The following is a 57,671-nucleotide window of genomic DNA, read 5'->3' as shown; positions in this document are numbered from 1 at the left end:
GATAGAGGATGAACGCCACCAGCGTGCCCGGCGACAACGCTCCGGTGCTGATCTGATGGGCGCCCACCGCGATCGCGACGGCGGTGGCCACATCCGACATGAGCGTGATGAACGGGAAGTACACCGAGATCGCGCGCTGTGAGGTCATCCGGGCGGCCACCCACTCGTGGGTGAGGCCGGTGAACCGTGCGGTCGCGACATCGCCGTTGCGATAGGTCTGCGTCGTCTTGATGCCCGCGATGTTCTCCTGGAAGTCGGCGTTGACGGCGCTGACGAGTTCGCGGGAGCGGGTGTAGGCGCGGGCGGCGACGCGCCGGAACACCAGCGTGGCGATCACGAGCACCGGGAAGACCGGCAGGATCAGCAGTCCGAGTGAGAGGTCGGTGAACAGCAGCGCCACGCTGACTCCCACGAGTGTCAGCACCGCCACGATCGCCGAGGTCAGTCCCGTCTGCAGGAAGGTCGACAACGCGTCGACGTCGGTGGTCATGCGCGTCATGATCCGGCCCGACAGTTCGCGCTCGTAGTAGTCGAGGCCGAGGCGTTGCAGGTGGGCGTAGCTGCGCACCCGCAGCCCGAACAGGACCCGTTCACCCGCGCGGGTGGAGGTCAGCGTCATCGCCCACCCGACCAGCCAGCCGACGGCGACCAACGCGACGCCCACGGCCGACACCTCCCAGACACGCGCCTCGTCGTTGGTGGTGGCGGCGTTGATCACCCCGCTGGCCAGGGTCGGGAAGGCCAGACCGACGAGGGTGTCGACGGAGATCAACACCACCGCCGCGACCAACAGCCACCGCACCGGGACGAGGATGCCGCGCAACGAGAACCGGGGATTCTCCCGTCGCACGCCGGAGACGTCGATGCGAGGGTCCTCGTCGGCGGGTGGCAGGCGGTCCACCGCGCGCAAGAGTTCGGGTGTGGCCTGCATCGCGCCGAGTGCGCTGGCCACGCCACCGCCCCGGCCGCCGCGCCCGGCACTCGGCGGGGGCGTGGGCAGGCGGGGTGCGAGGTCGGTGGCGTCGGGTGCCCGCTGGGGCGCGTCGTCGGGCCACAGCCGCGACATCAGCTCCGCGGAGACCGCCGGCGGTGGTGGCGGCGGCGAGTCGTCGTCGGTGGCCAACGGGATGTCGGCGCCGAGCATCAGCTCGCGGAAACGTGCGCTGCGCGCGTCGAGTTCGGCGACGGTGCCCAAGTCGGTGATGCGGCCGTCGTCGAGCACGGCCACCCGGTCGGCGAGTATCAGCGTCGAGCGGCGGTGGGCCAGCACGAGCATCGTCGGCCGGATGTGTGCGCCGCCGCCCCCGGGACCGCCGAAGCGAAGGTCGCGCAGGATGCGCATCTCGGTGGTGGCGTCGACCGCCGACGTCGCGTCGTCGAGGACGAGGACGCGCGGCGCGGCGTAGAGCGCCCGGGCCAGGGCGACGCGTTGACGTTGGCCGCCCGACAGGGTCAGCCCACGCTCACCGACCACGGTGTCGAAGCCGTCGGGCAACGCCTCGATGAACTCCAGCGCGTCGGCGCGACGGGCCGCGTCGACGAGGCGGGGGTCGGCCGCCCCGGTGGGATCGGCCGCGGCGCGTGGTCCGAGCGCGATGTTGGTGGCGATGGTGTCGGAGTAGAGGAACGGTTCGTCGAAGACCACCGAGACGGCTTCGTGCAGCGCGTCGGGGGACAACCCGGCGATCGGATGTGCGCCGCCACGGCCCGTCAGGCTGATCTCGCCGGCATCGGGCCGCACATAGCGGCTGGCCAGCTCGGCCAGCGTCGACTTGCCCGACCCGGGCGGCCCCACCACCGCGACGCATTCACCGGGCGCGATGCGCAGGTCGACGCCGTCGAGCACGGTGCGGTCGCCGTAACCGAACCGCACGTCGCGGAAGGTCAGTCCGAGCGGACCGTCGGGTAGGGCGCCGGTGTTGTCGTCGTCGGGGTCGGTGGGTGCGTCGATGACCTCATAGACGCGGTCGACGGCGGCGCGCGCGAGTTGCGCGCTCACCAGCACGTTGGTGAGCAACCTCGCCAGCGCCGTCATCGACGCCACGTAGGTGGAGAACGCCAGGAAGGTGCCCACGGTGATCTCGCCGTGCAGGGTCAGATAACCGCCGAGCGCGATCACCGCGACCATGCCGAGCTGCGGGATCGCCGACATCGTCGGCGTGAAGCGGGCATTGATCCGGCCCGCCCGCAGCCGTTTGGCGTAGAGGTCGCGGCTGAGATCGGCCAGTTCGTCGACGGCCCGTGATTCCTGTCCGAAGCCCTTGACCACGCGCACGCCGGTCACCGTCTCCTCGACGTGCTGCGCGACGTCGGCGGCGGCCTGCTGCGCCGACCAGGTGGCCGCGAACAGTGTGCGCCGAGTGGTGAACACCACCAGACCGACCACCGGCAGCACCGCCAGTGCCACCACGGTCAGCAGCGGAGACAGGTAGGCCATGATGCCGATGGCGATCACCACCTGCACCGCCGCACCCGCCGACAGCGGCACCATCGCCAGCAGTCCCTGCACGATTTGCAGGTCGGAGATCGAGCGTGACACCACCTGACCGGTGCGGATGTCCTGCTGGGTGAGGCCGTCGAGATGCAGCAGTGTGCGCAGCAATTGCAGGCGCAGCGCGTTCTGCACGTTGATCGAGAGCCTGCCCGCGGTGAGTCGTCGACCGAACTGGCACGCGTATCGCACCACGGCGAGAATCAGCAACGCCGACACGATCACCGGAATCGTCAGCGCATCGTGCACCGCGCCGGAATCACTCGGCCCGCTCCCGGCGCCGGTCACATTCGGCCCGCTCGCTGCGCTCCCGGCGCCGGTGGCATTCGGCCCGCTCGCTGCGCTCCCGGCGCCGGTCGCCCCGTCGAGGGCCGCCTTGGCCAGCAGCGGTGCGACGAGATCCACGGCGACGGCGACGAGCGTCACCCCGAGGGTGATCAGCACCAGCGCGCGATATCTCCAGCACTCGGCGGCGAGCCGCCGAATCCATCCCTGCTGCGAACCGCGCGCACCGGACGCCGCGGGTACGCGGTCGGGGGTGGGGGAGGCGTCGCGGGCCGACGCCCACGTATCGGTTGTCGTGTCGGTCACCGATCTCCGGGATACGCATTCCCCGAGCGCAGGCCGGGTTGGGTCACCACGCTGCCGTCGATCACGGCCCCACCACCGGCGGGTCGTGTCCACACCGCCGGTGGTGGGCCGAATGCCTCACGCGCACTGTTCACCACTCGTCTGCCCAGAGCACGGTTGCCCGCACCGCCGATCACCGCACCGATGCCTGCGGGCATCATCTTGCCGACGATGAGGGGTGCCCGTTTGACGGCGTACTTCTTGGTCACCTTGCTCACCAGCCACTTGTTGAGTGCGGTCAGTCGTCCGCCGGGGATGCTGGCCGTGCCGAGCCGCCGCAGCGCACCACCGCGGGTGCCCACGAGCCGTCCGAGGGCCACCACGCCCTCCTCACCGAGCGCCACGGTGAGGACCAGCGTCTTGCGTCGCTCGGTCTCCTCCACGGGAATGCCGTGCACCTCGGCGATCGCCAGCGCGAGCAGCGCCGATGCTTCCAGGAACAGCACCGTCTCGCCGGTCATGGCGCCGAGTGCGGCAAACGTGCCGACCCCGGGGATCGCGGCGGTGGCGCCCACTGCGCTGCCCGAACCGGTCACCCCGTGCAGGAATCGCTTCTCGAGCCGGCGGATGATCTGCGCGGGCGAGTCGTCGGGATGTGCGCGGCGCAGGCTGTCGACGTACTTCGCGACGGCGGGTGCCTGCAGTTGCTGTGCACGGTCGAGCAGGCCGCCGGTCACCTCGACAGCCTTGCGGGGCGGACGCTGCCCGGCGCGTTCGGTGGTGCCAGCGCGTTTGGTGGTGTCGGTCATGATGTCGGAACCCAATCGTCGGCGGGAACGGTTTCGGCGGGAAGCGGCGGTGGGGGCGGCGTGCCATCGCCGAAGGGCCGCCCGCCCAGCTCCTCGCGATGGTGTGGGGTGAGCCAATTCCGCAGATCGGGCCCATCGGGCACGATTCCGGTGGGATTGATGTCGCGGTGGACGAGGTAGTAGTGCTGCTTGATCTGGGTGAAGTCGGTGGTGTCGCCGAACCCGGGGGTCTGGAACAGGTCGCGCGCATACGCCCACAGCACCGGCATCTCGGCGAGCTTGCTCCGGTTGCACTTGAAGTGCCCGTGATAGACGGGATCGAACCGTGCGAGCGTCGTGAACAGGCGAACGTCCGCCTCGGTGATCGTGTCGCCCACCAGATACCGCCGGTCGGTGAGGCGATCGGAGAGTTCGTCGAGCTTGGTGAACAACCGCGCGTAGGCCGTGTCGTAGGACTCCTGGCTCCCCGCGAAGCCGCAGCGGTAGACGCCGTTGTTGACCTCGGTGTAGACGCCGCGATTCACCTCGTCGATCTCGTCGCGCAGGTGTTCGGGGTAGAGGTCGGGGGCCCCGTCGCGGTGATACTGCGTCCACTCGAGTTCGAAGTCGATGGTGATCTGCGGGAAATCGTTGGTCACCACCGCACCCGACGGGATGTCGACGACGGCGGGCACCGTGATGCCCTTCGGATAGCCGGGAAACCGCTTCTCGTAAGCATCCTTGAGGCGTGGGATGCCCAGGACGGGGTCGACGCCGCCGGGATCGAGATCGAAGGTCCACGAATTCTTGTCGTGCGTCGGCCCGCACAGGCCCAGCGAGATCGCGTGCTCCAGACCGAGGAGACGTCGCACGATGAGAGTCCTGTTGGCCCACGGGCAGGCACGGGCGGCCACCAGACGATAGCGGCCCGGTTCCACCGGGTAGCCGTCGCGTCCGTCGCGGGTGATGCGGGTGTCGATGTACTTCGTGTCGCGGACGAATTCTTGCCCACCGGTGACGTAGGACCCTTGCGCGGCGGCTTCCGTGCTCATGGTGTCCACAGTAATGATTCCGCAGGGGGTTGGCGGGAGCTCCCCGGATCGGTATATTCCACTTGGAATATTTGGTTCGGATCATCGAGGAGGTCTCTCGTGGCTGAGCGACGACCACTCGCGCCGCTGGCGATCCTGGTCCTCGGTCTTCTGGTGGAACGTCCGATGCACCCGTACGAGATGTTCCAGACGACGGTCGAACGCAACGAGGATCGGCTGGTCAAATTCCGGCCCGGCACGCTGTATCACACCGTTGACCGGCTTTCGGTGGACGGGCTGATCGAGGTGCACGAGGTCCGCCGCGAGGGCAACCGGCCCGAACGCACCGTCTACACCGTCACCGACACGGGTCGGGCCGCTCTCGATCGCAGTCTGATGCAGATTCTCGAGAGCCCGGCCGAGGAGTACCCGGAACTGTATCTCGCGTTGTCCGAGGCTCATTCACTTCCGCGGGCCACCGTCGCCGATCTGCTCGAGTCCCGGCTGCAGTCGATGCGGACCGAGTGCGAGACCTTCGAGGCGGCCGCCACCTCCGCGGCCGCCCGGGGCAAGCCGGAGATGTTCTACCTCGACGTCGGCTGCCGCGTCGCCACCCTGCGAGTGCAGATCGAGTGGCTGACCGACGTGGTCACGCGGATGCGAAACCACACGATCGAGTGGACCGACGACCCCGGCTCCACCTACTCCTGCCGCCAGCCGGCCGACACATCGACCGCACCAGAACAGTCCACCGCGCACGATCCGTCCACAGCACAGAAAGCGTCCACCTCATGACAGCTCCCACCTTCAAGGCGGTGACCAACCGCCCATGGCTCTCGCTGATGGCGTTGTGCGTCGGCTTCTTCATGATCCTCGTCGACATGACGATCGTCGCCGTCGCGCAGCCCGACATCATGGTCGCGCTCGGCACCGACGTCAACGGCATCGTGTGGGTGACCAGCGCCTACCTGCTGACCTACGCGGTGCCGCTGCTGATCGCCGGCCGGCTCGGCGACAAGATCGGCCCGAAGAAGGTGTATCAGGCGGGCCTGCTGCTGTTCACCGTCGCCAGCGTGTGGTGTGGCTTCGCCGGTTCGATCGGCGAGCTGATCGCCGCACGTGCGCTTCAGGGCGTCGGTGCCGCGCTCATCACGCCGCAGACGATGGCGCTGATCACACGCATCTTCCCGCCGGAGAAGCGTGGCGCGGCCATGGGCGTGTGGGGCACGGTGGCCGGTGTGGCCACGCTGGTGGGCCCGCTGCTCGGCGGCATCCTCACCGACAACTTCGGTTGGGAATGGATCTTCTTCGTCAACCTGCCGGTCGGTGTGATCGGTCTGATCCTGGCCGCGACGCTGGTTCCCGACGTGACCACCCACGACCACACCTTCGACTGGATCGGGGTGATCCTGTCCGGAATCGGCTTGTCCGCGCTGGTATTCGGTATCCAGGACGGCGAGAAGTACGACTGGAACAGCTGGATCATCGGACTCATCGTCGTCGGCCTGGCGTTCATGGTGGCATTCGTCTACTGGGAGTCCAAGCTCAAGACCGAGCCCCTCGTACCGTTGTCGCTGTTCCGGGATCGCAACTTCAGCCTGTCCAACATCGGTATCGCGTCGATGGGCTTCGCGGTCGCCGGCATGATGATCCCGCTGATGTTCTTCCTGCAGCTCGTCGGCGGCATGAGCCCCACGCAGTCGGCGGTGATGATGGTGCCGATGGCCGTCCTGACCGGCATCCTCGCGCCCATTGTCGGGCGCATCCTCGACAATGTGCATCCCCGCATGATCGTGTGCTCGTCGCTGCTGTTGATGTCGATCGCCATCGGCTGGCTAGCCATGATCACCACGCCGACCACGCCGGTCTGGGAGCTCGTCATCCCGCTCGCCCTCATGGGCGTCGCCTCGGCCGGCATCTGGGCGCCGCTGGCGGCCACCGCCACCCGCAACCTGCCGTGGCAACAGGCCGGCGCCGGTGCCGGCGTGTACAACACCACCCGGGTCATCGGTTCGGTGATCGGTTCGGCCGCGGTGGGAGCGCTGATGCAGACCCGGCTGGCCGCCGAACTGCCCGGGATGAACACCGACCAGCGGCAGTCCACGGTGATGCAACTGCCGGAGATGATCCGCGATCCGTTCGCCACCGCGATGGGACAGTCGCTGTACCTCCCGGCCGCGGTGCTGCTGATCGGGGTGGTCGCGACGATGTTCTACGAGAAGCCCAAGCACCGCGACTACCCGCCGATGCCGACCGCGGCGGCCGTGGCCGAGGGCGAGGTCGAGGAGGCGGGCGCGGCCTGAAATCTCCCGCCGTCTGACCCCAGAAACCCCGCCCCCCGTCAGGAACGCTTCGCATGCGCAGTGTTCCTCGCGCGAGGTGGGGTTTCTGTCGGTGTGAGCGGGGCCTCCCAGGGCCGTGGGAGGCCCCCGCCGCGCCTCCCCGATTCTGTCGGTGGGCTTTCGTACGGTGTTGACCATGCGAATCCTGCACACCTCCGACTGGCACCTGGGCCGCACCTTCCACGGCGTGGACCTGCTCGCCGATCAGCGGCGGGCCCTGCGCCACCTGGCCGACGTGGTGGCCCGGGAGTCGGTCGATGTGGTGGTCGTCGCGGGCGATGTGTACGACCGTTCGGTCCCGCCGGCCGATGCGGTCCGGATCTACGACGAGGGACTCGCGCAGATCGCCGCGGCGGGAGCGCAACTCGTTGTCACCTCGGGCAATCACGACTCGCCCACACGGCTCGGCGCCGCATCCGGCTTCGCCGCCGCCGGCGGACTGCACTTGCGCACATCGATCGCCGACATCGACCGGCCGGTGGTGCTGTCCGACGAGCACGGGGAGGTCGCGTTCTATGGCATCCCTTATCTCGAACCGGACACCGCCAGAACGGAATTGGGAGTCACCGATGGCCGTGGCCACGGTGCGGTGCTCGGTGCGGCGATGGACCGGATCCGCGCCGATGTCGCCGCCCGCGGCGTGCGGTCGGTGGTGGCAGCGCACGCGTTCGTGGTGGGCGGGCAGGCGTCGTCGTCGGAACGGTCGATCAGTGTCGGGGGAGTGGAAACGGTGTCGGCCGAGACTTTTTCGGGAGTCGACTACGTCGCCCTCGGCCATCTGCACTCGCCGCAGGAGATCGCTGCCACGGTCCGCTACAGCGGTTCGTTGCTGCCCTACTCCTTCGGTGAGCGAGCACATCGCAAGGCGGTGTGGCTCGTCGACCTCGACGCCGACGGGGTCGCCGACGTCCGGCGGTGCGAGCTGCCGGTGGTCCGTGGGCTGAGCAGCCTGCGCGGCACCTTGGACGAATTGCTCACCGATCCGGCATATGCCGGTGCCGAGGAGCGCTACGTCGAGGCGACGCTGACCGATTCGGTGCGGCCGGTGGACGCGATGCGCGCTCTGCGCGAACGCTTTCCACATGCGGTGCACCTGCACTGGGAACGGCCCGACGACGGGGCGGGCGTCGATTACCGCTCCCGCGTCACCGGGCGCGGCGACGCCGAGATCGTCGATTCGTTCATCACCGATGTCCGCGACGAGCCGACCGCGGGTGAGCGTGCCCTGATCGCGTTGGCGCTGAAGCACGTGGTCGGGGAGCCGGAGTCGGAAAACGCTGCCGGACAAGAGCTTGCGCTGTTCGGGATCGACACGGTGGCCCGGATCGATACGGTAGCGGAGTCGGCATGAGACTGCATCGACTGCGGATGCGTGCGTTCGGTCCCTTCGCCGACGACGTGACCATCGATCTCGACGAGCTCGGCGCTGACGGACTGTTCCTGTTGCACGGGGCCACCGGCGCCGGCAAGACCACCGTTCTCGACGCCGTCGCCTTCGCGCTGTTCGGACGGGTGCCCGGCGCTCGCCAGGAGGGCCGGCGGCTGCATTCCGATCACGCCCCGGCCGAACAGGTTCCGGAGGTGGAACTCGAAGCCACCATCGGTGGTCGGCGACTGCGGATCGTCCGGTCGCCGGCGCACGAGCGACCCAAGAAGCGCGGCACCGGCATCACCCCGGTCAACGCGAAGGCCACCTTGGAGTGGGTCGACGGATCGGGTGTCACGCTCACGCGACTCGACGAGATCGGCGAGACCGTCACCGAACTCCTGGGCATGAGCGCCGACCAGTTCTTCCAGGTGGTGCTGCTGCCACAGGGAGATTTCGCCCGGTTCCTGCGCGCGCCCAACGACGATCGAGAAGCGTTGCTGGAGAAACTCTTCGACACTGCGCGGTTCGGCGACGTGGAGGACTGGCTGCGCGAGCGGGCCCGGCGCAGCGCCGAAGAGCTGGACAAGAAGGACGCGGCACTCGACCGGCTGGCCACACAGATCGCGGCGGTGGCCGGTATCGAGGCACCCGCCGAACCGGACGTGCCGTGGGCTCAAAGCTGTCTGGACGCTGCGCGTGACGCCCGGCTGGCGGCGGCCGGCGTACTCGATTCGGCGCGTACCGAGTTGGATCAGGCACTCAACGCCCACCAGCGGGGCGCCGCCCGGGCCGCCGACCGCCGACGGGGACTCGACGCCCGCACGCGGCTCGCGCAACTCGACAGTTCGGACGCCGAGACCGAGGCCGCACGCACGGCGCTGAGCGCTGCGCGACGCGCTGCGCCCATCGCCCCGATCGCCGACGACCACCAACGCTCCGAAGCGGCGTTGGATCGTGCGCTTCGGGCGTGCGCGGACGCCGGCACTGAGCTCGCGCGGCACGAGGAGGCGGCATCGTTGCGCGAAGCCGACGACGCCACGCTCGCGGCCGCGATCGACGGCTGGAGCGCCGACCACGGCAAGTGGGAACCGCTGGCCCGTCGCGTGGCCGAACGCCCCGGCATCGTGGCCGATCTCGCGGCGCTGGAAGCCGACATCGCCACCGCCGACGCGCGCCTCGCCGAACTCGACGCGGCGCTGGGCGACGCGCCTGCCCGACGTGAGGCTGCGGAGCGGGCACAGGCTGCGGCGACCGAGGCCCGTGCATCACTACCAGGACTGCGCGCCCGCCTCGAACGGCTCGACGCGGTGTCGACGGCGCTGACCGAACGTGACGAACTGATCGCGCAGATCGACCGGGCGCAGCGCAGGCTCGCCGATGCCCATGAGGCGCACAATGCGGCGCGGGAACGGTTGCTGGACCTGCGCGATCGTCGACTCACCGGCATGGCGGCCGAACTGGCCGGCAAGCTCGTCGACGGAAAGCCCTGTGCCGTCTGTGGATCGGCCGAGCATCCGGCCCCGGCCACCGGCAGCGGAGCGACGGTCACCGACGCCGACGAGGCCGCCGCCGCCGAGATCGACAAGCGCGCGGCCGGCGATCGGCAGTCTGCGCAGTCGACGCTCGACACCTACCGCGAACGACGCGCCCAGCGCGACACGATCGTCGGTGACGCCACCGCGGAGCAGGTGGCCGCCGAACATCGCAGTGTCGCAACGACACTCGGCGACGCCGAACGGCTGACCGAAGCCATGCCCGAGTTGGTGCAGGCCGTGGACGACATCGACGCACAGATTCGCTCCTGGCAGCAGGCACGGTCCGACATCGGCGCCGCACAGTCCGCACGCCGCGAACGTGCCACCACCGTGCGCGGCACGCTCGACGCGCTCGACGTAGAGGTGGCCGAGGCCACCGGCGGACGCGGTGGGGTGGCGCAGCGGCGCGCCGAACTCGCCGAGCTCATCCGACTCGGAAACGCGCTGCGCGACGCGCGCCGGGAGAAGGCGCTGGCCGGTGACCGGCGCGATGACGGGCTCCGTCGGCTCGAGAAGGCCTGCACCGAAGCAGGTTTCGAAAGCTCGTCCGCGGCGTTGGAGGCACTCGCCACAGCGGCGGAGATCGAAGCGTGGGAGTCGATGCTGGAGCAGGTCGCCTCGATTCGCTCCGCGGCAGAGCAGACCCTCGCCGAATCCGATGTGATCGCGGCGCTTGCCGCGGAGCCCGTGGACCTGGACGTGTTGGCAGCCACTCGCGAGGCCGCCCAGCAGAGCTGCGATACCGCTGCCGGCACGGACGCGATCGCCGTGCAGCGGGTGACGCAGCTCGAACAGCATGTCGCGGCGTTCTGGGCGGCCTTCGACGCGGTGGTGCCCGTGCGTGCCCGGCATGCCGAGGTGCAGGGGCTTGCCGAACTGGTGAGCGGTCGCGGGCACAACGCCAAGAAGATGACGTTGCGCTCCTACGTCCTGGCGGCGCGGCTGGAGGAGGTCCTCATCGCCGCATCGGCGCGGCTGCGGCAGATGTCGGCCGGTCGCTACGAGTTCGCGCACTCCGATGCGATCGGCCCGCGCGGCCGGCGCGGCGGGCTGGGTATCGAGGTGCGCGACGAGTACACCGGCGTGACCCGTGCGGCCACCACGCTCTCGGGTGGCGAAACCTTCTTCGCCTCCCTCGCACTGGCCCTCGGACTTGCCGACGTCGTGTCGGCCGAGTCCGGCGGGCGGGTGCTCGACACCATCTTCATCGACGAAGGTTTCGGCACCCTCGATCCCGAGGTGCTCGACCTGGTGATGGGCGTTCTCGACGAGTTGCGCGCCGGTGGCCGCGTGGTCGGCGTGGTGAGCCACGTGGACGAACTGCGCGCCCGCATTCCCGCCCAGTTGGAGGTGCTGCGGGGCGAATCGGGCTCGACGGTCCGCACACTGGGAGCGGTCGGCGTGTCGTGACCTGCCCGCTTTGGGTGCCGGGCCGCGCGTACGTTAGGCTTGCTCTCGCCCATTGAGCCCCCGTAGCTCAGGGGATAGAGCGTCTGCCTCCGGAGCAGAAGGCCGCAGGTTCGAATCCTGCCGGGGGCACTTCTTTATCGTGACGCAGTCGCCGCGGTCGGTTCGATTGCGTGTGGGGAGCCGACCAAGGCGCGCGGTCGAGCTCAGCCGTGGTGGACTCGATACGTCGCGTGGACCATTCCTCCGCTTGACGCGTTGGTGGCCACGAGCTCGAGTTGAGTGTCTACGTCGAGCGCCCCGAACAGCGGCAATCCCGCGCCGATGAGTACCGGTACCCAGGCGATGGTGATCTCGTCGATCAGGCCGGCGCGAAGGAAGGTCTGGATGACCTGTCCTCCGTCAACGTAAACCTGGTCAGCTGCGCTCGAGTCCAGTCGTTGGGTTGCCTCTGGCAGATCGCGGGCGACGCTGATGCGGTCATCGTCGTTGTTCAGCGTTGTCGATAGAACGATGACTTGTTTGCCGTGGTAGGGCCAGCGATCGAAGGTCAAGACCTTCTCATAGGTTCCTCGGCCCATCACCAGATGGTCCACACTGGGAAAGAACGTCTCCCACCCCTCGACTTCTACGCTGCTGGTGATGCGCGCGTGGTCGGGCCCTGGCTGCGGATCTGTGAGCCAGTCGATGTCTCCGTCGCGTCGCGCGATGTACCCATCGAGGCTGACCCCGATGAACACCCGTCCTGTCCAGATGCGTTGTGCGGTCATGTCCATGCCCCCAGGAGTTCGTCGAGTGTTCGAGATGCTGCGGTGGGATCCGGTAGGGCGGCGCTGCGCAGCATCGATCCGTGTAGTGCGTCGAACAGCAGTGCCGCCCCGCGGGTTGGATCCCGAAGACCGGGCAATTCGAGCCGCCGCAGCAGCCCGGACAGGTAACTGATCTCTTTGCCCCAGCCTTCGACGAGCAGTGGGCGCAGGGAGTCGTCGATGAGGTCATCGACAAGATTGACCAACCCGTAGGCAACCGCGTGCGATCCACCGGCGATGAAGCGTTCTGCAACCCACGCCCGCAGCTCGTCCTCGACCGGTACGACACCGTGTGGCGCGCCCGGAATGGAGTCGATCCAGCGACGACTCAGGGCTTGCAAGACGCCGCTGCGAGAGCCGAACCGTTTGATCAGGCCCGCGGGACTGAGACCGACAGCGGGCGAGATCTCAGCCAACGTCCACGGCTGCAGTTGTTGCCGCTCGCTCAGCGTCGCCGCGATGCGGTCGACGAGAACATCCTGTTCCTCACGTCGTGGTCGTGCCACCTAGTTAGTAAACCATGATTCGCTAACCTGGGTTGGTCCGACGGTGTCAGGACGGACCTGGCCGGCCGCCGAGCACTCGCATTGGCGTCATTGCGCCAGGAACCCGGTGTCCGCACCGTCGCTGATCCCCACGTACAGCCGTCGCCACGGATCGGTGCCGACGAGCCGCCACTGGTGCCCGGTGCCGACGGTGTCCTCGGCGACGAGCACCACGCCGGGTTCGAGACGGAATCCCTCGCCGTCGCGGGTGACGAAATCGAGGACCCCCGACAGCGTGATCACGTACTGGCGACGAGGTGCGGTGTGCCAGTCGAGCGAGCCCCCCGAACCGGTCTCCTGGAATGCCGCGGAGGTGGTGTCGACTGCCGCCGACCGGGTGCCCCCGTCAGCCCACTCGATGCGGCCCTGCTCGACATGCGAGCGGCCGTCGTCGTCGCTGAAGAGTCGTATCGCCGAGATCATCATCCGACCCTAACGTGACGACGTGAACAGGTTGCTAGCGTGAGGCCCATGTGCCGTTGGCTCGCCTACTGTGGCTCACCCATCCACCTCGAAGACCTCCTCACCCGGCCGTCGCATTCCCTGGTCGACCAGAGCTTCGAGGCCCGGCAGCTCTACCTGCCGGGCGCCCCGATGACGTCGATGTTCCGCAACCACGCCTGGCCCACCAACGGCGACGGCTTCGGCGTCGGGTGGTACGGCGACCGCAGTTTTCCCGGCCAGTACCGCGACATGATGCCCGCATGGAGCAACCACAACCTGCAGCGTCTCGCCGAACAGATCTCCTCGCCGATGTTCCTGGCCCACGTGCGTGCCGCGCTCGGTGGCACCATCGACCGCGTCAACTGTCACCCCTTCCAGTACGGCCGCTGGCTGTTCCAGTACAACGGCGAGATCGAAGGTTTCAGCAAGCTCAAACGCGACCTCACCTTCGACGTCGATCCCGGGCTCTACCCGTTCATCGAGGGCAACGCCGACACCGAACTGTGCTTCTACCTCGCGCTGACCTACGGCCTCGACACCGACCCGAAGGGGGCGCTGGCGAAGATGGTGGGACGCGTGGAGCAGGCCCGTACCGACCACAACATCGACGATCCGTTCACCGCCACCATCTGCGCGGCCAACGGCGACGAGATCTACGCGGTGCGCTACTCGAGTAACCGACAGTCCAACACCCTGTACCACTCGTCGGGCCGGATGCGGTTGAGCGCCGGGGACGGTACCGGCCACATCGAACTGCCCGCCGACGGACGCATCGTGGTGTCCGAACCACTCGAACTGGAGTACTCCGACACCCACTGGGTCGAAATCCCCGAGTGGTCGATCGTGACCGTTCGTCCGGGCTCCGAACCGGTCGTCGAGGACTTCGTGCCGACGGTCCGGCCGCACTGAACCGCTGCGAGGCGACGGGCGATTATCACCCCCGCAGCCGCGGCCAATAGGATGGTGACCTGTGACTCCCGCCGACCTCGCCGCATTGCTGAGCGCCGTGACCCGGGCCGTCGTCTCCGACCACGGCCTCGATGACTCCCTGGTGCCCGATTCGATCGTCGTCGAGCGACCCCGCAACGCCGACCACGGCGATTATGCGACCAACATCGCGCTGCAACTCGGCAAGCGCCTCGGGGTGGCCCCGCGCGAACTCGCCGGCTGGCTCGCCGACGCCTTCGCCGGTGCCGACGGCATCACCAAAGCCGAGGTCGCCGGTCCCGGATTCGTCAACATCTGGCTGGCCGCCGCGGCACAGAACACGGTGGTGGCCACCGTCCTGGAGCAGACCGGCGAGTTCGGGCGCGGCAGCGAACTGTCCGACAAGGTGATCAACCTCGAATTCGTGTCGGCCAACCCCACCGGCCCGATCCACCTCGGTGGCACCCGCTGGGCCGCCGTCGGCGACGCGCTCGCCCGGGTGCTGTCCGCCCGCGGCGCTGCGGTCACCCGCGAGTACTACTTCAACGATCACGGCGCCCAGATCGACCGCTTCGCCCGATCGCTGGAGGCCTCGGCGCTGGGTCGCCCCACCCCCGAGGACGGCTACGCCGGCGAGTACATCGTCGACATCGCCCGCGACGTCGTCGACCGGGTGCCCGGGGTACTCGACCAGCCCGAGGAGCAGCGCGTCGAGACGTTCCGGGCCGTCGGCGTGGAGTTGATGTTCGACCACATCAAGCAGAGCCTGCACGAATTCGGCACCGACTTCGACGTCTTCACCCACGAGAACAGCATGTTCACCTCCGGCCTGGTCGAGGAGTGCATCGCCGAGTTGCGGGCCAACGGCAACCTCTACGAATCCGACGGCGCGTGGTGGCTGCGCACCACCAAGTTCGGTGACGACAAGGACCGTGTGGTCATCAAGAGCGACGGCGAGGCCGCCTACATCGCCGGCGACATCGCCTACTACCGCGACAAACGCAACCGCGGTTTCAACCTGTGCATGTACATGCTCGGCGCCGACCATCACGGCTACATCACCCGGCTCAAGGCGGCTGCCGCCTCGCTCGGCGACGACCCCGACACCGTCGAGGTCCTCATCGGACAGATGGTGAACCTGGTCCGCGACGGCAAACCGGTGCGGATGAGCAAACGGGCGGGCACCGTCATCACCCTCGACGACCTCGTCGAGGCCGTCGGCGTGGATGCCGCCCGCTACGCCCTGATCCGGTCGTCGCTCGACGTCAACATCGACATCGACCTCGACCTGCTGACCACGCAGTCCAACGACAACCCGGTGTACTACGTGCAGTACGCGCATGCGCGGCTGGCCGCGATCGGGCGCAACGCCGCCGAACTCGGGCTCTCGCCGCACATCGAGCACCTCGACCTGCTCGATGATCCGGCCGAAGGCGACCTGATCCGCACGATCGGCGACTTCGACGAGGTGGTGGCCACCGCGGCCGACCTGCGTGAACCGCACCGCATCTGTCGCTACCTGGAGACCCTGGCCGGTACCTATCACCGCTTCTACGCGCGGTGCCGGGTGCTGCCGCAGGGCGACGAGGAACCCGCCGACATTCACCGCGCGCGGCTCGCGCTGTGCGCGGCAACCCGCCAGGTCATCGAGAACGGCCTCGACCTGGTCGGCGTGAGCGCCCCGGAGCGGATGTGAACGCACACCCGGCCGGCCCGCGGCACGCCGAGATCCTCGCCGCGCCCCACCTGGCGCAACGTCCCAACGACCCCGCCGTCCTCGCCGCCATCCCGGCGCATGTGTGGCCGCGCAACGCCGCCCGCGACGACACCGGCGAACTGACGGTGGCCGGGGTCGGCGTGGGCGAACTCGCCGAGCGCTTCGGCACCCCGCTGTTCGTGCTCGACGAGGCCGACTTCCGCTCGCGCTGCGCCGACATGATGTCCGCGTTCGGCCCGTACGGCACGGTGCACTACGCGTCGAAAGCGTTCCTGTGCACCGAAGTCGCCCGTTGGGTGGAGCAGGAGGGCTTGTCGCTGGACGTGTGTTCGGGCGGTGAACTCGCCGTCGCACTGCACGCGGGCTTTCCCGCCGAGCGAATCGCGTTGCACGGCAACAACAAGAGCGCCGACGAGCTCGCTGCGGCGGTCGACGCCGGGGTGGGTCACATCGTGCTGGACTCGATGATCGAGATCGATCGTCTCGACGAGATCGCCGGTGCCCGTGGCGTGGTGGCCGACGTACTGATCCGGGTGACGGTCGGCGTGGAGGCGCACACGCACGAGTTCATCGCCACCGCGCACGAGGACCAGAAGTTCGGATTCGCGCTCAGCGGTGGCGTGGCCATGGACGCGGTGCGCCGGGTGTTCGCCACCGACAACCTGCGTCTGGTGGGCCTCCACAGCCACATCGGCTCGCAGATCTTCGACATGGACGGGTTCGAACTGGCCGCACACCGCGTGCTGGGTCTGCTGCACGACGTGGTCGCCGAGTTCGGAGTGGCCAAGACCTCGCAGATGTCGATCGTGGATCTCGGTGGGGGACTGGGCATCTCCTACCTCCCGGAGGAGGATCCGCTGCCCGTCGACGAGGTGGCGCAGACCCTTGCGGGCATCGTGCGCCGCGAGTCGGCCGCGGTGGGCTTGCCGATGCCGACGATCTCGGTGGAACCCGGGCGTGCGATCGCCGGGCCCGGCACCATCACGCTGTACCGGGTGGGCACCATCAAGGACGTCGCACTCGGCGGCGACGCGGTGCGCCGCTACGTGTCCGTCGACGGCGGCATGAGCGACAACATCCGCACCGTGCTCTATCAGGCCGACTACGACGTGCGGCTGGTCTCGCGCATCTCGCACGCCGACGCCGTGGTCAGTCGCGTCGTCGGAAAGCATTGTGAGAGCGGCGACATCGTGATCCGGGACTGCTGGCTGCCCGCAGACCTGACACCCGGCGACCTCATCGCGGTGGCCGCCACCGGCGCCTACTGCTACTCCATGAGCAGCCGTTACAACATGATCATGCGGCCCGCCGTGGTGGCCGTCGCCGACGGCGATGCCCGCGTGATCCTGCGACGTGAGACCATCGACGACTTCCTCAGGCTGGAGATGAGCTGAATGAGCGACAACCCCGACAACACCGACGGCGCAACGCCCGCCGCTCGGAGCATCGGCATCGCGGTGCTGGGCATGGGCAACGTGGGTGCCGAGGTGGTGCGGATCATCGAGGACAACGCCGACGACCTGCGTGCCCGCGTGGGCGCCCCGGTCGAACTGCGCGGCGTCGCGGTGCGGGATCTGACCCGACCGCGCAAGATCGCCCAGGAACTACTCACCGACGATCCGGCCGAACTGGTGGCGCGCGACGACGTCGACATCGTTGTCGAACTCATCGGCGGAATCGACCCCGCGCGCGAATTGATCCGCACCGCACTGCAATCGGGTAAATCGGTGGTCACGGCGAACAAGGCGTTGCTCGCCGAGTACACCGGCGAACTCGCCACCGCCGCCGCCGGGGCCAAGGTTGACCTGTACTTCGAGGCCGCGGTGGCCGGAGCGATCCCCGTGGTGCGGCCGCTCACCCAGTCGCTGGCCGGGGACACGGTGGACCGGGTCGCCGGAATCGTCAACGGCACCACCAACTTCATCCTGTCGGCGATGGCCGAGACCGGCGCCGATTACGCCGATACCCTCGCCGAGGCCGGTCGGCTCGGCTACGCCGAGGCCGATCCCACCGCCGACGTCGAGGGCTACGACGCCGCCGCGAAGGCCGCCATCCTCGCCTCGATCGCCTTCCACACCAGGGTGACCGCCGCCGACGTGCACCGCGAGGGCATCACCTCGGTGACCGCGGCCGACCTGGTGGCCGCGAAGAAGTTCGACTGCACCATCAAGCTGCTGTCGATCTGCGAACGGGTCCGCGGCGAGGACGGATCGCAGCGGGTGTCCGCTCGCGTCTACCCGGCCCTGATCCCGCTGACCCATCCGCTGGCCACCGTCAACGGTGCCTTCAACGCCGTGGTGGTGGAGGCGGAGAACGCCGGACGGCTGATGTTCTACGGACAGGGTGCCGGCGGAGCGCCCACCGCGTCGGCCGTTCTCGGTGACATGGTGATGGCCGCACGCAACAAGGTGCACGGTGGTCGCGGTCCGCTGGAGTCGACCTACGCCTCGTTGCCGATCGCCACGATCGACGACGTGCCCACCCGCTACTACGTGTCGATGCGTGTGGCCGACAAACCGGGTGTGCTCGCCCAGGTGGCCAACGAGTTCTCCAAACGGTCGGTGAGCATCGCCGCGGTGCGCCAGGAGGGCGCGGGAGACGACGCCCGGCTGATCGTGGTGACCCACCGCGCGCCGGATCGTGCACAATCGGAATGCGTTGCAGCACTGGAAGACATGGACGCCGTGATCAAGGTGTCGAGCGTCTTGCGATTGGAAGGAACCGATGACTGACGCCACCCCCGCGCCCACCTATGCGCCGGTGCACGCCGGCTGGCCGGGCCTGATCGAGGCCTACCGCTCCCGGCTCCCGGTCGGCGACGACTGGAAGGTGGTGACCCTGCTCGAGGGCGCCACCCCGCTGGTGTCGGCGCCCCACCTCTCGGAATTGACCGGCTGCGAGGTGTATTTGAAGGTCGAGGGCCTCAACCCGACCGGGTCGTTCAAGGATCGCGGCATGACGATGGCGGTGAGCAATGCCGTGAACAACGGCAAGACCGCCGTGCTGTGTGCCTCCACCGGCAACACGTCGGCGTCGGCCGCCGCTTACGCCACCCGCGCCGGAATCACCTGTGCCGTCCTGATTCCCGAGGGCAAGATCGCGATGGGCAAACTCGCCCAGGCGGTGATGCACGGCGCCAAGATCATTCAGGTGCGCGGCAACTTCGACGACTGTCTGGAACTGGCCCGCAAGGCCACCGCCGAGTTCACCGAGATCGAACTGGTGAATTCGGTCAATCCGGCCCGGATCGAGGGACAGAAGACCGCGGCCTTCGAGATCGTCGACGTGCTGGGACGGGCTCCCGACGTGCACGCGTTGCCGGTGGGCAACGCCGGCAACATCACCGCCTACTGGAAGGGCTACCGCGAGTATCACGCCGACGGTGTGAGCTCCACCCTGCCGCGGATGCTGGGCGTGCAGGCCGCAGGCGCCGCCCCGTTGGTGAGCGGTGAGCCGGTGAGCAACCCCGAGACCATCGCCACCGCCATCCGCATCGGCAACCCGGCGAGCTGGCATCAGGCGGTGGCCGCCCGCGACGAGTCGAACGGTCAGTTCCGTGCCGCGACCGACGAGAAGCTGCTCGAGGCCTACCGGCTGGTCGCGGGCAAGGAGGGCGTGTTCGTGGAGCCCGCCTCGGCCGCCAGTGTGGCCGGACTGCTCGCCGCCCACGCAGACGGGTGGATCACTCCGGGACAGACCGTGGTGTGCACCGTCACCGGGAACGGACTCAAGGACCCCGACACCGCCTTGTCGGGAATGCCCGAGGTGGAGGCAATCGACGTCGACCCGATCGCGGTGGCCCATGCGCTCGGCGTGGCCTGAGTCATCGGCGGACGGCGTCATGGTCACCCCCGACACTGTGTATCGGCAACTGCCCGAAGGTATCTCGGCCCACGTGCGGGTGCCCGCGTCGAGTGCCAACCTGGGCCCGGGATTCGATTCGCTGGGCCTTGCTCTCGGCATCCACGACGAGGTGTCCGTCGAGACCACCGCGTCCGGCATTCTCGTCGAGGCCACCGGAGAGGGTGCCGGTCAGGTACCCACCGACGCCAACCATCTCGTCGCGCGGGCGTTGATGGCGGGGCTGGCCCACGCGGGCCTGTCGGCGCCCGGGCTGCACCTTCGCTGCATCAACGCGATCCCGCACTCGCGCGGACTGGGATCCTCCGCGTCGGCGGCGGTGTCGGGGCTTGCCGCCGCATCGGCGCTCATCGCCGCGTCGGGTCTCGCCGACCGGCTGAGCACCGACGAACTGGTGCAACTGTCCGGGGAGTTCGAGGGTCATCCCGACAACGCCGCGGCCAGCGTCCTGGGATCGGCGGTGGTCACCTGGTCGGAGGCGGGGGAGCTTCCCCGGTACGGCGCGCGTCGGCTGACGCTGCATCCCGACATCCGGGCCACCGTGTTCGTGCCCGCCACCGAGTCGTCGACGTCGGTGACCCGCGGGTTGCTGCCCGCGGAGGTGCCGCGCGCCGACGCGGTGTTCAACGTGAGCCGAGCCGCGCTGGCCGTGGTGGCGCTCACCACCGATCCGGGCTGCCTGTTCGTCGCCACCGAGGACCGGCTGCATCAGAAGTACCGGGCCGTGGCCATGCCCGAGACCATCGAACTCGTCGACGCCCTGCGTGGCCTCGGGCTTGCGGCGACGGTGTCGGGTGCGGGCCCGAGCGTGCTCGTGCTCGGTTGCGACCCGGTGGATGGCCGTGCGCGCGAGCACGCCGCGAATCTCGGATTCAGTGCCAGGGCGGTCGAAATCGCCGGTGGCGTCGAGATCGGATGATCCGGTGATGCGGCCGTGGCGTGTTGCCCGTATCATGCGAACGGGTTACGATAGTCTGGTCTAGCCGCGCAGGCTCGTTCCGCCGTGCTTCTCACCGATCACTGATCTGCCCATCCGGTCGGCCCCGGATGTCCGCTCAGTAGTCACAGATCTGAGGCATGACGCAGCATTCGAGCAGGCAGATTTCTGACGACCTTCCAGTTCAGGAGTAGTACACCGCAGCCGGACGACACGATCTTTTCTGCCGGTCCACCACGGACGGCAGATATCCCTCTGCAGGACACCGCCTGTCGAGCAGAAATTCGACGGTGCACTCGTGCAGAAGGTGACACCACACCCTCGTGCAGCACTGTGGCTGTAGAGGAACGAAAGGACATCCGTGACCGATACGGACCTGATCACCGCACCACCCGCCGAGCGTGAGACCGGCAACGACGGTTCCACGGCGGCCACCACGACGAAGGCACGCACCGGACTGTCCGGCATGGTGCTCACCGAGCTCCGGTCGCTGGCCGGAGAACTCGGCATCAAGGGCACGTCGGGTATGCGCAAGGGCGACCTGATCGCCGCCATCAAGGAACGCCAGGCCGGTAACACCCCGGCGGCCGCCGCACCCGCACGTGCCACCACGCGTCGCACCAAGAGTGACAAGGCCGAATCGCCCGCGCCCGAACAGTCGGCCCCCGAGCAGACGGCCCCCGAACAGACCGCCACCGCCACCGCGCCCGCGCAGACCACGCCGGCACCCAGCGCTTCCGAGTCCGCCGCGGATGCCTCCACGGCCGAGCGTTCGCCGCGCACCGATCGTCGCGATGGTGACGAGGGACGCGACAACCAGCAGGGCGGTCAGGGCAACCAGCGTAACCGCACCCGTGGCCGCAACCAGTCGGGCCAGAACACGAACGGCCAGCAGAACAACCACGGCGGCCAGGGTTCGAACAACAACCAGGGTTCCAACAACAACCAGGGTTCCAACAACAACCAGGGTTCCAACAACAACCAGGGTTCCAACAACAACCAGGGTTCGAACAACAACCAGAACAACCGCGACGACGACAACGACGGCGGGGGCCGCGGTCGCCGCGGACGTCGCTTCCGTGAGCGTCGTCGCGGACGTGATCGCGAGTCCACGTCGGGCGAGCCGCAGATCTCCGAGGACGACGTCGTGGCGCCGGTGGCCGGCATCCTCGACGTCCTCGACAATTACGCGTTCGTGCGTACCTCCGGCTACCTCGCCGGGCCCAACGACGTGTACGTGTCGATGAACATGGTCCGCAAGAACGGACTGCGTCGCGGCGACGCCATCACCGGTGCAGTCAAGGTGCCACGTGAGGGTGAACAGCAGAATCAGCGCCAGAAGTTCAATCCGCTGGTCCGGCTGGACACCGTGAATGGTGGCGACATCGAGACCGCCCGCAAGCGTCCCGAATTCGGCAAGCTCACCCCGCTCTACCCCAATCAGCGGTTGCGCCTGGAGACCACCCCGGATCGCCTCGACACGCGCGTGATCGACCTGATCATGCCGATCGGCAAGGGGCAGCGCGCGCTGATCGTGTCGCCGCCGAAGGCCGGTAAGACCACGATCCTGCAGGATCTCGCGAACGCGATCACCACCAACAACCCCGAATGCCACCTGATGGTGGTGCTCGTCGACGAACGACCCGAAGAGGTCACCGACATGCAGCGCTCGGTGAAGGGTGAGGTCATCGCCTCCACCTTCGACCGTCCGCCGTCAGACCACACCTCGGTGGCCGAACTGGCCATCGAGCGCGCCAAGCGCCTCGTCGAGGCCGGCAAGGACGTGGTGGTGCTGCTCGACTCCATCACCCGCCTCGGTCGCGCCTACAACAACGCGTCGCCCGCGTCGGGCCGCATCCTGTCCGGTGGCGTGGACTCCACGGCGCTCTACCCACCCAAGCGATTCCTCGGCGCGGCGCGCAACATCGAGAACGGCGGCTCCCTGACGATCATCGCCTCCGCGCTGGTCGAGACCGGTTCCACCGGCGACACGGTGATCTTCGAGGAGTTCAAGGGCACCGGCAACGCCGAGCTCAAACTCGACCGCAAGATCGCCGACCGTCGCGTGTTCCCGGCGGTCGACGTCAACCAGTCGAGCACCCGCAAGGACGAACTGCTGATGTCGCCCGAGGAGTTCGCGATCGTGCACAAGCTGCGTCGTGTGCTGTCCGGGCTGGATTCACAGCAGGCCATCGACCTGCTGATCAGTCAGCTCAAGAAGACCAAGAACAACATCGAGTTCCTGATGCAGGTGCAGACCAACGCACCCGGCGCCATGCGGGACGAGTGACCCCCATCGCCCGCCGTCCCCGTACGGCAGTCCGCTACAAGACCGAGATGATCTGGGCGAGAAGGATCTTGACCACCATCGCGGTCGGGTAGACCAACGCGTAGCCCAGCGCTATGCGCGGGTCGTCCCCGCTGCGGGCATTGGCGAAGGCCAGATGGGCGGGATTGGTCTGTGCCCCGGCCAGGGCGCCTGCCATGCGGACACGACCGATCCGCAGCACCCACCGGCAGGCGGCGTACATCCCCACCGCCATCACCAGGGAGGTGGCCGCGCCGGTCACCAGGATGTCGACGATCGCGCCACTGGTGAACGCGTCGAGGATGAGCGAACCGGCCTTGGTACCCGCGAACGCGAGGAAGAGCAGTAGGCCGATCTCGGTGACCACCTGCGCGGACGTGACCGGCATGGACGTGGGAATCGGCCCGATACGACCCACCTTTCCCATCACCAGGCCGACGATGAGGGTGCCCGCCGCCGCACCCAACGACAGCGACCCCAGCCCCGGAATCGGAATCGGGATCAAACCGAGCAGCAGTCCCACGGCCAGGCCGAAACCCAGTGCCGGCGCATTGAGTTCGGTGAGACCGCGCGACGAATCACCGAGTTCGGCGGCGATCCTGCGCATCTTGTCGGGCGGCGCCACCACCCGAATCCGGTCTCCGAGCGCGATCACCGTGTCGGGGTTGGCGATGAAGTCGGTGTCGCCGCGGCGTACCCGCGTGGCCGAGCCGCCGTGGCGATCGAGTTCCAGATCACGGATGCGCCGGCCCGCCAGGTTCGGCGCCGAGACGGTGATACGACGAAAATCCAGCGCACTGCGATCGGCGGTGAGATCGTGCGTCGAGCGATGACCGATCTCGTCGATCAGCGCGTCGATGTCGGCACGCGGGCCGATCACGGTCACCAGATCGCCGGTCCGCAGAATCTGCTCGTCGTCGACGGGTGCCACCGGTTCGTGTGCGCCGTGCGCGATCCGGGAGAAGGTCAGGCGATGGCCGTGGCGCGACCGCAGACCGGCGACGCTCACGTCCGGGCTCTCGATGCGCACCGTCACGCCGATCACCTTCGGTGGGGTGTCCGGATCGTCGTTGCCGAAGCGGAACGCGAGCGCCACCATCACCAGCATCAGCAGAACGCCGAAGACGTAGGCGCAGGCATATCCCACGGTTGCCTCGGCCGAGCCACCGGCGGCCGCGAGCGCGGGCGTGTTGGTCACCGCACCGGCAAACGTGCCGGCAATGGTCTTGTGCGACAGACCGAATGACGAACCGACGAGGAACACCGTGATCGCCGCCGCGATCAACACCACGGTGATCGTGACCACGAGCTTCCACGCCGAGCGCAGTGATGCGAAGAAGCTCGGCCCGGCCACGAGTCCCGTGGTGAACGCGAAGAGCACCAATCCCAGATTGCCGACGATCTCGGCCACCTTCATGTGGACGTCGAAGGCGGTGCCGACAGCGGTGATCACCAGCGCGGTGAACAGCACCGCGGCCGGGCCGAGCGCCACGCCACGAATCGAGACGCGACCCAAGGCGGCACCGATCCCGATCACGATCGCGAGATATAGCAGTGGTTGCTCGGCGAGCAACCGCGCAACCGCGGTCACCGGTCTACGACATCGCAGGTGTACATGCGACGAGTATCGACCCCGGTGCCCAACGACGCAGGTGGCAGAAGACCTTCTTCAGGTGTGATCTGCGTCCACCGGGTCAGGCGGTCACGTCACGCAGCAATTGGTCCCATGCCCAGAACATGGCCGGCTCGACCGACATTCGCGATCGCGCGCACACGGCGCGGTGTTCTCGCCGGCGCCCGCGCGGTGTGGATGTGCGGGTTCATCGGGGGTGGCTGGCATCGTTGCCGTCCTTTTGTGTGTAGGTGTGCGATGGGCGCGCGGCTAGTAGACGTCGCGCAGATAACGTTTGTCCTTCTTGAGCCGGGCCACGACATCGGCGGCATCGTCGGGCCCTACATCGCCGTGCCGGGCGATGATCTCGTGCAGCGCGTCGTCGACGTCGCGGGCCATCCGGGTGGCGTCGCCGCAGACATACAGGTGGGCGCCCTCGTCGAGCCAGCGATACAGTTCGGCGCCGTGCTCGCGCATCCGGTCCTGGACATAGATCTTGTGGTCCTGGTCGCGGGAGAACGCGAGGTCGAGCCGGTCGAGTACCCCGTCGGCGACGAACTGGTTGATCTCGTCGGCGTAGATGTGATCGCAGGCGGCGTGCTGATCGCCGAAGAACAGCCAGTTCTCGCCGGTCGCGCCTCGACCGGCGCGCTCGTGCAGAAACGCGCGGAACGGTGCGATGCCGGTGCCCGGACCCACCATGATGACCTTCGCGGTGTCGTCGGCGGGCAGCCGGAACGACTTGTTGGGTGTGATGTACACACCGACGGTCTGGCCGTCGGTCACACGATCGGCGAGGTAGGTGGAGCAGGTGCCGCCGCGCTCACGTTCGCCGGTGCGGTAGCGCACGGCGGCCATGGTGACGTGCACGGTTCCCGGGTGGGCGCGCGGACTCGACGAGATGGAGTACACCCGATTGGCCAGCGGCCGCAGCTCGGCCAGCAACTCGTCGGGTGTGATCGTCAGCGCCGCATCGACGTTCAGCAGGTCCAGCACGTCACGGCCCCACAGATAGGCATCAAGGGCCTCGTGGTCGCCGGTGGCGCTCAGGTGGGTGAGCTCGGGGTCACCGCTGCGGCTCGCGATGTAGTCGAGCAGATACTTCGAGGCCGTCGTGATCTCGTAGCGCGTGGTCAATGCCTCACGCAGTGTCCGCTGCTCCTTGCGGTCGACGATCATCGTGTCGCCGGGAACGCCCAGACGGTCGATGATGGCCTCCACCAGATCCGGGTCGTTCACCGCGCCGATGCTGATCCCGTCACCGGGCTCGTAGGTGATGCCGCTGTCGCCGAGCCCGATCACCAGGTGCCGAACCTCCTTGTCCGATCCGGGGCCCGACAGCACCGAATTGGCCACGACGGTCGCCGGATACGGGTTCTTGCGACCCCAGGCGGCAGTGCAGGACGCCGCCCGGGCCGTTGTGACGCCCGGCACGGCGGCGGGCTTCTCCGGTGCGGCGGGTGTGAATGCGGGCTCATGCGGCGCGGCCAGCGCGGGGATCGCCGCACCCATCCAGTCCTGCGCCCGCTGCCGGAAGTCGACGTCGCAGTCCACGCGGTCGATCACCCGGGTGGCGCCGAGTTCGGCCAGCCGCGCATCGAGGTTCTTGCCCGATTGACAGAACCCATCGTAGATCGAATCACCCAGCGCCACAAGTGCATACGACATGCCTTCCAGACGCGGCGCCTCCGGTGCGGCGATCGCCTGCCAGAACTCCTCGGCGTCGTCGGGCATGTCGCCCTCACCGTAGGTGGACACCGCGATCAGCACACGCCGCTCGGCGGCGAAAGAAGCCATGTCCATCTCGGCCATGTCGCACATCCGGGGATCGAGTCCGTGTTCAGCGGCGAAGACTTTCGCGGCGTCGGCCACGAACTCGGCGTTGCCGGTCTGGGTTCCGTACAGGATCAGCAGCCCCTCTGCGGTCTGTTGTACCGGCATGCCGGGGGGAATGTAGGGGAGTTGCACGTCATCCGGCCTTCTGCTCGGCGACCACGGTGGGCCGGGTGTCGACGTCCGCTGCGGCGGACCTGATCAGTGCGTCCACCACGGCCGGAACCGTCTGTGACGCGAAGAGTTCGTCGAAGTCGGGGAGTGCGCCCAGGACCTAGCGGTTGTGGCGATCGCGGTGCAGGATCCCACAGCCGGTGCGGTTGCTGCACTCGCATCCCCTCGTCTCGGTGCCGAATGTCGCGGAACTGCCCGCCGACGTCCGGCCGGTCGCTCGGATGACGCCGCTGCGACGGTGGAGCGGTATCGAGGGAGAATTATAACTTAGGGAAGCCTTACCAAATAGTCCTACCTGACCTGCGCTCGATCGGGAATGAACCGGCCCTGGTGCCGCGTTGGGCACGATGACGGATTCAGCACTCCATGGCGTGTGGCAGCGGCGCGATTTCCCCTGGTGCCGCAGGCGATGGCATACTGGTCGGTCGAGTCCGGTACCGGTTCACACCGCCGAATCGCGGCGGTGACCCGGCGACCACGAGAAAGGGACACCAACGATGAAGCAGGGAATCCATCCCGATTACCACGCGACCACGGTCGTGTGCGGTTGCGGCAACACCTTCGAGACCCGCAGCACCGCAGAGAACGGACGTATCAACGTCGAGGTCTGCTCGCAGTGCCACCCGTTCTACACGGGCAAGCAGAAGATCCTCGACACCGGTGGCCGCGTCGCCAAGTTCGAGAAGCGTTACGGCAAGCGCACCAAGAAGGCCGACGCCAAGTAGACCCCACGACGACGCCCGCCCGGTTCCCGCAAACCGGCCGGGCGTCGTTTGTCGTTTCCAGCCACGTTTGTCGTTTCCAGCCGCGTTTGTCGTTTCCAGCCGCGTTTGTCGTTTCCAGCCGCGTCGGCGATCAGGAGGAGCGGTGCCCACGAGCGCCCACAGCAACAGCGCCCACAGCAACGGGGGGGCCATCGACGACATCCTCGCCGAGCATGCCGGCCTCGAGCAGCAACTCTCCGATCCCTCGTTACACGACGACCCGGCCAATGCCCGGCGGGTGGGCAAACGCTTTGCCGAACTCGCGCCGGTGATGGCCACGTACACGAAGCTGCAGACAGCGCGCGACGATCTGGCCGCGGCACGTGAGCTCGCCGCCGACGATCCGGCGTTCGCCGAGGAGATCCCGGCCCTCGAAGAGTCCGTCACCGAACTCGACGCCACCCTCACCGACCTGCTGGCCCCACGAGATCCGCACGACGGTGACGACGTGGTGCTCGAGATCAAGTCAGGTGCCGGTGGTGAGGAGTCGGCCCTGTTCGCCTCCGACCTCGCCCGGATGTACCTCAAGTACTGCGAACGGCACGGGTGGAAGGCGCAAGTTCTCGGCGTCACCGAGTCCGACCTCGGCGGCTACAAGGAGGCCACGATCTCCATCAAGTCGCGGGAGGCCACGCGCGACGGCGTCTGGTCGCGACTCAAGTTCGAGGGCGGCGTGCATCGGGTGCAGCGGGTGCCGGTGACCGAATCGCAGGGGCGCATCCACACGTCGGCCGCGGGTGTTCTCATCTATCCCGAGCCCGAAGAGGTGGAGCAGGTCGAGATCGACGAATCCGATCTGCGCGTGGATGTCTACCGCTCGTCGGGCAAGGGCGGGCAGGGCGTCAACACCACCGACTCGGCGGTGCGGATCACCCACCTTCCCACCGGCATCGTGGTGACCTGCCAGAACGAGCGTTCGCAGCTCCAGAACAAAGCCCGCGCGATGCAGGTGCTGGCCGCGCGACTGCAATCGGCCGCCGAGGAAGAGGCCGAGGCGGCCGCGGCGGAGGGCCGCGCCGCGCAGATCCGCACCGTGGACCGCTCCGAGCGAATCCGCACCTACAACTTCCCGGAAAACCGGATCACCGACCACCGCATCGGTTACAAGGCCAACAACCTCGACGCGGTGCTCGACGGCGACATGGATGCCCTGCTCGACGCCCTGGTCGCGGCCGACCGGCAGGCCCGGCTCGACGCCGAATGACCGCCGCGCCGGTGTCGGCGGAGCTGCGCCGCGCCACCGCCGACCTCGCGGCGGCCGGGATCGACTCGGCGCGCGCCGACGCCGAGTGGCTGATGGCGCACGTCCTCGGCGTCGACCGCGGGCTGCTGCTGATGGCCGACGACCTCGACGACACCGCACTTCGCCGCTATCGCGACCTGATCGAGCGCCGCAGCCGCCGCGAGCCGCTGCAACACCTCACCGGTCGCGCGGCGTTCGGCCCGGTCGATCTCGCGGTCGGACCGGGTGTGTTCGTGCCGCGCCCGGAAACCGAGTTCCTCCTGGAGTGGGCCTGCCGGGCTCTCGCGCGGATCGACGCGCCCGCGGTCGCCGACCTGTGCAGTGGCAGTGGCGCGCTGGCGCTGTCCATCGCGGCCGCCGTACCGGGTGCGCGGGTGGCCGCGGTGGAGACCGACCCGCGGGCGCTGCGCTGGCTGCGTCGCAATGTCGAAGCTGGTGACCTGGGCGATCGGGTCACGGTGATCGCGGCCGACGCCACCGACGAGGCGGCCGTCACCGGTCACATCGCCGACGGGTCCCTCGACCTCGTGGTGGCCAATCCGCCGTATGTGCCAGCCGCCGCGCAGGTGTCGCCCGAGGTGGCCGCCGATCCGGCACACGCGGTGTTCGCCGGAGGCGACGGCATGGCCGTGATCACCCCGATGGCCGGGGTGATCGCCACGATATTGCGCCCCGGCGGTCGGGTGGGCATCGAACACGACGAGTCGACATCGCGGCAGGTGGTCGAGGTTCTCGACGCGACCGGTGCCTACGACGAAATCATCGCGCACCGCGACCTCGCCGACCGGCCGCGGTTCGTGACCGCGCGACGTCGCCGAACCGACGGGCCGGACCGGCCGCCGACGCGGGCGTGACAGGATGATCGGGTGAGCATCGTCTACGACTGCAACGATCCGCAGACGCGCCCCGCGGGACTTCGTGCGGCGATCGGCGCGGCCAAGGGCGGCAGTCTCGTGGTGATGCCGACCGACACGCTCTACGGCATCGGCGCCAACGCCTTCGATTCCGAGGCGGTGTCGGCGTTGCTGGCCGCCAAGCACCGCGGACGGGACATGCCCGTGCCGGTCCTGGTGGGCTCGTGGCACACCGTCGACGGGCTGGTCCTGTCGGTGTCGCAGGCCGCCCGCGACCTGGTGGAGGCGTTCTGGCCCGGGGGACTGAGCATCGTGGTGGAGCAGGCGCCGTCGCTGGCCTGGGATCTCGGCGACACCGACGGCACCGTGATGCTGCGCATGCCGCTGCATCCGGTGGCGATCGAGGTGTTGCGCGCGGTGGGGCCGATGGCCGTCTCGAGCGCCAACGTGTCCGGCCGGCCACCCGCCACCACGTGTGCCGAGGCCCGCGAGCAACTCGGCGACTCGGTGGCGGTGTACCTCGACGGCGGGCCGGCCCCCAAGGCGGAGGCCTCGACCATCGTCGATCTCACCGGGGCCGAGCCCCGGGTGCTGCGGGTCGGTGCGGTGAGCGTGGACGCGGTGGCCGAGGTTCTCGACGTCGACCCGGCGACGCTGGTGCCGACATGATCGTCGACGGCGTGGAAACCGGCGGACCCACGGCCCTGTCGGGCGCCGACCCCGAGATCGCCGAGCTGATCGCGCGGGAGGCCGTGCGCCGAACGTCGACGCTGCAGCTGGTCGCAGGGGAGACCGTGGCGTCCGACGCCGTTCGTGTCGCGTTGTCGTCGGTGCTCGGCGACGCCTACGCCGAGGGATATCCGGGGGCGCGCTTCCACGGCGGCTGCGAGGTGGTCGACGAGATCGAGCAACTCGCGATCGCCCGGGCCACCACACTGTTCGGCGCCGAGTACGCCAATGTGGCCCCGCACTCGGGCAGTTCCGCCAATCAGGCCGTCTACGCCGCCTTCGCCCAGCCCGGCGACCCGGTGCTGGCCCTGAAGCTCGGTCACGGCGGCCACCAGACGCACGGATCGCGCGCCAACTTCTCCGGACGCTGGTTCGGTTCGCTGCACTACGGAGTCCGTGAGTCCGATGAGCTCATCGACTACGACCAGGTTCGCGACATGGCGCTGCTGCATCGTCCGCGCCTGCTGATCGCGGGCTCGGCCACCTACTCCCGGCTCGTCGACTACGCGGTCCTGCGCGAGATCGCCGACGAGGCCGATTGTGTGCTCTGGGTGGATGCGGCGCATCTGGGTGGCCTGATGGCCGCGGGGGCGGCCCCGTCGCCGGTCGGGTACGCCGACGTCATCACCCTGACCACACACAAGGTGCTGCGCGGGCCACGCGGCGGCATCATCCTTGCGGTGGCCCGGCACGCGAACGCGCTGCAGAAGGCGGTGTTCCCGTTCCTTCAGGGCGGTCCGGCACTCAACGTGATCGCCGCCAAGGCGGTGACCTTCGCCGAGTCGGCGACGCCCGGATTCAGCGCCCATGTGGCGGCGGTCGTGGCCAATGCGCGAGAGCTGTCGCAACAGCTTGACCGGCGGGGGCTGCGCAGCGTGTCCGGTGGCACCGACACGCACCTGGCCGTCATCGACGTCTCCGCGTTCGGTCTCACCGGCATCGAGGCGCAGCGCCGGCTGGGCGCGGCCGGCATCGTCGTCGACAAGGCGGTGCTGCCGTTCGACAACCAGCCACCCGCCGTCGGTTCCGCCGTCCGGATCGGCACACCGATCGTGACGCTGGCCGGTGCGCGGGAGAAGGACATGGCGGTGATCGCCGACTGGATCCATGACGCGCTGCGCGTGCCGGTCTCCGGCGACGGCGCCGGTGCACACGCCCGAATCCGCGGCGAGGTCGCCGCCCTGCTCGGCGGGTAGCCTTGGGCGCGATGTCCGGCCCCGTCTCGATCCCCGACCCCGTCTCGATCCCGGACCACGGCGCGGCGCTGCTGTGGGCGGCGTCGGGAACCGGTGGCGCCGGTGTCCCGCTGCGCGAATTGCTGCTGGTGGGACTCACCGCCGCGGCCATGACCTATCTGCTCACCTCGATCGTGCGGGTGAGCGCGATCCGAACCGGAGCGGTGGCGGTGCCGCGAGTGCGCGACGTGCACACCATCCCCACCCCGCGGCTCGGTGGGATCGGCATGTTCGCCGGTGTGGTGGCCGCGATCGCGCTCGCCGCCAACCTGCCCGCACTCAACCGCGGGTTCGCCTACACCAACGACATGACGGCGGTGGTGACCGCGGGAGCGATCATCGTGATCGTGGGAGCCATCGACGACCGGTGGGGCCTCGACGCCCTCACCAAATTCGTCGGACAGCTCACCGCGGCCGGGGTGATGGTGGTGATGGGTGTCAGCTGGCTGCAGGTGCCCGTTCCGTTCGGCAACATCGGCACGGTGGTGCTCGATCCGTTTCAGTCCGGGTTACTGACCGTGATGATCACGGTGGCCACCATCAACGCGGTCAACTTCATCGACGGACTCGACGGTCTGGCGGCCGGACTGGGACTCATCGCGGCATCGGCGATCTGCATGTTCTCGCTCGGTCTGCTCCGCGACCAGGGCGGCGACGTCAGCTATTACCCGCCCGCACTGATCTCGGTGGCTCTCGCCGGGGCCTGCCTGGGCTTCCTGCCACACAACTTCTCGCCCGCACGGATCTTCATGGGCGACTCCGGTGCCATGCTCATCGGTCTCATGCTCGCCGCCGCCTCGACCAGTGCGTCCGGACGTATCGCCATCAACGCCTACGGGCCGGCCGACGTGTTCACCCTGCTCTCGCCGCTGATCCTGGTGGCGGCGGTGGTGTTCGTGCCCATGCTCGACATGCTCATGGCGGTGATCCGCCGCACCCGTGCGGGCGTCGGCTTCTACACCCCGGACAAGATGCACCTGCATCACCGACTGCTCGAACTGGGACATTCGCAACGACGTGTCGCCCTGATCATCTACCTGTGGGTGGGGGTGTTGGCGTTCTCGGTGGCGGCGAGCACGCTGTTCCCGATGTCGGTGGTGCTCCCGGCATTCGCCGCCGGTCTGGTGCTGGCGATGCTGGTGACCATCGCGCCGCGGGTGCAACGACGAGTCGCCCAGGTCCGCACCGAACGCGCACTGCGCTGATCGGACACGGCCGATGTCCCGTGTGCCGGGGACGGGGGCGCCCCCGGTAACCTGGCGGTCGGTTAGGTAACCCAACGGTAAAGTGGTGTACTATCCCGTGTAGTAGTCGCGTGGCTCAGATCACCCGCAGGATCGTCACGATCCGTCGGCGATTTCGCCCGTGACCGACCTGATCACCGCCGGACCCCCTGATGGATACCTGAGACGGTGTTGATAAGGTCACTGCAAACGCAGAGCGTACGCCCGGCGGCCCCGCCGCAGATCGCACGTTCGCTGCCTGATGCCTGGCGCATCGAGGTGCCTGATGTGAGGAGACCAATGGCGACGTCCGCCCCCGACTCGGCCTCCGTGTATTACCCGCCCGCGCCGACCAGTCTGGTGCGCCCCGGAATCATCGCGGCTGTGCTCAGCGTGATCATCGGTGCCGTCGCGGTGTATCTCGGACACTGGCTTTTCGCGCTCTTCTTCGTGATCGGGGTGGTGGCCATCTTCGTGAACGCGAAAATGGTCATGTTCACGGTCGATCGCGTCGCCAACGCGGAGAACCCACGTAAGAAATCGTTGGCCACCAACTCTGCCGCGCGACTGGGTGTGATCACCGTGCTCGCCCTGGCATGTGCCTACCTCGTCCGGCCCGACGGGCTGGGCGTGATGTTCGGACTCGCCCTCGGCCAGGTGGTCCTGGTCCTCAACGCGGTGATTCCGGTGATGAAAGGACTTCGGAAGCAGCTATGACCGGATCGACATACGGCGACGCGCTCTATCTGGCCGAAGCGAAGATCGAGGTCGGCCACCACCAAGAGGTGCAGTGGCTGGGCATGACGTGGAACATCGACACGATCATCGCCGCGGCGGCAGCCGGCCTCATCGTGATCCTGCTGGCGTTCTTCGTCCGGTCCAGGATCACCTCCGGAAAGCCCAACGCGGTCCAGTTGTACTTCGAGGTCATCACCGTCCAGATGCGCAGCCAGATCGAGAACGCGATCGGCATGAAGGTCGCGGGATTCGTTCTGCCGCTGGCGGTTACGCTCTTCACCTACATCCTGATCGCGAACTGGTTCTCGGTGCTGCCGGTTCAGTACGGCACCGCGGAGGGCAGCACGCACGAAGTGGTGAAGCCCGCGGCCAGCGACGTGAACTTCTGCTACGCGCTCGCGATCTTCGTGTTCTGCTGGTACATGGCGGCCGGTATCCGTCGGCGTGGCTTCTTCGGTCACTTCAAGAAGCTGGTCAAGGGTCACGTGGTGGCACTCGCGCCGATCAACATCATCGAGGAGATCGCCAAGCCGGTTTCGCTCTCCCTCCGTCTTTTCGGCAACATGTTCGCCGGCGGCATCATGGTGGCCCTGATCGCGCTGTTCCCGGCGTACATCATGTGGGCACCCAACGCCATCTGGAAGTCCTTCGACCTGTTCGTCGGTCTGATCCAGGCGTTCATCTTCGCCCTGCTGACCATCCTCTACTTCAGTCAGAGCATGGAACTCGACGACCACTGATCCGATGTCCGGCCGAACCGTCGGTCGGACCACAGACCTGGCAATCCGATTGCCAGTATCACCCGAAAGGAAATCACTCCAATGGCAGATCCGAATCTGATTGGTCTGGGCGCGCTGATCGGCGGCGGCATCATCATGGGTGGCGGTGCCATCGGCGCCGGCATCGGTGACGGTATCGCCGGTAACGCACTGATCGCCGGCATCGCCCGGCAGCCGGAAGCCCAGGGCCGTCTGTTCACGCCGTTCTTCATCACCGTCGGTCTGGTCGAGGCCGCGTACTTCATCAACCTCGCGTTCATGGCGCTCTTCGTGTTCGCGACCCCGATCAGCGCCGTTTCCTGACCGGGGCGGTATCGACGGGCCCTGATATCTCCACAAGGGAAGCGCAACAATGAATCTCGCTGCAGAGAACTTTCTGATTCCGAACGGCACGCTGATCGCGTGTCTGCTGATCTTCGTGATCGTGCTGATCGTGATCCGTACGATCGTCGTGCCGCCGATCCTCAAGGTGCTCGACGAGCGTGACGCACGCGTCGTGAAGACGGCGGAAGACAACAACGCTGCTGCGGCGAGTTACGAAGACGCCGACAAGGAATATCGGGCCCGGATGAAAGACGCCCGCGCCGACGCGACGGGAATCCGGGACGACGCGCGTGCGAAGGGGAACGAGGAGCTGTCCGATGCGAAGCGGCGCGCGACCGACGAGGCCGACGCCGCTCTCGCAAAGATCTCGTCGGAGCTGAAGGTGGAGGCCGACAACGCCGTCACCGAGGCCAAACGGGATGTGGACAGGTTGTCGACCACGCTGGCCGGCCGAGTCCTCGGCATCGACGGTGCCAAGGCGGATGCCGCCGCGGCGAAGCAGACTGAGACGGTGAAGTAGCAGTGGACATATTCATCGGGCAGCTGATCGGCTTCCTGGTCATCGTGGCCTTGTTCTGGCGGTACGTACTCCCGCCGCTGCGCAGGGCGGTCAAGAATCAGCAGGATCAGATCGGCCAGCAGATGGTCGACAGCGACGCGGCGAAGAACCGGGTGATCGATGCCCAGGCGGCACACGATCGGTCGATCCAGCAGGCCAAGACGGAGGCCGAGGAACTGCACAACGGGGCCCTCGACGACGCCAAGGGCATTTCCGAGGACCTCAAGAAGCAGGCCGACGCCGAGGTCAAACGCATCAGCGAGCACGGCACCGCGCAGAGTGAGCTGCTGCGCACCAGCATGGTGCGCCAGTTGCGCTCCGAACTGGGACTCAACGCCGTCGACGGCGCAGGCAAGGTGGTCCGCGATCACCTGTCCAAGCCGGGCAACCAGTCCGACACCATCGATCGCGTCATCGACGAACTCGAGGCCATGTCCACCGGCTCGCAGCCGTCCACCGGGGTGCCGCACTCCAGTGCGCTGATCGGCCTGCGCTCGCTGCACGCCGCCAGCCGCGAGGCGGCACGGGCGGTGGCCACCGAGTTCGACTCGGCCGCCGAGTCGCTCGACAGCGAGTCGCTGGTCACCGCGAGCCACGAGATGACCAAGGTCATCGCGTTCCTCAACGGTCAGCATCTTCTCCGCAAGAAGCTCACCGAGGACGAGGAGAACGCCGAGGGCAAGCGGCAGCTCGTGCACACGCTCTTCGACGGCAAGGTGTCGCCGATCGTCGTCGACGTGGTGGCATCGGCGGTCAGCCAGCGCTGGTCGCAGTCCACCGACCTGATCGTCGCGCTGCGCAGGCAGAATGCCCTGATCGTGCTGACCGCCGCCGAGCGTGACGGCACCATCGAACAGACCGAGGACGAACTGTTCCGGGTGAGTCGACTGCTGGACTCCAATCCGCAGCTCGCGTCGTTGCTGTCGGACTTCACCCGGTCCGCCGACGACCGCAACGAACTGCTCAAGGGCCTGATCGGCGACCAGGTGGGAGGGCACACCTGGTATCTGATCTCCCACGCGATCGAGCTGCTGCACGGACAGCCGGTGGAGGTGATGGCCGACCTGCTCGCGCAGCTGGCCGCGGCACGCCGCGGCGAAACAGTGGCCCATGTGGTGTCGGCGGCCGAACTGAGCGATGCTCAAAAGGAGCGACTGGCCACCGTGCTCGGCGGGATCTATCACCATGCCATCTCGGTGCAGACCGAGGTCGACCCCTCGATCCTCGGCGGCCTGCGGATCGGCGTCGGCGACGAGGTCATCGAGGCCGACGTTGCGACGCGACTGGCCAAGGCGGCGCAGTCACTACCGAACTGACCCCCCGCGCGGCCGTCGCCCACACCTCGACGGCCTGCCGGATCACCCACCGATACGACTTACCCAACCGGATCAGAACCAGGAAAGACGAGAACCCATGGCGGAGTTGACGATCTCAGCGGACGAGATTAAGGGAGCGATCGAGCAGTACGTCTCGTCGTTCGAAGCCGAGGCCACCCGCGACGAGGTGGGCATCATCACCGACACGGCCGACGGCATCGCCCACGTCAGCGGGCTGCCCGGCGCGATGGCCAATGAGCTGCTGCAGTTCCCCGACGGTGTGCTCGGCGTGGCACTCAACCTCGACGAGGACGAGATCGGCGCGGTCATCCTCGGTGACTACGAGTCGCTGGAAGAGGGCCAGCCGGTCAGCCGTACCGGCGACGTGCTGTCGGTGCCCGTGGGCGACAAGTTCCTCGGCCGTGTGGTCGACCCGCTCGGCGCGCCCATCGACGGCCTCGGCGACATCGAGGCCGAAGGTCAGCGTGTGCTCGAGCTGCAGGCCGCGACCGTGCTCGAGCGCCAGCCGGTCGAGGAATCACTGGCCACCGGCATCAAGGCCATCGACGCGATGACCGCCATCGGTCGCGGACAGCGTCAGCTGGTGATCGGTGACCGCAAGACCGGCAAGACCGCGGTCTGCGTCGACGCCATCCTCAACCAGAAGGCCAACTGGGAATCGGGCGACGAGAGCAAGCAGGTTCGCTGCATCTACGTCGCGATCGGCCAGAAGGGCTCAACCATCGCCGGGGTCAAGACGGCGCTCGAAGAGGCCGGCGCGATGGAGTACACCACCATCGTCGCGGCCCCCGCGTCCGACTCCGCCGGCTTCAAGTGGCTGGCCCCCTACACCGGTTCGGCCATCGGGCAGCACTGGATGTACGAGGGCAAGCACGTCCTGATCGTGTTCGACGACCTGACCAAACAGGCCGAGGCGTATCGCGCGATCTCGCTGCTGCTGCGTCGCCCGCCGGGTCGCGAGGCCTACCCCGGAGACGTGTTCTACCTGCACTCGCGTCTGCTGGAGCGTTGCGCCAAGCTCTCCGACGACATGGGCGGCGGGTCGATGACCGGACTGCCGATCATCGAGACCAAGGCCAACGACGTCTCGGCGTTCATCCCCACCAACGTCATCTCGATCACCGACGGACAGGTCTTCCTGGAGTCCGACCTGTTCAACAAGGGTGTGCGCCCGGCCATCAACGTCGGTACCTCGGTGTCGCGCGTGGGTGGTGCCGCGCAGACCAAGGGCCTCAAGAAGGTGTCGGGTTCGCTGCGTCTGGAGCTCGCCCAGTTCCGTGAGCTCGAGGCATTCGCGGCATTCGCCTCCGACCTCGACGACGCGTCGAAGGCGCAGCTCGAGCGTGGCGCCCGCTGGGTGGAGATGCTCAAGCAGAACCAGTTCAGCCCGTACTCGGTGGAAGACGAGATCGTGTCGATCTACCTGTGCGGACAGGGGCACTACGACTCGGTGCCGGTCGACGACATCCGCAACTTCGAGACGCAGCTGCTCAGCCACCTGCACCACAACGCGACCGGTGTCTACGACTCGATCGCCGGCGGACAGGTGCTCACCGACGATCAGGCCGAGGCCCTCGTCGACGAGACCAACAAGTTCAAGAACAGCTACCTGACCCATGACGGGCAGCGCGTGGTCAACGAGGCCGAGGCCAACGCCATGGACGCCGACGAGGTCGAGCAAGAAGAGATCAAGATCCGGAAGTGACAGCGAAACCGACACCGTCGAGGAAGGGGTGAGGGCTCATGGCCAGCATTCGTGAGCTGCGCTCACGCATCCGGTCGGTTCAGTCGACCAAGAAGATCACCAAGGCGCAGGAGCTGATCGCGACGTCGCGCATCACCCGCGCGCAGGCACGGGTGGCGGCCGCCAAGCCGTACTCGCAGGAGATGACCAAGGTGCTCTCCGAGCTGGCGAGCGCCGCGGGATCGCTGGATCACCCGCTGCTCAAGGAACGCGACGAGCCCAAGCGTGCGGCGATCCTCATCATCACCAGCGACCGCGGTATGTGCGGCGGCTACAACGCCAATGTTCTCCGCTCGGCCCGTGAGTTGATCGCGCTGATCCGCTCCGAGGGCAAGGACCCGGTGCTGTTCGTGATGGGGCAGAAGGGCGTGGGATTCTTCAGCTTCCGCGGTACCCAGCTCGACGATTCGTGGACCGGCTTCTCGCAGGCACCCGAGTATTCCGACGCGTCGACGGCCACCGATTTCCTGGTGCAGCTGTTCCTCGCCGGTTCGGGCGAGCAGGTGGATCGGCCCGACGGTGAGGGTTCGCTCGAAGGGGTCGACGAGATCCATCTCGTGTACACCCGGTTCGTGTCGATGCTGACGCAGACCCCCGAGGTTCGCCGGGTGGCGCCGTTGGTGGTGACCGCGCACGAGGAGGGTAGCCCCGAGGTCTCCGAGGAGTCGCGCAACTACACCTTCGAACCCGGCGCCGAGTCGCTGCTGGAGGCTCTGTTGCCGCGGTACGTGGCAACGCGTGTGTACGCCGCTCTGCTGGATTCGGCCGCCTCGGAGTCGGCGGCGCGTCGTACCGCGATGAAGGCGGCCACCGACAACGCCGAGGAGCTCTCGAAGTCGCTCTCGCGCGAGGCCAACCAGCTCCGCCAGGCGCAGATCACCCAGGAGATCAGCGAGATCGTCGGCGGCTCGAGCGCGCTGGCCACGTGACGACAGCCGACATCCGCACCGGAACAAACTTCGATCAACAGGAAGTGACCCAAGCATCATGACCGCAGTAGCAGAATCCCCCAGCACGGAGTCGACGGGATCCTCCGACGGCCGTGTCGTCCGCATCATCGGCCCCGTCGTCGACATCGAGTTCCCGCGGGGCTCGATCCCAGACCTGTTCAACGCCCTGCACGCAGAGGTCACCCTCTCGTCGGTGGCCAAGACCCTGACCCTCGAGGTCGCCCAGCACCTCGGTGACAACCTGGTGCGCGCCATCTCGATGCAGCCCACCGACGGCCTCGTGCGCGGCGCGCCGGTCTCCGACACCGGCTATCCGATCCGGGTGCCCGTGGGCGACCAGGTCAAGGGGCACGTCTTCAACGCCCTCGGTGACTGCCTCGACAGCCCCGGCCTGGGTCGCGACGGCGAACTGTGGGGTATCCACCGCAAGCCCCCGGCCTTCGACGAGCTCGAGGGCAAGACCGAGATCCTCGAGACCGGCATCAAGGTCATCGACCTGCTCACCCCGTACGTCAAGGGCGGCAAGATCGGCCTGTTCGGCGGTGCCGGCGTGGGCAAGACCGTGCTCATCCAGGAGATGATCACCCGTATCGCGCGCGAGTTCTCCGGCACGTCGGTGTTCGCCGGTGTCGGCGAGCGCACCCGTGAGGGCACCGACCTGATCCTGGAAATGGAAGAGATGGGCGTGCTGCAGGACACCGCCCTGGTGTTCGGCCAGATGGACGAGCCGCCGGGCACGCGTATGCGCGTGGCCCTGTCGGCGCTGACGATGGCGGAGTACTTCCGCGACGTCAAGCACCAGGACGTGCTGCTGTTCATCGACAACATCTTCCGGTTCACCCAGGCGGGTTCGGAGGTCTCCACCCTGCTCGGTCGTATGCCGTCGGCCGTGGGCTACCAGCCCACCCTGGCCGATGAGATGGGCGAACTGCAGGAGCGGATCACCTCCACCAAGGGCCGTTCGATCACCTCGCTGCAGGCCATCTACGTGCCCGCCGACGACTACACCGACCCGGCCCCGGCGACCACCTTCGCCCACCTCGACGCGACCACCGAGCTCTCCCGTCCGATCTCCCAGCTGGGTATCTACCCGGCCGTGGACCCGCTGACGTCGACCTCGCGCATCCTGGAGGCCTCGATCGTCGGTGACGAGCACTTCCGTGTGGCCAACGAGGTCAAGCGCATCCTGCAGAAGTACAAGGAGTTGCAGGACATCATCGCCATCCTCGGTATGGACGAGCTCTCCGAAGAGGACAAGGTGACCGTGCAGCGGGCCCGCCGCATCCAGAAGTTCCTCGGACAGAACTTCCTCGTCGCCGAGAAGTTCACCGGTGAAAAGGGTTCGGTGGTGCCCCTGACCGAGACCGTCGAGGCCTTCGACCGCGTGTGCAAGGGCGAATTCGATCACCTGCCCGAGCAGGCGTTCAACAGCTGCGGTGGACTCGACGACGTGGAGGCCGCTGCGGCCAAGATCGCCGGAAAGTAGCGACACACCATGGCTGACAAAACCTTCCACGTCGAGGTGGTCTCCACCGACGCCGAGCTCTACGACGGCGAGGCGACGTTCGTGATCGCCCAGACCACGGTCGGCGAGCTGGGCGTGCTGGCCAATCACGAACCGTTGCTCGGCCAGCTCGTGCCGGGTGGTTTCGTGGTGATCGTCGAGGAGAGCGGGACGCGAAAGGCGGCCGCCATCGAGGGCGGTTTCCTGTCGGTGACCGGTGAGTCGGTGACGATCCTCGCAGAGGCGGCGGAGTGGGCCGACGGGATCGACATCGCCGCCGAGCGTGCCGCGCTCGAGGCATGCGAACCGGGCACCCCCGAGTACGACCACGCACACGCACGCCTGCGGGCCGCGGAGCAGCTCGTCAAGTGATTCCCGGCGCGCACGCCCGCGGCCGCGCAACTCGGCACAACTGAACACGATCACACGGCCGGCCACCCGAACCTCGGGTGGCTGGCCGTGTCTCATCGCGGGGTGGCATGCTGGAGGCAGTCACATCGCACGGCCACAGCCTGTCGACAGCCCGTCCGACGGCCGGCGATGTCTATCCGCACGAGTGTGAGGAGGTGCGGCCCGGGTGTCGGTGGTGATCGTGCTGCTGGGCGTGCTCCTGGTGGTGACCGTTGTGCTGTGCGGCCTGCTGGCCTATCGGCTGCAGCAGCTCCGTAGCGCCGGCAGCGCCGCGCTGCTGCGCACGTTGCCGGCAGCCGTGGACGAGGGATGGCGGCACGGCACGGTGCACTACACCGACGAGTCGCTGCGCTACTTCCGGCTCACGTCGTTGCGGCCGGGACCCTCACGCACCCTGTGCCGCGGATCGATCGACATCGTGGGACGCCGCGAACCCGCCGGCAGCGAGACCGAGATCCTGTCGGGCATGACGATCCTGCACCTGCGCGAAACGCGGCAGGACGGAGCACGCGGAGGACCGGGCGCCACCACCGACCTGGAGCTGGCCATGAGCCGCGACGGCGTGACCGCGTTCCAGGCGTGGCTCGAGGCCGGGGCGCCGACCCGCGCGCAGCGTCGCCGGGGCTGAGTCAGTCGCCGCCCGGCGCGGTATCGCCTCCCGGCCGGGAACGTTGCCCACCGGGCACCCAGGTCCTATCACCGTCCCCGTACGGTGGCCGGTTGGCCACCCGCGACAGGATGAACAACAGATCCGAGAGCCGGTTGAGGTAGCGCGCGGGAAGCACCGACGTCGTGTCAGGGTCGGCGTCGATGGCGGCCCACGCCGACCGTTCGGCCCGTCGGGTCACGGTGCGGGCCTGATGCAGCAGTGCGGCCAGGGGCGTGCCACCGGGCAGCACGAACGAGGTCAGCGAGGGAAGGTCCGCGCCGAACGCGTCGCACCATGCCTCCAGCGCGTCGATGTAGTCCTGCGTGATCCGCAGCGGCGGGTACTTCGGATCGGCCACCACCGGGGTGGAGAGATCGGCCCCGGCGTCGAACAGGTCGTTCTGCACGGTGGTGAGGACGTCGACGATCTCGGTCGGCACGTCACCGCCGAGCACCAGCGCCACACCGATCGCGGCGTTCGCCTCGTCGCAGTCGGCGTAGGCGATCACCCGGGCATCGGTCTTGGGCACCCGCGAGAAATCACTCAGGCCGGTGGTCCCGTCGTCACCGGTGCGGGTGTAGATGCGCGTCAGATGCACTGCCATTCTCTGACGGTAGCCGCTATCGAGAATTGGCGTAATCGACTACTCGATGCGTCTGTTGAATGCCACCCGACACTGGATCCTGCAGCAGTACCCAAGTCTTCCACGCTCTTAGGAGTCGTCATGGCCCAACAAGTTTTGGACGCTCGTCTATCCATCCAGGCGCCAAGCAATCGCAGAGAACGTCGTCGTCGCGCTCGTCAGGTGGTGGCCGCCTCCACGCTGGCCGCCGGCATTTGGGCGGTGTCCACGGTGCCCGCCACCCCTGCCAACGCGGTGGGCGTGTGTATGTCATCGGCGTTGGGCGACTGGCATGTCGGCTCCGCGGTGTGCACGTCGACCGGTATCGGTGCCTTCGCGTTTGCTTACGGTGACGGCGCGACTGCGGCGTCAACCGGATTCGCCACCCGAGCAATCGCCGTGGGTAATGGCAGTTCCGCGTCGACGAGCGGTATATTCGCCAGTTCTCAGGCGTGGGGCCCAGGCGCTACCTCGGTCGAGACTGCGTCGACGTCGTCGCTGACACTCAGTTCCTCTGTGGCCCTCGGTGCGCGGGCGCTGGCGACTGTGACCAATTCGCCGTTCAGTGTCGCGTTCGCCGGGTTCGATGTATCGCATGCCAAGGTTGACGGTTCGCCGCGCAGCACCGCGGTTGCGCTGGGGTCCAAGGCGTTTGCGGACTCCGAACCCGGGTTGGCGCTCTATCCGAACTCGGACAACCACGCGGTGGCGGCAGGGTCGTCATCTACGGCATTGGCCGAGGACGGCAGAGGCAACACCGCGACTGCCCTGGGTACGTCGGCCATAGTCCAGGCGGGCGGAGGCAATCGAAATATCGCGACTGGGATGGGGTCATACGCCTATAGCCTGGCGGTCGCGGGCAACTCGAATACCGCACTGGCGGTGGGTGCAGCCCCCGACGTTCCGACCGGGTCCGAGGCCGTTGCCGGATATGGCAACTCGAACACCGCGATCAACCTCGGAACAGGTGCCAACAGCGCCTCCTTGGCCGGTGGTGATTCTTCGACGGGGACTCAGGGCAATTCCAATACGGCGGTGACTGTCGGGAACAGGAGTCTCACGGCCGCGGGGCCGGTATCGGGAAATCACGCGCCGGCGAACGGCAACACGGCGGTTTCGCTGGGCGACGGCAAGACCACCAAGAAGCCCTGAGCAGCACCATCAGTAGGGCGTCGACGTTTCCGGGCGTGCCGGCAGGTCCCTCTCTCAGCGAGGTAATCGGTTCATCGGCCACCCACCGCACTCTGGCAGGGCTGGGTCGCGGATAAGCTGACGGGCGTGAGCGATCGGTTTCTGGTGAGCGGGGGAGCGCGCCTGTCGGGTGAGGTGTCGGTCGGTGGGGCGAAGAACAGCGTGCTGAAGCTGATGGCTGCGGCGCTGCTGGCCGAGGGCACCACCACTCTCACCAACAGCCCGGAGATCGCCGACGTCCCGTTGATGGCCGACGTGCTCCGCGGTCTGGGGGCCGTGGTCACCATCGACGGGGACACCGTGACGATCGAGGCGCCCGCCGAACCGAAGTATCACGCCGACTTCGACGCGGTGAAGCAATTCCGTGCGTCGGTCTGCGTGCTCGGACCCCTGATGGCCCGATGTCGGCGCGCCGTGGTGGCGCTACCGGGCGGCGACGCCATCGGTTCCCGGCCCCTCGACATGCATCAGGCCGGATTGCGTGCGCTGGGCGCACACAGTTCGATCGAGCACGGCTGCGTGGTGGCCGAGGCCGATGCGCTCGTCGGCGCTCCGGTGGCGCTGGAGTTCCCCTCGGTAGGCGCCACCGAGAACATCCTGATGGCCGCGGTGCTCGCCGAGGGTCAGACGATCATCGACAACGCCGCACGTGAGCCGGAGATCGTCGATCTGTGCGTCATGCTGCAACAGATGGGCGCGCGTATCGACGGCGCCGGCACGTCCACGCTCACGGTGGTGGGAGTCGATCGGCTGCATCCGGCCACCCACCGCGTGGTGGGTGACCGCATCGTCGCAGCCACCTGGGGTATCGCCGCGGCGATGACCCGCGGTGATGTCACCGTGCGCGGCGCCGACCCGAAACACCTGCAGGTGGTGCTCAACAAACTCGTCGACACCGGCGCGATGGTGGAGACCATGCCGCTGGGATTCCGGGTCCGCCACGACCACCGGCCGACGGCGGTCAATGTGTCCACCCTCCCGTACCCCGGTTTCCCGACCGATCTGCAGCCGATGGCCATCGGACTGGCCGCGATCGCCGATGGCATGTCGGTGATCACCGAGAACGTCTTCGAAGCACGGTTCCGTTTCGTCGAGGAGATGGTGCGCCTGGGCGCCGACGCCCGCACCGACGGCCACCACGCGGTGATCCGCGGCATCGAACAGCTCTCGAGTGCGCCGGTGTGGTGTTCGGACATCCGCGCCGGCGCCGGACTCGTGCTCGCCGGACTGGTGGCCGACGGCACCACCGAGGTACACGACGTCGAACACATCGACCGTGGCTACCCGCACTTCGTGGAGAATCTGCGCAGCCTGGGCGGCGCGATCGACAGAGTGACGGGATAGCCATGGGCGACGTCGACCGCACCCACCCGCACACACACCCGGCCGACCACGAGCGGTCCGGTGTCGACATCGCGGAGTGGTCGTCGCGTTTCGACCTGCTCTCCGACCCGCACCGCCTGGAGATCCTGCTCGTGCTGCACCGCGATCCGGGAATCTTCGTGGGCGACATCGCGATCGCGGTGGGCCGCACCGAAACGGCCGTCTCGCAGGCGTTGCGTGTCCTGCGGCATCAGGGGTGGGTGTCCTCGACCCGGGTGGGGCGTTCGGTGAGTTACCGGCTCGAGGACGAGACGGTGCATCAGTTGCTGCACTGGATCGGGGCGGCACACAATCCGCCGTCCTGACCGGATCGTCGGTTCACACCTGACCCAACGGATAGTCTGACGATCACAACATCTGAATATGTGGACAGATGTCGTGGCCGGTCCTACCGTTGCCCTATCGCGCGCCGTTGTCGGCAGGCGCGGCGCTCGGCGACTCGAAGGGGCACTGCTCATGTCCACCACGTCCACCACCGTCACCGCCATGCATATGAGCGACGGCATCATCAACGCGCAGACGTCCGCGCTGTTCGGTGTCATCGCCGTGGCTGCCCTGGCCTTCTGTGCCTGGCGCGCCCGCGCCGACCTCGACGAGAAGACGGTGCCGATGGCCGGACTGGTCGCGGCATTCATCTTCGCGGTGCAGATGATCAACTTCCCGATCCTGCCCGGCGTCAGCGGCCACCTGCTCGGCGGTGCGCTCGCCGCGATCCTGGTGGGCCCGTACACCGGTGCACTCTGCGTCGCGATCGTGCTGGTGGTGCAGAGCCTGCTCTTCGCCGACGGCGGTGTGACCGCGCTGGGCGCCAACATCACCAACATGGCACTGATCTCCACCTTCGTCGGGTACGGCGTCGCGGTGGGACTGTACGGACTCGTCCGGACGCGCACCGACCGCCCGGCCGGCCTCGGCGCGATTGCCTTCCTCGCCGCGCTGTGCGGAACAGTGAGTGCGGCAACAGGATTCGTCATCGAGTACGCGATCGGCGGTGCCGCCACGGCGTCGCTCGGGACGGTGGCCACCTACATGTGGGCAACGCACCTGCTCATCGGTATCGGGGAGGGCCTGATCACCGCGGTGACCGTCGTGGCCGTCGCGCGAGCCCGGCCCGACCTCGTCTACCTCCTCCGCCGCAGCCGTGTCCGTTCCACCAGCGCGATCGGAGCCTCCGCATGAACGCCCGCACGAACGCCACCGCCCCCGGGCCCGCCCGCACCCGGGTGCGCCGGCGCACCTTCCTCATCGCCTTCGCGGCGGCAGCCCTGCTGATCGCGGGATTGGTCTCCTACTTCGCGAGTTCCTCACCCGACGGCCTCGACTCGGCCACCCTGCGCGGATGCGAGACGGTCACCGTCGACGGTGTCGAGCACCTCCGCGGCGACTGCATCGCGCAGCAGGCCACCGACCACGCGATGGCATCGTCGCCGCTCGCCGACTATGCGGTGAGGGGTGTCGCCCACACCAACGGCATCGCCGGTGTCATCGGCGTGCTGGTCACCCTGGCCGTGGCCGGCGGCGCGTTCTGGCTCATCGCACGCACCCGCACCACCGGCGGCGGGTCGGCGACCGTCGAGGGCAACTGAGTTCATGGGTGCAGGGCACGCACATCCCCTCTATCGCGTGGGTGGCTCGCGCGTGCACCGCGCACCCACCGAGGTCAAACTCGTCTGCCTGGTGGTGTTCGTGTTCGCGGTGGTGGCCACCCCTCGCGAGATGTTCTGGCCCTACCTGGTTTTCGCGATCATCCTGCTGTCCGTGTGGCGCCTGGCGGCGGTGCCGGTCGGATGGATCGCGCCGCGGATGCTGATCGAGGCCCCGTTCGTGGTGCTGGCCGTGCTGCTGCCCTTCGCCGAAGGGGGCGATCGCGTGCCGGTGGCAGGTCTGTCGCTGTCGGTGTCCGGGCTCTACGCGGCGTGGGGCATCGTGATCAAGGGAACTCTCGGCGTTGCTGCGTCGCTGACCTTCGCGGCCACCACGCAGGCGCGGGACCTGCCGCTCGCGCTGAGTCGCCTCGGCGTGCCGTCGACCATCACGCCGATCATCGTGATGATGCTGCGCTACCTGGACCTGCTCTCCGCCGAGGTCCGCCGGATGCAGGTGGCGCGCATCGCGCGCGGGGATTCGCCGCGGATGGTGCACCAGGCCGGTGCCATCGCCACGTCGGTGGGGGCGGTCTTCCTGCGGTCCTACGAACGCGGTGAACGTGTGCACCTGGCGATGGCCTCGCGCGGCTTCTCGGGGACCGTTCCGGAGATGCCCGGGATCACGGGATCGGCACGCGCCGGCGCCTCCCAGTGGCTGACGGTCATGCTCCCGGCGATCGCGGCCACGGTGGTCGCCGTGACGGCGTGGGTCGTGTACCGAACGGGGGCATGATGAGCGGGGGAGCCCTGTGACCGACGCGCCGGCGGTGGACATCCGCGATCTCCACTTCGCCTATCCCGACGGTCACACCGCGCTCGACGGCATCGACCTGCGCATCGCGGTGGGCGAACGCGTCGCGCTGCTCGGGCCCAACGGTGCGGGCAAGACCACGCTGATGCTGCACCTCAACGGCGTGCTGTTGCCCACGTCGGGGTCGGTCTCGATCCTCGGCTCGCAGGTGGGGCGCGCAACCCTCAAACAGGTTCGGCGCCAGGTGGGGCTGGTCTTCCAGGACCCCGACGACCAGCTCTTCATGCCGACACTCGCCGAGGACGTGGCGTTCGGGCCGGCCAATTTCGGCGTCACCGGTGACGAGCTCGTCCGCCGGGTCGACGAGGCACTCGCGGTGGTGTCGATGACCGATCAGGCCGATCGGAGCCCGCATCACCTCTCCGGCGGTCAGCGCCGCCGTGGCGCACTGGCCACCGTGCTGGCCTGCCGCCCCGACGTCCTGGTGCTCGACGAACCCTCGGCGAATCTGGACCCGGTGGCCCGCCGCGAACTCGCCGACACCCTGCTCGCACTCGACACCACGATGCTCGTGGTGACCCACGACCTGCCCTACGCAGCGCAACTGTGTGATCGCGCGGTGGTCGTGGACGGCGGACGGGTGGTCGCCGACGCCGGCGTCGACGAGATCCTTGCCGATGCGACGTTGCTCAGCAGGCATCGGCTCGAGATGCCCTGGGGATTCGACATCGAGGGTCTGCGGCGCGCCCGCTGTGCCCGCACCACGAACCCGGGCGTCCTCGGTGTCCCCGACTGACGGCGTCCGCGACTGACGGCGTCCCCGACTGGCGGTCGCAACGCACCTGCCCGAGCGGACAGGTGCCCACCCCACCTCTCCGTCAGTGCGCGGGACAGTTACGGACGGTTCTGGCGCACAACACTTCTGGACTTCGATGTGACGCGCGTAACGTCGCGTTCGCTCACCCACTCCCGACGACGCGTGTGTCGGCAGCAGAAGAAGGTCAGGTCACAGACATGCAGGTAGACGAACTACTCAAGCCGTTTCCGATCAAGGAGTTCCATCCGTTCCCGCGCGCCATGATGGGTCCGGGCGCGCACGAGATGATCGGCCCCGAGGCGCTCAAACTCGGGTTCACCAAGACCCTCATCATGACCACCGGTCTGCGGGGCAGCGACACCGTCCACAAGATCGTCGAGTCGTGCAAGTACCACGGCCTCGAGGTGGTGCTCTACGACCAGGTGGAGTCCAACCCCAAGGACTACAACGTGATGGACGCGGTGTCGCTGTACAACTCCGAGCAGTGCGACTCGTTCATCTCGATCGGCGGCGGTTCCGCGCACGACGCCTGCAAGGGTGCGCGCATCTCGGTGGCGCACGACGGCCGCAGCGTCAACGAGTTCGAGGGCTTCAACAAGAGCGAGAACCCCAAGAACCCGCCGCACATCGCCGTGTCCACCACTGCCGGAACGGGTTCGGAGACGTCGTGGGCCTACGTGATCACCGACACCACCACCGACCCCGACAAGCCGCACAAGTACGTCGCCTTCGACGACGCCGCGGTCACCACGCTGGCCATCGACGACCCGGTGCTCTACTACGACTGCCCGGTGGCCTACACCGCGCAATGCGGCTTCGACGTGCTCGCCCACGCTTCCGAGCCCTACGTGTCGCGACTGAACTTCCCGCCGTCGATGGGCAATGCGCTGCACGCGGTGCGGATGACCGCACGCCACCTGCGCGAGGCCACCTGGAACCCCACCGAACTCGCCGGCCGCGAGGGAATGATGTACGCCCAGTACATCGCGGCGCAGGCGTTCAACTCCGGTGGCCTGGGCATCATCCACTCGATCAGCCACGCGGTGTCGGCGTTCTTCGACACCCACCACGGACTCAACAACGCGATCGCCTTGCCGCGCGTGTGGGCCTTCAACATGCCCGTGATGTACGAGCGTTTCGCCGACATGGCCGAGGCGATGGGCGTCGACACCCACGGGATGACCAAGGTGCAGGCCGCCGACGCGGCGCTCGAGGCCGCGATCCGGTTGCTGCGCGACGTGGGCATCGTGGAGCGCTTCGCCGATGTCAAGCAGGACAGCTACCCGAAGAACCGGCTCGGCCAGGGCCCCACCAAGTTCTACGAGGAGCGCAAGGACATCACCACCGACGCGGCGACGATCGACGCGCTCACCAACCACGTGCTCGGTGATGCCTGCACCCCGGGCAACCCCAAGGAATGCACCTTCGAGACCGTGCGACCCGTGGTCGAGCACTGCGTGAACGGTGACCTCGACGAACTGCTGCCCTAGCAGTCACGACCCCGGATGGCGGATTCCGTTGCCCCAAGACGGAATCCGCCATCCGGTACCACCCCCACACGACATTCCCGAGCACAGGAGACGCCGATGTCCGTGCAGTTCGCCGCCGACGCCACATCATCCGGGAGTAGTACCTCCGTCCCAGACATGGAATCCACGGACACGGAGTTCGCCGATGTCGACGACGTGATCGAGCGGTTCGCCGACGCCGGATATCTCGCCGACCAACGGCTGGCCACCACGGTGTTCCTGCAGAGCCGCCTGGGCAAGCCCATCCTGCTCGAGGGGCCGGCCGGGGTCGGCAAGACCCAGCTCGCCAAGACCCTCGCGGATGTGACCGGACGAGAGTTGTTGCGGCTGCAGTGTTATGAGGGTCAGGACGAGACCACCGCGCTCTACGAATGGGACTACGGCAAGCAACTGCTCTACACGCAGGTCCTGCGGGAGAAGATCAGTCAGGTGGTGGCCGACGCCACCACCCTCGCCGATGCGGTCGACCGCATCGGTGCCGAGGAGAGCGTCTTCTTCTCCGAACGCTTCCTGGCGCCGCGACCACTGCTCGAGGCGGTGCGCTCGGAGCGGCCCGTGGTACTGCTGATCGACGAGGTCGACCGCGCCGACGAGGCACTCGAAGCGGTGCTGCTCGAACTGCTCGCCGAATACCAGGTGTCGGTACCCGAGATCGGCACCTTCGTCGCCACCCATCAGCCGATGATCGTGTTGACCTCCAACAACACCCGCGATCTGTCGGCGGCACTGAAGCGGCGCTGTCTGCATCTGTCGCTCGACTATCCCGACGCCGCGCGCGAACTCGAGATCATCAAGTCCAAGAACACCGGGTTGTCGGAGACGTTGGCCACCAAACTCGTCGAGATCGTACGTGGACTGCGGGATCTGGATCTGCGCAAGGCGCCGAGCATCTCCGAGGCCATCGACTGGGCGCGCACGCTCGCGGTGCTCGGCGCCCACGAGCTCAGCGCGGACGTGTTGTCGCAGACCGCGAACGTGGTGGTCAAATACGACCGCGACCTGACCCGCGCGCTCGACGCGCTACCGCGGCTGGTGGATCCCAACGCCGAGGTGCCCACCCACCTGCACGGCCACGATCACTCCCACGGGCACACGCACTCCCACGGGCACGATCACTCCCACGGGGACGATCACGGCCACCGGGACGATCACAGCCAACACCCGGAGCATTCGGGCAAGGCGGCTCGGGCGGCCAAGGACGAACCGGGCCGCCACGGCACGGAGTATTACGGCGCACCGGGCGCCCAGAGCGACGCCGGAACCCACAAGGTCAGCGCGGGGCAGGGAAGCCGGTCGTTTCGCGCGGGCAACGCGCGCAAGCGCCCGGTCTAGGGCGGGGCGCGACGATGGAGGGAGCCGTCCACCGGTTCGTCCGGCTGCTGCGCCTGCACGGCGTCCGGATCGGGGTGTCGGAGGCGATGGACGCCATGGCGGCCGTCGGCACCGCCGAGATCCTCGCCGACCGCGCGCTGTTGCGTTCGGCGCTGGAGGCCTGCCTGATCAAGGACCGCCGCGACGAGGACACCTTCCACGAGGTGTTCGACAGGTTCTTCTCGCTGCGGCCGGTCCTCGACACCGACGACGGTCACGGTCACTCGCATTCCCACGACGACCTGTCCGACACCGGTGAGCTGCAGGAATACACCTTGTCCGACGAGGTCAGCGATACCCCGCAGCAAGGCCACAGCCACGGCCCGCCGTCGAACATCCGCCAGTACTTCGCCCCCGAGGACCTCGCCGAGCAGTACAACCTGCACCAGGAGGCCAATCGGCTCGACATGGCGTCGCTCACCGACGAGATCGTGCTCTCCGCCGACGAGGTACCCAACGCGGAGGCGGCGGCGCGTGTCCAGCTGACGGTGTCGCGGCTGCACAACCCCGGCCGCCCGGGGGAACTGGTCACCAGCAACGCACCGCAACTCGACGCGGAACTGTCGGTGGCCCAGGAGATGGCCCTCATGGACTGGCTCGACGACACCGATCCCTCGGGGCCGCAACCGGATTCGGCCGAACTCGCGGCGCTGCGCAGCGCCCTGGCCGGCTTGCTCGACGGTCTGCCGGAAAAGCTGCGGGACCACCTCGAACAGCTGATGGCCACCGACCACGAGATCGAGGAACGCGAGATCAAGGCGACGGTGCGCGAGGCGATCCACGAGCACGAACGCGCCAGCCTCGAAGAATCGATCCGCCGGCTGATCCGCAGCCTGCACGGCGCACCGCGCGCCCGCCGCAAGCTCGCCGCGCGCGGCACCGTGGACGCCGCCCGCACGATGCGCGCCAACCTGCGCTTCGACGGGGTCCCGTTCCGGCCGATCACGGTTGCGAAGGTGGCCGACCGGCCCAGCCTGCTCATCCTGGCCGACGTCTCGCTGTCGGTGCGTTCGGCAGCCCGCTTCACCCTGCAGTTGGTGCACGGTCTGCAGAGCATGGTGGCCCACGTGCGGTCGTTCGCCTTCGTCTCCGACCTGGTCGAGATCACCGACCTCTTCGCCGAACATCCTCCCGAGGAGGCGTTGTCGCTGGTGGTGTCCGGGCTGCCCGCCGGTGGCGTCCTCGACACCGACGCCGACTCCGACTACGGGTCGGCGCTGAACACCTTCCTCGAGGAGTACGGCGGCGCGATCACCCGGCGCACGACGGTGATCGTGCTCGGCGACGGCCGCAACAACGGCCGCGACCCGAACCTGGAGGCCTTCGAGGAGATCTCCCGGCGCGCGCGGGAGACCATCTGGATCACCCCCGAACCCGCCTACTCGTGGGGACTCGGTGCCTGTGACCTACCGGCCTACGCCACGATGTGCGACAGGGTGCACGTGGTGCACGACCTGACCGCGCTCGAGCAGGTCTCGGTCGACTCGTACGGCACGTGACCCGCATCACGCCGCGTAGGATTTCGGCGAGGGGCGTCGCAATCCGTGCGCGCCCCACCCATGGCCGCGACGGGACAGGTGAGATGCGTGCGGATCCAGGTCGACGACGGTGACACCGTGACGTCCGCCGCCGCATTCGGAACCGCCGCCGGGCGCCGCGCGGCCGGCGGGGTCCGCATCGCCAAGTTCCACACGCCGGAGGTGATCGTCGGACCGGGGTCGCTCGACGAGATCCCGCGCGCGGCCGCCGGGCTCGGCATGCGTCGGCTGCTCGTGGTCTCCGACCGTCGACTCGTCGCCACACCCTGGTATCCCGAACTCACGCAACGACTTCGGGCCGAAGGCCTGAACGTGTCGTCGTTCACCGGTGTTTCCCCCAACCCCCGCGCGCCGGAGATCACCTCCGGATTCGACCAGTACGAGCAGAGCCGCGCCGAGGGGATCGTGGCTCTCGGCGGCGGCTCGGTGATCGACGCCGCCAAGGGCATTGCGATCCTCGCGGCCAACGGCGGGCACATCCTGGAGTACGAGGGCATCGACCGCGCTCGGCGCCCGCTGCCACCGCTGGTGGCCGCTCCCACCACCGCCGGCAGCGGGTCGGACGTCTCGCAGTTCTGCATCATCAACGACGTCGACCGGATGACCAAGGTGACGATCATCGGACGCGGACTGGTGCCCGATGTCTCGGTGATCGATCCGCGCACACTCGCGACACTGCCCCCGGAGGTGGCCGCCCAGTCGGGCATGGATGCCATCACCCACTGCATGGAGGCCTACGCGTCACTGGCGCACACCCGCCTCACCGACAAGGCGGCGCTGAGCGCCATCGCCACCGCATGGCGCAGCATCGAACGATTCGTGGACAACCCGGCCGACGCCGATGCCGGAACCGACATGGCCTATGCGGCGCTGGAGGCGGGAATGGCCTTCACCAACGCGATCCTGGGAGCGACGCACGCGATGAGTCATCCCGTCGGCGGGCTGTGCGACGCGCCGCACGGCGCCATCAACGGTGTGTTGGCCCCCCATGTGATCCGCTTCAACGCCGAAGCCGACCCCACACCGTATGTCGACCTGGCCCGGGCCGTGGGCCTGCCCGAATCCGGTGCTGCGGCCACGGCCGACCGTCTGGCCGACGCGATCACCGCGTTGAGCCGCAGGATCGGCATGCCCACCGGCCTCGGTGAGGTCGGGGTGCGGGCCGAACACATCGACACCCTCACCACCAACGCGATGCTCGACGCGTGCATGACCACCAATCCCCGCCGACCCGATGCCGCCGACGTCGCCCGCATCTACCGGGAGGCGTTGTGAGTCCGCGGCGCATCGACACCATCTCCGATGTTGCGACCTCCGACGGTGCGACCGGGGCGGCCGAACTCGACTCGCTGGTGGGCCTGCACTCGGTGAAGGGTTCGCACTATGCGCAGTTCCGGGGGGTGGAACAGCGGCTCACGCGTGTGGTGGGCGCGCTCGACCGCATCTCGCGTGCCCTGGTGCAGACCGCGGAGGGACCCGAGACGCTGGTGCTGTCGGTGGTGCGCGCGGTGCGCGAACACCTCGACGCCGACTGGGTGGTGTTCGCCCTGTGCGACGGCGAACTCGACCGCACCGGACCGCGGCACCTGATGATGAACGGCGAGGGCACCATCTACGCCTTCGAAGGGGTGCAGGCCGCACGCACCCCCAGTCACCTGCCCGACGAGGTGCTCAACCGGCTCAACGACATTCTCCGCAATCAGATGGGGGAACTGATCCGGCCGGTGGTCGACGACCATCACCTGCACGTACCGGTGCACCTCGACGGGCGTGTGGTCGGCGGGTTGTCGGCGTGGACGCCCGAACATCATCTGGTCGATTCGGCGGATCTGGTGGTGATGCGCATTCTGGCGCGCCAGGCGGTGGTGGCACTGCTCAACGCCGCCCTGCTCGAGGAGAGCCGCCACCAGCTCGCACGCGCCGAGGACGCCTACGCCAAAGCGCGCGAGCAGGCCACCGATCTCGCCGTGCGCAACGCCGAACTGCAACGCACCCAACGTGAACTGTCGGCGGTGATGCGCCAGCGGCTGGTCACCGAGGAACGCGAACGCATCGCCCGGGAACTACACGATTCGGTGACGCAGTCGGTGCTGTCGGCGGGCGTGCAGATCGAGGTGTGCCGGATGGAGTCGGATGCGGCCACGGCCGAGCGGCTCGAGGTGGCCGGGCGCCTGACCCGCGACGCGGTCGAGCAGTTGCGGTCGGTGATCTACGCACTCAATCAGTCACCCTCGGTCGAGGGACTGAGCCTCGGGGAGGTCCTCGACGAACTGTGCTCGATGCACATGCCCGCCGACCTCGAGACCGACGTCCGGGTGCTCGGTCGCGCCCGCGATCTGCCCGACGACGTCCAGCACGCCATTCTGCGTATTGCGGGTGAGGCACTGTTCAACACCGCGGTGCACGCCGAGGCCACCTCGGCGCGCGTGGTGTTGACCTACGCCGACGACGGGGTGGGGCTCTCCGTCGACGACGACGGCACCGGCGATCCGAGCCACCTGCGCCGGGTGATGCGCGCGGCGGTCTGCGGCGATCTGGCGGGGCGCCACCGCGGCCTGGCCAACATGTCCACCCGCGCCGACGACCTCGGGGGCGAACTGCGGATTCGCCGATCCCGACTGGGCGGCATCCGCGTCGCCGTCGAGATACCCGATCCCACCGCGCGCTGCCCGAGGAGGTCACCGTCATGAACCCGGCCGACATGAACACCCCAGGGATGAACACCGCAGGGATGAACACCGCAGGGATGAACACCGCAGGGATGAACACCACAGGGATGAACACCGCAGGGATGAATGTCACCGCCACCGACGCGGTGCGCACGATGCTGGTGGACGACCATGCGTTGCTACGCGCCGGAATCCGGTCCCTGCTCGACCGCGAGCAATCGATAACCGTTGTGGGCGAGGCAGACTCGTACGAGCACGCGCTGGCCGAGGTGGCCCACTGCCGACCCGATGTGGTGGTGGTGGACCTCAAGCTCACCGCGGGCACCGAGTACGAGGGGCTGCGGCTGATCACCGAGATCGCCGGTCGGCATCCCGAGGTGGCGAGTCTGGTGCTCACCACCTTCCTCGATGACGATCTCGTGGTGCGTGCGGTGAAGGCGGGCGCGCGTGGTTACGTGGTGAAGGACGTCGACACCACCGAACTGGTCCGCGCCATCCAGGCGGTGTCAGGTGGCGGGAGCGCCTTCGACCCGCGCAGTGCCGCGATTGTGCTGCGCACGGTGTCGGGGGAGGGGGACGGACCCGAGGCGCTCACCGAGCGCGAGCGGGAGGTGCTGCGTCTGCTCGCCGACGGGATGAGTAACAAGCGGATCGGCCAGACGCTGTTCATCTCCGAATCCACGGTGAAGTTCCATATCCGCAACATCATTCGCAAGTTGGGCGTGTCCAAGCGCACCGATGCGGTCTACATCGCCAGCAAACGAGGTCTCATCTGAGCGACGCGGGGGTGAGCACCAGCCAACCCCCGTGGTCGGCGAAGGTCGTCGCACCGCCGTGCCGGACCGCTCCGGCCCAGCGGAGAAGATCCTCCTCGCCGAGCCGGGTGAGGTGCCCGAAGTGCTCGCTCGGCCGGTCCTCGAACGGCACGGCGACCACCACGCGACGTCGGGCCACGCGTAACGCCTCGTCGAGGGCAACGGGGACATCCGCGGGATCGAGGTGTTCGAGCAGGTGGATGAGGGTGACGGTGTCGACGCTGCGGTCCGGGAGGGGAAGGGACCGGGCATCGCCGACAAGTGCATTGACATCGACGCCACGCCGTCGGGCCGCGGCGTCGAGCAGCCCGATGGCACCCGGCGAGATGTCGCACGCGCAGACGTCATAACCGTCCTCGGCGCACTGCAGGGCCAGCAATCCGAAGCAGCAACCGACCTCGAGGACACCTGTGCCGCGCAGGAGTGTCCGGGCACGTCGATGCACCGGAGCGAACTGCGCATGACCTGACCGCAGGTCCCGTAGCGAGTTCTCGTAGAAGGCGGCCCAGGCCGCGTCCTCGTTCGCCGCGGCCGAACGGATGAGACCGACGGCGGCCTCTTCGAACTCCCACTGACCGGTCAGTGCGCCCGCCTCCACGAGCCCGACCAGCGCGGACACCATCACATCGTCGGAAATGGTGTCGGCACCGAAGGAGTGGACGATGTCGACTCCCGCCGGCGTCAGCCCTGCAGGCGGAGTCCGTCGCCAGGCCAGGGCCCCCGATGAGGTGAACCCGGCCGGCGGGACGGCGCGCCGGCGCACCCGGATGACCGTGGTGCTCGGCGCTCCGGTGCTGGTGATGACCGCGGAAGAACTCATGGCCCGACGCTAGGTCCGCGACCACGCCCCGGTAACTGACCTCGGGGGCCGGATCACTGACCTAAAGGACAGTCATGGGACAGCGTGGGGCGGCTGCGCTCGATACACGGGGCCGGCGCGCGGCAAACGGAGTCGTTTCATGGCGCAGATCACACGAGCGCGGGCACGCCCTTGATGCGGAATATTCATCCACTGCTGGTGGTTGAATCCCACGTGACCAGCACAAACACGTGCGGCCACGCGGTCTGAACAGGCGATTTGACCCGCGCTCGCCGATTGCGTAACTTTCTTCGAGTCAGCGCGCCACGGCGCCGCCCCGGACAGCCCACGAGGGTCAACCTCGACGGGAGTGAATGGGGAAGGGAAACCGGGTTCTGCGCAGACCGCCCCCGAGAAATCGACACGGGTGCCTCGCGCGCCCGAGACGTGATCTCGGACCGCCAGACACCTCCCGACGAGAACAACCAGGGAGTTGCGACCGCCGAGAGGGTCTGGTAGGCTGGAAGAGTTGCCCCGGAGCGGGTGACGAAGACAGTGAAACAACTGAATTCATCGGAGTTCGCCTCTTGTGGGGGTGGTGCCGGTGGGTGTGTGTTCTTTGAGAACTCGATAGTGTATTGATGGATTGTTTGATGCCAGTTAGTGCTGGCATCAGTTTTTGATGCCAGTTTTTTGGATTGTTTTTTGTTTGGTCAGGTTTTTGTCTCTCTGGCTGAGATTGTGTTGAAACTTTTTGGTTTCAGTGTTTTTTCATGGAGAGTTTGATCCTGGCTCAG

The 57,671-nt window shown here is 67.9% G+C and carries 50 protein-coding genes and 1 tRNA gene (1 of these 51 running past the window's edge); 41 read left to right on the top strand and 10 right to left on the bottom strand.

Annotation, left to right across the window (positions count from 1 at the left end):
• The 3 genes in view from ACWDTD_RS05100 to ACWDTD_RS05090 are tightly spaced (each overlapping or abutting the next) and all read right to left on the bottom strand, a layout consistent with a single transcriptional unit that may run on beyond the window.
• Nucleotides 1-3,082: the 5' portion of an ABC transporter ATP-binding protein gene (locus ACWDTD_RS05100; protein ID WP_449745991.1), read on the bottom strand. It extends 923 nt beyond the left edge of the window; the window shows 3,082 of its 4,005 coding nt (coding positions 1-3,082); it begins with the start codon at nucleotides 3,080-3,082; its stop codon lies off the left edge, out of view.
• On the bottom strand, nucleotides 3,079-3,870 hold the full coding sequence (locus ACWDTD_RS05095; protein WP_449745990.1) for a hypothetical protein: 792 nt from the start codon (nucleotides 3,868-3,870) through the stop codon (nucleotides 3,079-3,081). Before ACWDTD_RS05095 ends, ACWDTD_RS05100 begins: the two co-directional genes overlap by 4 nt.
• The gene (locus ACWDTD_RS05090; protein WP_449745989.1) at nucleotides 3,867-4,901 is read right to left on the bottom strand and encodes a glutathione S-transferase family protein; all 1,035 of its coding nucleotides are present in this window, start codon (nucleotides 4,899-4,901) and stop codon (nucleotides 3,867-3,869) included. The genes ACWDTD_RS05095 and ACWDTD_RS05090 overlap by 4 nt, the downstream gene beginning before the upstream one ends.
• A gap of 99 nt (nucleotides 4,902-5,000) precedes the next feature.
• Between ACWDTD_RS05090 and ACWDTD_RS05085 the strand changes: the two genes are divergently transcribed.
• From ACWDTD_RS05085 to ACWDTD_RS05065, 5 genes are all read left to right on the top strand, one after another.
• On the top strand, nucleotides 5,001-5,675 hold the full coding sequence (locus tag ACWDTD_RS05085; protein ID WP_449745988.1) for a PadR family transcriptional regulator: 675 nt from the start codon (nucleotides 5,001-5,003) through the stop codon (nucleotides 5,673-5,675).
• On the top strand, nucleotides 5,672-7,183 hold the full coding sequence (locus tag ACWDTD_RS05080; RefSeq protein WP_449745987.1) for an MFS transporter: 1,512 nt from the start codon (nucleotides 5,672-5,674) through the stop codon (nucleotides 7,181-7,183). Before ACWDTD_RS05085 ends, ACWDTD_RS05080 begins: the two co-directional genes overlap by 4 nt.
• Before the next feature lie 175 nt (nucleotides 7,184-7,358).
• Nucleotides 7,359-8,573: an exonuclease SbcCD subunit D gene (locus ACWDTD_RS05075; protein ID WP_449745986.1), complete on the top strand. Its 1,215-nt coding sequence runs from the start codon at nucleotides 7,359-7,361 to the stop codon at nucleotides 8,571-8,573.
• A complete protein-coding gene (locus ACWDTD_RS05070) occupies nucleotides 8,570-11,536 on the top strand; it encodes an AAA family ATPase (RefSeq protein ID WP_449745985.1) in 2,967 nt (988 codons plus the stop codon). The genes ACWDTD_RS05075 and ACWDTD_RS05070 overlap by 4 nt, the downstream gene beginning before the upstream one ends.
• 56 nt (nucleotides 11,537-11,592) lie before the next feature.
• Nucleotides 11,593-11,665, top strand: a tRNA-Arg gene (locus ACWDTD_RS05065).
• Nucleotides 11,666-11,739: 74 nt separating this feature from the next.
• Here ACWDTD_RS05065 and ACWDTD_RS05060 read toward each other — a convergent pair.
• The 3 genes from ACWDTD_RS05060 to ACWDTD_RS05050 form a co-directional block, all read right to left on the bottom strand.
• Nucleotides 11,740-12,309, bottom strand: coding sequence for a dihydrofolate reductase family protein (locus ACWDTD_RS05060; protein WP_449745984.1), 570 nt, complete (start codon nucleotides 12,307-12,309; stop codon nucleotides 11,740-11,742).
• Nucleotides 12,300-12,848, bottom strand: a complete 549-nt coding sequence (locus tag ACWDTD_RS05055) for a TetR/AcrR family transcriptional regulator (RefSeq protein WP_449745983.1) — start codon at nucleotides 12,846-12,848, stop codon at nucleotides 12,300-12,302. Before ACWDTD_RS05055 ends, ACWDTD_RS05060 begins: the two co-directional genes overlap by 10 nt.
• 87 nt (nucleotides 12,849-12,935) lie before the next feature.
• Nucleotides 12,936-13,310 (bottom strand): cupin domain-containing protein, encoded by a 375-nt coding sequence (locus ACWDTD_RS05050; RefSeq protein WP_449745982.1) that lies wholly within the window; start codon nucleotides 13,308-13,310, stop codon nucleotides 12,936-12,938.
• 48 nt (nucleotides 13,311-13,358) lie between these two features.
• Here ACWDTD_RS05050 and ACWDTD_RS05045 point away from each other — a divergent pair, with 48 nt between their 5' ends.
• The 7 genes from ACWDTD_RS05045 to rho all read left to right on the top strand — a co-directional run bounded on the left by ACWDTD_RS05045 (nucleotide 13,359) and on the right by rho (nucleotide 23,063).
• Nucleotides 13,359-14,240, top strand: a complete 882-nt coding sequence (locus tag ACWDTD_RS05045; RefSeq protein ID WP_449745981.1) for a class II glutamine amidotransferase — start codon at nucleotides 13,359-13,361, stop codon at nucleotides 14,238-14,240.
• A gap of 61 nt (nucleotides 14,241-14,301) precedes the next feature.
• Entirely contained in the window at nucleotides 14,302-15,954 is a 1,653-nt protein-coding gene (gene argS / locus ACWDTD_RS05040) for an arginine--tRNA ligase (protein ID WP_449745980.1), read from the top strand.
• Complete coding sequence (gene lysA / locus ACWDTD_RS05035) at nucleotides 15,951-17,369, top strand: diaminopimelate decarboxylase (protein WP_449745979.1); 1,419 nt, start codon at nucleotides 15,951-15,953, stop codon at nucleotides 17,367-17,369. Before argS ends, lysA begins: the two co-directional genes overlap by 4 nt.
• Nucleotides 17,370-18,707, top strand: coding sequence for a homoserine dehydrogenase (locus ACWDTD_RS05030; RefSeq protein ID WP_449745978.1), 1,338 nt, complete (start codon nucleotides 17,370-17,372; stop codon nucleotides 18,705-18,707).
• On the top strand, nucleotides 18,700-19,797 hold the full coding sequence (gene thrC, locus ACWDTD_RS05025; RefSeq protein WP_449745977.1) for a threonine synthase: 1,098 nt from the start codon (nucleotides 18,700-18,702) through the stop codon (nucleotides 19,795-19,797). Before ACWDTD_RS05030 ends, thrC begins: the two co-directional genes overlap by 8 nt.
• 19 nt (nucleotides 19,798-19,816) lie before the next feature.
• Nucleotides 19,817-20,755 carry a homoserine kinase gene (thrB, locus tag ACWDTD_RS05020; RefSeq protein ID WP_449745976.1) on the top strand — a complete coding sequence of 313 codons (939 nt, stop codon included), beginning with the start codon at nucleotides 19,817-19,819 and terminating at the stop codon, nucleotides 20,753-20,755.
• Nucleotides 20,756-21,134: 379 nt separating this feature from the next.
• Complete coding sequence (gene rho / locus ACWDTD_RS05015; protein WP_449745975.1) at nucleotides 21,135-23,063, top strand: transcription termination factor Rho; 1,929 nt, start codon at nucleotides 21,135-21,137, stop codon at nucleotides 23,061-23,063.
• A 34-nt stretch (nucleotides 23,064-23,097) separates the two neighbouring features.
• Here the strand turns inward: rho and ACWDTD_RS05010 are convergent, their stop codons facing one another.
• Both ACWDTD_RS05010 and ACWDTD_RS05005 read right to left on the bottom strand, forming a co-directional pair.
• Nucleotides 23,098-24,672, bottom strand: a complete 1,575-nt coding sequence (locus ACWDTD_RS05010; protein WP_449745974.1) for an aspartate:alanine exchanger family transporter — start codon at nucleotides 24,670-24,672, stop codon at nucleotides 23,098-23,100.
• A 291-nt stretch (nucleotides 24,673-24,963) separates the two neighbouring features.
• Nucleotides 24,964-26,634 (bottom strand): sulfite reductase subunit alpha, encoded by a 1,671-nt coding sequence (locus ACWDTD_RS05005; protein WP_449745973.1) that lies wholly within the window; start codon nucleotides 26,632-26,634, stop codon nucleotides 24,964-24,966.
• Between the two features lie 563 nt (nucleotides 26,635-27,197).
• Between ACWDTD_RS05005 and rpmE the strand changes: the two genes are divergently transcribed.
• From rpmE to ACWDTD_RS04925, 16 genes are all read left to right on the top strand, one after another.
• The gene (gene rpmE, locus ACWDTD_RS05000; RefSeq protein WP_449745972.1) at nucleotides 27,198-27,425 is read left to right on the top strand and encodes a 50S ribosomal protein L31; all 228 of its coding nucleotides are present in this window, start codon (nucleotides 27,198-27,200) and stop codon (nucleotides 27,423-27,425) included.
• A 142-nt stretch (nucleotides 27,426-27,567) separates the two neighbouring features.
• Nucleotides 27,568-28,668, top strand: coding sequence for a peptide chain release factor 1 (gene prfA, locus ACWDTD_RS04995; RefSeq protein WP_449745971.1), 1,101 nt, complete (start codon nucleotides 27,568-27,570; stop codon nucleotides 28,666-28,668).
• Nucleotides 28,665-29,561: a peptide chain release factor N(5)-glutamine methyltransferase gene (prmC, locus tag ACWDTD_RS04990; protein WP_449745970.1), complete on the top strand. Its 897-nt coding sequence runs from the start codon at nucleotides 28,665-28,667 to the stop codon at nucleotides 29,559-29,561. Before prfA ends, prmC begins: the two co-directional genes overlap by 4 nt.
• A 12-nt stretch (nucleotides 29,562-29,573) precedes the next feature.
• Entirely contained in the window at nucleotides 29,574-30,230 is a 657-nt protein-coding gene (locus ACWDTD_RS04985; protein ID WP_449745969.1) for an L-threonylcarbamoyladenylate synthase, read from the top strand.
• Entirely contained in the window at nucleotides 30,227-31,486 is a 1,260-nt protein-coding gene (locus tag ACWDTD_RS04980) for a serine hydroxymethyltransferase (RefSeq protein WP_449745968.1), read from the top strand. The genes ACWDTD_RS04985 and ACWDTD_RS04980 overlap by 4 nt, the downstream gene beginning before the upstream one ends.
• A gap of 11 nt (nucleotides 31,487-31,497) precedes the next feature.
• On the top strand, nucleotides 31,498-32,730 hold the full coding sequence (locus ACWDTD_RS04975) for an MraY family glycosyltransferase (RefSeq protein ID WP_449745967.1): 1,233 nt from the start codon (nucleotides 31,498-31,500) through the stop codon (nucleotides 32,728-32,730).
• A gap of 318 nt (nucleotides 32,731-33,048) precedes the next feature.
• A complete protein-coding gene (locus ACWDTD_RS04970) occupies nucleotides 33,049-33,465 on the top strand; it encodes a hypothetical protein (protein WP_449745966.1) in 417 nt (138 codons plus the stop codon).
• Nucleotides 33,462-34,226: a F0F1 ATP synthase subunit A gene (gene atpB / locus ACWDTD_RS04965; RefSeq protein ID WP_449745965.1), complete on the top strand. Its 765-nt coding sequence runs from the start codon at nucleotides 33,462-33,464 to the stop codon at nucleotides 34,224-34,226. Before ACWDTD_RS04970 ends, atpB begins: the two co-directional genes overlap by 4 nt.
• 81 nt (nucleotides 34,227-34,307) lie before the next feature.
• Nucleotides 34,308-34,568 carry a F0F1 ATP synthase subunit C gene (locus ACWDTD_RS04960; protein WP_449745964.1) on the top strand — a complete coding sequence of 87 codons (261 nt, stop codon included), beginning with the start codon at nucleotides 34,308-34,310 and terminating at the stop codon, nucleotides 34,566-34,568.
• A gap of 49 nt (nucleotides 34,569-34,617) precedes the next feature.
• Nucleotides 34,618-35,109 carry a F0F1 ATP synthase subunit B gene (locus ACWDTD_RS04955; protein WP_449745963.1) on the top strand — a complete coding sequence of 164 codons (492 nt, stop codon included), beginning with the start codon at nucleotides 34,618-34,620 and terminating at the stop codon, nucleotides 35,107-35,109.
• A 2-nt stretch (nucleotides 35,110-35,111) separates the two neighbouring features.
• Nucleotides 35,112-36,464 (top strand): F0F1 ATP synthase subunit B/delta, encoded by a 1,353-nt coding sequence (locus ACWDTD_RS04950; protein WP_449745962.1) that lies wholly within the window; start codon nucleotides 35,112-35,114, stop codon nucleotides 36,462-36,464.
• A gap of 97 nt (nucleotides 36,465-36,561) precedes the next feature.
• On the top strand, nucleotides 36,562-38,190 hold the full coding sequence (gene atpA, locus ACWDTD_RS04945; protein WP_449745961.1) for a F0F1 ATP synthase subunit alpha: 1,629 nt from the start codon (nucleotides 36,562-36,564) through the stop codon (nucleotides 38,188-38,190).
• 38 nt (nucleotides 38,191-38,228) lie between these two features.
• Nucleotides 38,229-39,158, top strand: a complete 930-nt coding sequence (locus tag ACWDTD_RS04940) for a F0F1 ATP synthase subunit gamma (protein ID WP_449745960.1) — start codon at nucleotides 38,229-38,231, stop codon at nucleotides 39,156-39,158.
• 58 nt (nucleotides 39,159-39,216) lie between these two features.
• The gene (gene atpD / locus ACWDTD_RS04935; RefSeq protein WP_449745959.1) at nucleotides 39,217-40,665 is read left to right on the top strand and encodes a F0F1 ATP synthase subunit beta; all 1,449 of its coding nucleotides are present in this window, start codon (nucleotides 39,217-39,219) and stop codon (nucleotides 40,663-40,665) included.
• Between the two features lie 9 nt (nucleotides 40,666-40,674).
• Nucleotides 40,675-41,055, top strand: a complete 381-nt coding sequence (locus ACWDTD_RS04930; RefSeq protein ID WP_449745958.1) for a F0F1 ATP synthase subunit epsilon — start codon at nucleotides 40,675-40,677, stop codon at nucleotides 41,053-41,055.
• A 205-nt stretch (nucleotides 41,056-41,260) separates the two neighbouring features.
• A complete protein-coding gene (locus ACWDTD_RS04925) occupies nucleotides 41,261-41,722 on the top strand; it encodes a DUF2550 domain-containing protein (protein WP_449745957.1) in 462 nt (153 codons plus the stop codon).
• A gap of 1 nt (nucleotide 41,723) precedes the next feature.
• Here the strand turns inward: ACWDTD_RS04925 and ACWDTD_RS04920 are convergent, their stop codons facing one another.
• Complete coding sequence (locus ACWDTD_RS04920; RefSeq protein ID WP_449745956.1) at nucleotides 41,724-42,347, bottom strand: cob(I)yrinic acid a,c-diamide adenosyltransferase; 624 nt, start codon at nucleotides 42,345-42,347, stop codon at nucleotides 41,724-41,726.
• Between the two features lie 120 nt (nucleotides 42,348-42,467).
• On the opposite strand from ACWDTD_RS04920, the gene ACWDTD_RS04915 reads away from it, so the two are divergent.
• From ACWDTD_RS04915 to ACWDTD_RS04855, 13 genes are all read left to right on the top strand, one after another.
• Nucleotides 42,468-43,517: a hypothetical protein gene (locus ACWDTD_RS04915; protein WP_449745955.1), complete on the top strand. Its 1,050-nt coding sequence runs from the start codon at nucleotides 42,468-42,470 to the stop codon at nucleotides 43,515-43,517.
• Between the two features lie 126 nt (nucleotides 43,518-43,643).
• Complete coding sequence (murA, locus tag ACWDTD_RS04910; RefSeq protein ID WP_449745954.1) at nucleotides 43,644-44,900, top strand: UDP-N-acetylglucosamine 1-carboxyvinyltransferase; 1,257 nt, start codon at nucleotides 43,644-43,646, stop codon at nucleotides 44,898-44,900.
• Nucleotides 44,901-44,902: 2 nt separating this feature from the next.
• Nucleotides 44,903-45,244 carry an ArsR/SmtB family transcription factor gene (locus ACWDTD_RS04905; RefSeq protein ID WP_449745953.1) on the top strand — a complete coding sequence of 114 codons (342 nt, stop codon included), beginning with the start codon at nucleotides 44,903-44,905 and terminating at the stop codon, nucleotides 45,242-45,244.
• Nucleotides 45,245-45,395: 151 nt separating this feature from the next.
• The gene (locus ACWDTD_RS04900) at nucleotides 45,396-46,118 is read left to right on the top strand and encodes an energy-coupling factor ABC transporter permease (protein ID WP_449745952.1); all 723 of its coding nucleotides are present in this window, start codon (nucleotides 45,396-45,398) and stop codon (nucleotides 46,116-46,118) included.
• The gene (locus tag ACWDTD_RS04895) at nucleotides 46,115-46,525 is read left to right on the top strand and encodes a PDGLE domain-containing protein (RefSeq protein ID WP_449745951.1); all 411 of its coding nucleotides are present in this window, start codon (nucleotides 46,115-46,117) and stop codon (nucleotides 46,523-46,525) included. Before ACWDTD_RS04900 ends, ACWDTD_RS04895 begins: the two co-directional genes overlap by 4 nt.
• Nucleotides 46,526-46,529: 4 nt before the next feature.
• A complete protein-coding gene (cbiQ, locus tag ACWDTD_RS04890) occupies nucleotides 46,530-47,318 on the top strand; it encodes a cobalt ECF transporter T component CbiQ (protein ID WP_449745950.1) in 789 nt (262 codons plus the stop codon).
• Nucleotides 47,319-47,334: 16 nt separating this feature from the next.
• Nucleotides 47,335-48,132: an energy-coupling factor ABC transporter ATP-binding protein gene (locus ACWDTD_RS04885; protein WP_449745949.1), complete on the top strand. Its 798-nt coding sequence runs from the start codon at nucleotides 47,335-47,337 to the stop codon at nucleotides 48,130-48,132.
• Nucleotides 48,133-48,350: 218 nt separating this feature from the next.
• Nucleotides 48,351-49,643, top strand: coding sequence for an NDMA-dependent methanol dehydrogenase (gene mdo / locus ACWDTD_RS04880; RefSeq protein WP_449745948.1), 1,293 nt, complete (start codon nucleotides 48,351-48,353; stop codon nucleotides 49,641-49,643).
• A gap of 96 nt (nucleotides 49,644-49,739) precedes the next feature.
• A complete protein-coding gene (locus tag ACWDTD_RS04875) occupies nucleotides 49,740-51,014 on the top strand; it encodes an AAA family ATPase (RefSeq protein ID WP_449745947.1) in 1,275 nt (424 codons plus the stop codon).
• A 14-nt stretch (nucleotides 51,015-51,028) separates the two neighbouring features.
• Nucleotides 51,029-52,552, top strand: coding sequence for a VWA domain-containing protein (locus tag ACWDTD_RS04870; protein ID WP_449745946.1), 1,524 nt, complete (start codon nucleotides 51,029-51,031; stop codon nucleotides 52,550-52,552).
• Between the two features lie 93 nt (nucleotides 52,553-52,645).
• Nucleotides 52,646-53,866 carry an iron-containing alcohol dehydrogenase gene (locus ACWDTD_RS04865; RefSeq protein ID WP_449746226.1) on the top strand — a complete coding sequence of 407 codons (1,221 nt, stop codon included), beginning with the start codon at nucleotides 52,646-52,648 and terminating at the stop codon, nucleotides 53,864-53,866.
• A gap of 11 nt (nucleotides 53,867-53,877) precedes the next feature.
• Nucleotides 53,878-55,281, top strand: coding sequence for a MadS family sensor histidine kinase (locus ACWDTD_RS04860; protein ID WP_449746225.1), 1,404 nt, complete (start codon nucleotides 53,878-53,880; stop codon nucleotides 55,279-55,281).
• A 101-nt stretch (nucleotides 55,282-55,382) separates the two neighbouring features.
• Nucleotides 55,383-56,036, top strand: coding sequence for a MadR family response regulator transcription factor (locus ACWDTD_RS04855; protein ID WP_449746224.1), 654 nt, complete (start codon nucleotides 55,383-55,385; stop codon nucleotides 56,034-56,036).
• Here ACWDTD_RS04855 and mftM read toward each other — a convergent pair.
• Nucleotides 56,029-56,895 (bottom strand): mycofactocin oligosaccharide methyltransferase MftM, encoded by an 867-nt coding sequence (gene mftM, locus ACWDTD_RS04850; protein ID WP_449745945.1) that lies wholly within the window; start codon nucleotides 56,893-56,895, stop codon nucleotides 56,029-56,031. The two genes, ACWDTD_RS04855 and mftM, sit on opposite strands and share 8 nt — an antisense overlap.
• Nucleotides 56,896-57,671 lie beyond the last annotated feature (776 nt).

The sequence above is a fragment of the Gordonia sp. NPDC003425 genome (genome assembly GCF_053588635.1).
Note: the sequence above shows the minus strand (reverse complement) of the source record. Positions and strands in the feature narration are given on the sequence as shown.

What these genes read in the sequence shown, in the direction of transcription:
- atpA (WP_449745961.1), top strand. Translation starts at nt 36,562, where the DNA reads ATGGCGGAGTTGACGATCTCAGCGGACGAGATTAAGGGAGCGATCGAG.
- ACWDTD_RS04875 (WP_449745947.1), top strand. Translation starts at nt 49,740, where the DNA reads ATGTCCGTGCAGTTCGCCGCCGACGCCACATCATCCGGGAGTAGTACC.
- thrC (WP_449745977.1), top strand. Translation starts at nt 18,700, where the DNA reads ATGACTGACGCCACCCCCGCGCCCACCTATGCGCCGGTGCACGCCGGC.
- ACWDTD_RS04930 (WP_449745958.1), top strand. Translation starts at nt 40,675, where the DNA reads ATGGCTGACAAAACCTTCCACGTCGAGGTGGTCTCCACCGACGCCGAG.
- ACWDTD_RS04920 (WP_449745956.1), bottom strand. Translation starts at nt 42,347, where the DNA reads ATGGCAGTGCATCTGACGCGCATCTACACCCGCACCGGTGACGACGGG.
- mdo (WP_449745948.1), top strand. Translation starts at nt 48,351, where the DNA reads ATGCAGGTAGACGAACTACTCAAGCCGTTTCCGATCAAGGAGTTCCAT.
- ACWDTD_RS05070 (WP_449745985.1), top strand. Translation starts at nt 8,570, where the DNA reads ATGAGACTGCATCGACTGCGGATGCGTGCGTTCGGTCCCTTCGCCGAC.
- atpB (WP_449745965.1), top strand. Translation starts at nt 33,462, where the DNA reads ATGACCGGATCGACATACGGCGACGCGCTCTATCTGGCCGAAGCGAAG.
- ACWDTD_RS04915 (WP_449745955.1), top strand. Translation starts at nt 42,468, where the DNA reads ATGGCCCAACAAGTTTTGGACGCTCGTCTATCCATCCAGGCGCCAAGC.
- ACWDTD_RS04970 (WP_449745966.1), top strand. Translation starts at nt 33,049, where the DNA reads ATGGCGACGTCCGCCCCCGACTCGGCCTCCGTGTATTACCCGCCCGCG.
- ACWDTD_RS04960 (WP_449745964.1), top strand. Translation starts at nt 34,308, where the DNA reads ATGGCAGATCCGAATCTGATTGGTCTGGGCGCGCTGATCGGCGGCGGC.
- ACWDTD_RS05050 (WP_449745982.1), bottom strand. Translation starts at nt 13,310, where the DNA reads ATGATCTCGGCGATACGACTCTTCAGCGACGACGACGGCCGCTCGCAT.
- prmC (WP_449745970.1), top strand. Translation starts at nt 28,665, where the DNA reads ATGACCGCCGCGCCGGTGTCGGCGGAGCTGCGCCGCGCCACCGCCGAC.
- ACWDTD_RS05095 (WP_449745990.1), bottom strand. Translation starts at nt 3,870, where the DNA reads ATGACCGACACCACCAAACGCGCTGGCACCACCGAACGCGCCGGGCAG.
- ACWDTD_RS04955 (WP_449745963.1), top strand. Translation starts at nt 34,618, where the DNA reads ATGAATCTCGCTGCAGAGAACTTTCTGATTCCGAACGGCACGCTGATC.
- ACWDTD_RS04900 (WP_449745952.1), top strand. Translation starts at nt 45,396, where the DNA reads ATGTCCACCACGTCCACCACCGTCACCGCCATGCATATGAGCGACGGC.
- ACWDTD_RS04975 (WP_449745967.1), top strand. Translation starts at nt 31,498, where the DNA reads ATGTCCGGCCCCGTCTCGATCCCCGACCCCGTCTCGATCCCGGACCAC.
- ACWDTD_RS05080 (WP_449745987.1), top strand. Translation starts at nt 5,672, where the DNA reads ATGACAGCTCCCACCTTCAAGGCGGTGACCAACCGCCCATGGCTCTCG.
- ACWDTD_RS05045 (WP_449745981.1), top strand. Translation starts at nt 13,359, where the DNA reads ATGTGCCGTTGGCTCGCCTACTGTGGCTCACCCATCCACCTCGAAGAC.
- cbiQ (WP_449745950.1), top strand. Translation starts at nt 46,530, where the DNA reads ATGGGTGCAGGGCACGCACATCCCCTCTATCGCGTGGGTGGCTCGCGC.
- ACWDTD_RS05090 (WP_449745989.1), bottom strand. Translation starts at nt 4,901, where the DNA reads ATGAGCACGGAAGCCGCCGCGCAAGGGTCCTACGTCACCGGTGGGCAA.
- rpmE (WP_449745972.1), top strand. Translation starts at nt 27,198, where the DNA reads ATGAAGCAGGGAATCCATCCCGATTACCACGCGACCACGGTCGTGTGC.
- ACWDTD_RS04980 (WP_449745968.1), top strand. Translation starts at nt 30,227, where the DNA reads ATGATCGTCGACGGCGTGGAAACCGGCGGACCCACGGCCCTGTCGGGC.
- thrB (WP_449745976.1), top strand. Translation starts at nt 19,817, where the DNA reads ATGGTCACCCCCGACACTGTGTATCGGCAACTGCCCGAAGGTATCTCG.
- ACWDTD_RS04895 (WP_449745951.1), top strand. Translation starts at nt 46,115, where the DNA reads ATGAACGCCCGCACGAACGCCACCGCCCCCGGGCCCGCCCGCACCCGG.
- ACWDTD_RS05075 (WP_449745986.1), top strand. Translation starts at nt 7,359, where the DNA reads ATGCGAATCCTGCACACCTCCGACTGGCACCTGGGCCGCACCTTCCAC.
- ACWDTD_RS05030 (WP_449745978.1), top strand. Translation starts at nt 17,370, where the DNA reads ATGAGCGACAACCCCGACAACACCGACGGCGCAACGCCCGCCGCTCGG.
- ACWDTD_RS04870 (WP_449745946.1), top strand. Translation starts at nt 51,029, where the DNA reads ATGGAGGGAGCCGTCCACCGGTTCGTCCGGCTGCTGCGCCTGCACGGC.
- atpD (WP_449745959.1), top strand. Translation starts at nt 39,217, where the DNA reads ATGACCGCAGTAGCAGAATCCCCCAGCACGGAGTCGACGGGATCCTCC.
- ACWDTD_RS05060 (WP_449745984.1), bottom strand. Translation starts at nt 12,309, where the DNA reads ATGGACATGACCGCACAACGCATCTGGACAGGACGGGTGTTCATCGGG.
- ACWDTD_RS05005 (WP_449745973.1), bottom strand. Translation starts at nt 26,634, where the DNA reads ATGCCGGTACAACAGACCGCAGAGGGGCTGCTGATCCTGTACGGAACC.
- ACWDTD_RS04855 (WP_449746224.1), top strand. Translation starts at nt 55,383, where the DNA reads ATGAATGTCACCGCCACCGACGCGGTGCGCACGATGCTGGTGGACGAC.
- mftM (WP_449745945.1), bottom strand. Translation starts at nt 56,895, where the DNA reads ATGAGTTCTTCCGCGGTCATCACCAGCACCGGAGCGCCGAGCACCACG.
- ACWDTD_RS04905 (WP_449745953.1), top strand. Translation starts at nt 44,903, where the DNA reads ATGGGCGACGTCGACCGCACCCACCCGCACACACACCCGGCCGACCAC.
- ACWDTD_RS04940 (WP_449745960.1), top strand. Translation starts at nt 38,229, where the DNA reads ATGGCCAGCATTCGTGAGCTGCGCTCACGCATCCGGTCGGTTCAGTCG.